Origin of the sequence: Bradyrhizobium yuanmingense, assembly GCF_029167105.1 — a bacterium.
GTDB classification, from domain to species: Bacteria; Pseudomonadota; Alphaproteobacteria; order Rhizobiales; family Xanthobacteraceae; genus Bradyrhizobium; species Bradyrhizobium yuanmingense_A.
The window spans coordinates 505420-563090 of sequence record NZ_JARFML010000001.1; the positions used below are offsets into that span (position 1 = coordinate 505420).

At 66.4% G+C, this 57671-nt stretch carries 45 protein-coding genes, 1 other RNA gene and 1 pseudogene (2 of these 47 only partly in view); 37 read left to right on the plus strand and 10 right to left on the minus strand.

Annotated elements, in window-relative coordinates; genetic code table 11:
- Both P0R31_RS02485 and P0R31_RS02490 read left to right on the plus strand, forming a co-directional pair.
- Positions 1–463: the 3' end of an extensin family protein gene (locus P0R31_RS02485; protein WP_275512699.1), read on the plus strand. It extends 731 nt beyond the left edge of the window; the window shows 463 of its 1194 coding nt (coding positions 732–1194); its start codon lies beyond the left edge, outside the window; its stop codon occupies positions 461–463.
- 98 nt (positions 464–561) lie between these two features.
- The gene (locus tag P0R31_RS02490; protein WP_275512700.1) at positions 562–1143 is read left to right on the plus strand and encodes a histidine phosphatase family protein; all 582 of its coding nucleotides are present in this window, start codon (positions 562–564) and stop codon (positions 1141–1143) included.
- Between the two features lie 18 nt (positions 1144–1161).
- On the opposite strand, the gene P0R31_RS02495 is transcribed toward P0R31_RS02490, so the two are convergent.
- The gene (locus P0R31_RS02495) at positions 1162–1503 is read right to left on the minus strand and encodes a DUF6665 family protein (protein ID WP_275512701.1); all 342 of its coding nucleotides are present in this window, start codon (positions 1501–1503) and stop codon (positions 1162–1164) included.
- Positions 1504–1544: 41 nt separating this feature from the next.
- On the minus strand, positions 1545–2180 hold the full coding sequence (locus P0R31_RS02500) for a TetR/AcrR family transcriptional regulator (RefSeq protein ID WP_275512702.1): 636 nt from the start codon (positions 2178–2180) through the stop codon (positions 1545–1547).
- Between the two features lie 191 nt (positions 2181–2371).
- On the opposite strand from P0R31_RS02500, the gene P0R31_RS02505 reads away from it, so the two are divergent.
- The 5 genes from P0R31_RS02505 to P0R31_RS02525 all read left to right on the plus strand — a co-directional run bounded on the left by P0R31_RS02505 (position 2372) and on the right by P0R31_RS02525 (position 8906).
- Positions 2372–3685: an HlyD family secretion protein gene (locus P0R31_RS02505; RefSeq protein WP_275512703.1), complete on the plus strand. Its 1314-nt coding sequence runs from the start codon at positions 2372–2374 to the stop codon at positions 3683–3685.
- A 29-nt stretch (positions 3686–3714) separates the two neighbouring features.
- Complete coding sequence (locus P0R31_RS02510) at positions 3715–5301, plus strand: DHA2 family efflux MFS transporter permease subunit (RefSeq protein WP_275512704.1); 1587 nt, start codon at positions 3715–3717, stop codon at positions 5299–5301.
- A 97-nt stretch (positions 5302–5398) separates the two neighbouring features.
- Positions 5399–5578, plus strand: a complete 180-nt coding sequence (locus tag P0R31_RS02515; RefSeq protein WP_275512705.1) for a hypothetical protein — start codon at positions 5399–5401, stop codon at positions 5576–5578.
- Between the two features lie 73 nt (positions 5579–5651).
- Positions 5652–7451 (plus strand): ABC transporter ATP-binding protein, encoded by a 1800-nt coding sequence (locus P0R31_RS02520; protein ID WP_275512706.1) that lies wholly within the window; start codon positions 5652–5654, stop codon positions 7449–7451.
- Positions 7452–7499: 48 nt separating this feature from the next.
- The gene (locus P0R31_RS02525) at positions 7500–8906 is read left to right on the plus strand and encodes an MATE family efflux transporter (protein ID WP_275512707.1); all 1407 of its coding nucleotides are present in this window, start codon (positions 7500–7502) and stop codon (positions 8904–8906) included.
- 65 nt (positions 8907–8971) lie between these two features.
- Here P0R31_RS02525 and P0R31_RS02530 read toward each other — a convergent pair whose 3' ends face one another.
- Complete coding sequence (locus tag P0R31_RS02530) at positions 8972–9715, minus strand: sulfite exporter TauE/SafE family protein (RefSeq protein ID WP_275512708.1); 744 nt, start codon at positions 9713–9715, stop codon at positions 8972–8974.
- Between the two features lie 136 nt (positions 9716–9851).
- Positions 9852–11222 carry a PLP-dependent aminotransferase family protein gene (locus P0R31_RS02535; protein WP_275512709.1) on the minus strand — a complete coding sequence of 457 codons (1371 nt, stop codon included), beginning with the start codon at positions 11220–11222 and terminating at the stop codon, positions 9852–9854.
- Between the two features lie 79 nt (positions 11223–11301).
- Between P0R31_RS02535 and P0R31_RS02540 the strand changes: the two genes are divergently transcribed.
- The gene (locus P0R31_RS02540; RefSeq protein ID WP_275512710.1) at positions 11302–11739 is read left to right on the plus strand and encodes a DUF983 domain-containing protein; all 438 of its coding nucleotides are present in this window, start codon (positions 11302–11304) and stop codon (positions 11737–11739) included.
- A 68-nt stretch (positions 11740–11807) separates the two neighbouring features.
- Positions 11808–12521 carry an alpha/beta fold hydrolase gene (locus tag P0R31_RS02545; RefSeq protein ID WP_275512711.1) on the plus strand — a complete coding sequence of 238 codons (714 nt, stop codon included), beginning with the start codon at positions 11808–11810 and terminating at the stop codon, positions 12519–12521.
- A gap of 246 nt (positions 12522–12767) precedes the next feature.
- Here the strand turns inward: P0R31_RS02545 and rnpB are convergent.
- An RNA gene (gene rnpB, locus P0R31_RS02550) (RNase P RNA component class A) lies at positions 12768–13197 on the minus strand.
- A gap of 147 nt (positions 13198–13344) precedes the next feature.
- Here rnpB and P0R31_RS02555 point away from each other — a divergent pair.
- Both P0R31_RS02555 and P0R31_RS02560 read left to right on the plus strand, forming a co-directional pair.
- Positions 13345–13698, plus strand: coding sequence for a YciI family protein (locus P0R31_RS02555; RefSeq protein WP_275512712.1), 354 nt, complete (start codon positions 13345–13347; stop codon positions 13696–13698).
- A gap of 135 nt (positions 13699–13833) precedes the next feature.
- A complete protein-coding gene (locus P0R31_RS02560) occupies positions 13834–15066 on the plus strand; it encodes an RNA polymerase sigma factor (RefSeq protein WP_275512713.1) in 1233 nt (410 codons plus the stop codon).
- A gap of 84 nt (positions 15067–15150) precedes the next feature.
- Here the strand turns inward: P0R31_RS02560 and P0R31_RS02565 are convergent, their stop codons facing one another.
- The gene (locus P0R31_RS02565; protein WP_430516788.1) at positions 15151–15921 is read right to left on the minus strand and encodes an N-acetylmuramoyl-L-alanine amidase; all 771 of its coding nucleotides are present in this window, start codon (positions 15919–15921) and stop codon (positions 15151–15153) included.
- A 517-nt stretch (positions 15922–16438) separates the two neighbouring features.
- On the opposite strand from P0R31_RS02565, the gene rsmH reads away from it, so the two are divergent.
- The 20 genes from rsmH (at position 16439) to P0R31_RS02665 (ending at position 44241) form a co-directional block, all read left to right on the plus strand.
- Positions 16439–17428, plus strand: coding sequence for a 16S rRNA (cytosine(1402)-N(4))-methyltransferase RsmH (rsmH, locus tag P0R31_RS02570; protein WP_275512715.1), 990 nt, complete (start codon positions 16439–16441; stop codon positions 17426–17428).
- A 3-nt stretch (positions 17429–17431) separates the two neighbouring features.
- Complete coding sequence (ftsL, locus tag P0R31_RS02575; protein ID WP_128263717.1) at positions 17432–17824, plus strand: cell division protein FtsL; 393 nt, start codon at positions 17432–17434, stop codon at positions 17822–17824.
- On the plus strand, positions 17821–19587 hold the full coding sequence (locus tag P0R31_RS02580; RefSeq protein ID WP_275512716.1) for a peptidoglycan D,D-transpeptidase FtsI family protein: 1767 nt from the start codon (positions 17821–17823) through the stop codon (positions 19585–19587). Before ftsL ends, P0R31_RS02580 begins: the two co-directional genes overlap by 4 nt.
- A gap of 86 nt (positions 19588–19673) precedes the next feature.
- Positions 19674–21146, plus strand: coding sequence for a UDP-N-acetylmuramoyl-L-alanyl-D-glutamate--2,6-diaminopimelate ligase (locus P0R31_RS02585; RefSeq protein WP_275512717.1), 1473 nt, complete (start codon positions 19674–19676; stop codon positions 21144–21146).
- Positions 21143–22525 (plus strand): UDP-N-acetylmuramoyl-tripeptide--D-alanyl-D-alanine ligase, encoded by a 1383-nt coding sequence (locus P0R31_RS02590; protein WP_275512718.1) that lies wholly within the window; start codon positions 21143–21145, stop codon positions 22523–22525. Before P0R31_RS02585 ends, P0R31_RS02590 begins: the two co-directional genes overlap by 4 nt.
- 136 nt (positions 22526–22661) lie before the next feature.
- Positions 22662–23765 (plus strand): phospho-N-acetylmuramoyl-pentapeptide-transferase, encoded by a 1104-nt coding sequence (gene mraY / locus P0R31_RS02595; protein ID WP_036003524.1) that lies wholly within the window; start codon positions 22662–22664, stop codon positions 23763–23765.
- Positions 23766–23882: 117 nt separating this feature from the next.
- The gene (gene murD / locus P0R31_RS02600) at positions 23883–25280 is read left to right on the plus strand and encodes a UDP-N-acetylmuramoyl-L-alanine--D-glutamate ligase (protein ID WP_275512719.1); all 1398 of its coding nucleotides are present in this window, start codon (positions 23883–23885) and stop codon (positions 25278–25280) included.
- 167 nt (positions 25281–25447) lie between these two features.
- Positions 25448–26599 carry a putative lipid II flippase FtsW gene (ftsW, locus tag P0R31_RS02605; protein WP_275512720.1) on the plus strand — a complete coding sequence of 384 codons (1152 nt, stop codon included), beginning with the start codon at positions 25448–25450 and terminating at the stop codon, positions 26597–26599.
- Between the two features lie 151 nt (positions 26600–26750).
- The gene (gene murG, locus P0R31_RS02610) at positions 26751–27851 is read left to right on the plus strand and encodes an undecaprenyldiphospho-muramoylpentapeptide beta-N-acetylglucosaminyltransferase (protein WP_430516784.1); all 1101 of its coding nucleotides are present in this window, start codon (positions 26751–26753) and stop codon (positions 27849–27851) included.
- A gap of 149 nt (positions 27852–28000) precedes the next feature.
- Positions 28001–29404 (plus strand): UDP-N-acetylmuramate--L-alanine ligase, encoded by a 1404-nt coding sequence (gene murC, locus P0R31_RS02615; protein ID WP_275512721.1) that lies wholly within the window; start codon positions 28001–28003, stop codon positions 29402–29404.
- Between the two features lie 4 nt (positions 29405–29408).
- On the plus strand, positions 29409–30329 hold the full coding sequence (gene murB, locus P0R31_RS02620; protein WP_275512722.1) for a UDP-N-acetylmuramate dehydrogenase: 921 nt from the start codon (positions 29409–29411) through the stop codon (positions 30327–30329).
- Positions 30330–30460: 131 nt separating this feature from the next.
- Positions 30461–31447 (plus strand): D-alanine--D-alanine ligase family protein, encoded by a 987-nt coding sequence (locus P0R31_RS02625; RefSeq protein WP_275512761.1) that lies wholly within the window; start codon positions 30461–30463, stop codon positions 31445–31447.
- Positions 31448–31797: 350 nt separating this feature from the next.
- Entirely contained in the window at positions 31798–32826 is a 1029-nt protein-coding gene (locus tag P0R31_RS02630; protein WP_275512723.1) for a cell division protein FtsQ/DivIB, read from the plus strand.
- A complete protein-coding gene (gene ftsA / locus P0R31_RS02635) occupies positions 32823–34145 on the plus strand; it encodes a cell division protein FtsA (RefSeq protein WP_036003557.1) in 1323 nt (440 codons plus the stop codon). The genes P0R31_RS02630 and ftsA overlap by 4 nt, the downstream gene beginning before the upstream one ends.
- Before the next feature lie 87 nt (positions 34146–34232).
- Complete coding sequence (gene ftsZ, locus P0R31_RS02640) at positions 34233–36020, plus strand: cell division protein FtsZ (protein WP_275512724.1); 1788 nt, start codon at positions 34233–34235, stop codon at positions 36018–36020.
- Between the two features lie 364 nt (positions 36021–36384).
- A complete protein-coding gene (lpxC, locus tag P0R31_RS02645) occupies positions 36385–37347 on the plus strand; it encodes a UDP-3-O-acyl-N-acetylglucosamine deacetylase (RefSeq protein WP_275512725.1) in 963 nt (320 codons plus the stop codon).
- 243 nt (positions 37348–37590) lie between these two features.
- On the plus strand, positions 37591–38481 hold the full coding sequence (locus tag P0R31_RS02650) for an outer membrane protein assembly factor BamD (RefSeq protein ID WP_036028334.1): 891 nt from the start codon (positions 37591–37593) through the stop codon (positions 38479–38481).
- Between the two features lie 13 nt (positions 38482–38494).
- A complete protein-coding gene (gene recN, locus P0R31_RS02655; RefSeq protein WP_275512726.1) occupies positions 38495–40168 on the plus strand; it encodes a DNA repair protein RecN in 1674 nt (557 codons plus the stop codon).
- A gap of 163 nt (positions 40169–40331) precedes the next feature.
- A complete protein-coding gene (ligA, locus tag P0R31_RS02660) occupies positions 40332–42485 on the plus strand; it encodes an NAD-dependent DNA ligase LigA (RefSeq protein WP_275512727.1) in 2154 nt (717 codons plus the stop codon).
- A gap of 307 nt (positions 42486–42792) precedes the next feature.
- A complete protein-coding gene (locus P0R31_RS02665; RefSeq protein ID WP_275512728.1) occupies positions 42793–44241 on the plus strand; it encodes a cell wall hydrolase in 1449 nt (482 codons plus the stop codon).
- A 44-nt stretch (positions 44242–44285) separates the two neighbouring features.
- Here P0R31_RS02665 and nadC read toward each other — a convergent pair whose 3' ends face one another.
- Genes nadC through nadA form a run of 3 tightly spaced genes read right to left on the minus strand, consistent with a single transcriptional unit; the run spans position 44286 to position 47897 of the window.
- Positions 44286–45164 (minus strand): carboxylating nicotinate-nucleotide diphosphorylase, encoded by an 879-nt coding sequence (nadC, locus tag P0R31_RS02670; RefSeq protein WP_275512729.1) that lies wholly within the window; start codon positions 45162–45164, stop codon positions 44286–44288.
- Positions 45165–45174: 10 nt separating this feature from the next.
- Positions 45175–46779, minus strand: a complete 1605-nt coding sequence (locus P0R31_RS02675; protein ID WP_275512730.1) for an L-aspartate oxidase — start codon at positions 46777–46779, stop codon at positions 45175–45177.
- A gap of 11 nt (positions 46780–46790) precedes the next feature.
- Complete coding sequence (gene nadA / locus P0R31_RS02680) at positions 46791–47897, minus strand: quinolinate synthase NadA (RefSeq protein ID WP_275512731.1); 1107 nt, start codon at positions 47895–47897, stop codon at positions 46791–46793.
- 348 nt (positions 47898–48245) lie between these two features.
- On the opposite strand from nadA, the gene P0R31_RS02685 reads away from it, so the two are divergent.
- The 6 genes and pseudogenes from P0R31_RS02685 (at position 48246) to P0R31_RS02710 (ending at position 55526) form a co-directional block, all read left to right on the plus strand.
- The gene (locus P0R31_RS02685; RefSeq protein WP_275512732.1) at positions 48246–49499 is read left to right on the plus strand and encodes an MFS transporter; all 1254 of its coding nucleotides are present in this window, start codon (positions 48246–48248) and stop codon (positions 49497–49499) included.
- A gap of 42 nt (positions 49500–49541) precedes the next feature.
- A complete protein-coding gene (locus tag P0R31_RS02690; RefSeq protein ID WP_275512733.1) occupies positions 49542–50528 on the plus strand; it encodes an MDR family oxidoreductase in 987 nt (328 codons plus the stop codon).
- A 114-nt stretch (positions 50529–50642) separates the two neighbouring features.
- On the plus strand, positions 50643–51230 hold the full coding sequence (locus tag P0R31_RS02695; RefSeq protein ID WP_275512734.1) for a hypothetical protein: 588 nt from the start codon (positions 50643–50645) through the stop codon (positions 51228–51230).
- A 162-nt stretch (positions 51231–51392) separates the two neighbouring features.
- The gene (locus P0R31_RS02700) at positions 51393–51638 is read left to right on the plus strand and encodes a DUF6894 family protein (protein WP_157286918.1); all 246 of its coding nucleotides are present in this window, start codon (positions 51393–51395) and stop codon (positions 51636–51638) included.
- Positions 51639–51838: 200 nt separating this feature from the next.
- Positions 51839–53574: pseudogene (locus tag P0R31_RS02705) on the plus strand (methyl-accepting chemotaxis protein).
- 263 nt (positions 53575–53837) lie between these two features.
- Complete coding sequence (locus tag P0R31_RS02710; RefSeq protein ID WP_275512735.1) at positions 53838–55526, plus strand: methyl-accepting chemotaxis protein; 1689 nt, start codon at positions 53838–53840, stop codon at positions 55524–55526.
- Positions 55527–55530: 4 nt separating this feature from the next.
- Here the strand turns inward: P0R31_RS02710 and P0R31_RS02715 are convergent, their stop codons facing one another.
- On the minus strand, positions 55531–57671 hold the 3' portion of the coding sequence (locus tag P0R31_RS02715) for a DUF2339 domain-containing protein (RefSeq protein WP_275512736.1). It continues 565 nt past the right edge of the window; 2141 of the gene's 2706 nt are visible here — the last part of the coding sequence; its start codon lies beyond the right edge, outside the window; the stop codon is at positions 55531–55533.

Sequence of the window (57671 nt, forward strand, 5' to 3'; positions counted from 1 at the left end):
GTTCGGCGTGCGCGTCGCCGAGATCAAGCAGATCTCCGCCTATTCCTGCCGGGGCATGAACGGCAATCCGCACTCCCGCATCTCCGAGCACGCCTTCGGCAATGCGCTCGACATTTCGGCCTTCGTGCTCGCCGACGGCCGCCGCGTCACGATCAAGGACGGCTGGCGTGGCATGCCGGAAGAGCAGGGCTTCCTGCGCGACGTGCAGGCGGGTGCGTGCGCGCATTTCACCACCGTGCTGGCGCCGGGCTCCAACGTCTTTCACTACGATCACATCCACGTCGATCTGATGCGCCGCGCCAGCCGCCGCCTGATCTGCCAGCCCGCCGCAGTGTCGGGCGAAGAGGTCGCCTCCCGCGCGCAATCGCGCAGGCCCTATGCGAGCGCGCGTGAGCCGGCGGTGACCGGTTCGCTCGGTGCTCGCAAGAGCAAGCGGGAAGACGACGACTATATCGACGAATAGCCGGATTTGCCGGTGGCCCGGATGGAGCGAAGCGCAATCTGGGAATAGCGTCCCCGCATTCCGCTTCGCTCGATGCGGGCTACAATCGCGTCAACCGAATGTCTGTCGTCCGCTATCTCACCCACCCGCAAGTACAAATCGATCCCGACGTGCCGGTGCCGCAATGGGGTCTGAGCCCGGTCGGCCGCGCGCGCACCGAGGCTTTGGCGAATGCAGGCTGGCTCGCAAGCACGACGCAGATCGTCTCCAGCGGCGAGCGGAAGGCGATCGAGACCGCCGAGATCATTGCCGCTCGTCTCGGACTCATGATCGAGATCCGCGAGGCCATGCACGAGAACGACCGTTCGGCGACCGGCTTCCTGAAGTCGGCCGAGTTCGAAGCCGTCGCCGACCAGTTCTTCGCCGCGCCTCAGCTTAGCGTGCGCGGCTGGGAGCGCGCCGCGGATGCACAGGCGCGGATCGTGCGCGAGGCTGAGGCGGTGCTGGCGCGAAATCGTCCCGGCGACGTCCTGTTCGTCGGCCACGGCGCAGTCGGCACGCTGCTGTTTTGCCACATTGCGGGCCACCCCATCGCCCGCATTCACGATCAGCCCGCCGGCGGCGGCAACTGCTTTGCGTTCGCGCGGGAGGGGCGGCGCGTCCTGCACGGGTGGCGCGCAATGGAAGAAATCGGAACTTGAGCTCAGCAGAGCCGGAGTTCACCCGGCGGCCGGCCTCCGCGGCGCAGGTGCTAGCCCCATGCACCGCTGCACCTCACCCGGGACGTTGTAGGTGCGCATAATGTGGCGGCTGTCGCGCAAGCCGGACGCCTCGCGTTGCACCACGAACATCCAAAGCGCCTGGCCAGCTTCCAGCACCAGCTTCCGCCTGGCCGGTTGCATCGCTTCCGGCACATCGGCCGCTGCGTGAGCGGCGTCGAACTCGCGCAAGCGCGACAGGCTCTGTTCGAGGGCGCGGCCCATCCGTCCAAGCGCGGAAGCCTGTTCCTGGACGATCTCGTAGTGGAGGATGTCGACCGGCGGGCGAAGATCACGAGACATGGCCGCAATATAGCCGCCCGGCCCACAGGCGCAACGCGCTGCTACTTCGCCTTATACGCCGCCAGGAACATCCGCGTAGCGCTCTCGACCACCTCGGTCATGCGCTGTTCCGTGGGCGCGGGTGCGGCCTGGAAGACGAAGGGCAGGAACAGCGAGGCCTTGCACAGCTCCATGAACTGCGAGGCGGCAAGATCGCAATCGTCGGTCTCGAGATCGCCCGCGGCGACACGGGCCTTGAGATAGTCGGAGAGGCGGTTGATGCTCTTGTCCAGCACGCGCGCATAGTAACGGCGGCCGACATCCGGCATGCGCTCGGCGATCGCCATCACGGTGCGGATCGCGGATCCGCCACCGGGGCGGCAGACCAGGTGAAGATAGGCGAGGCCGAACTCCTTCAGCGTGGTCTCGGCCTCGCGCTCGGGATCGAAGCTGAACACGACCTGGCCATGCTGGAGCGCCTCCTGTTCGACGATGGCTTCGAAGAGCGCGCTTTTGTCGGCGAAGTAGACGTAGAGCGTGCCCTTGGAGACCTGCGCGGCGCGGGCGATCTCGCCCATGCTGGCGCCGTCGAAGCCAAGATCCATGAACACCTTGCGGGCGCCGTCCAGAATCTGGCGGCGCTTGGAATTGTCCTCGTCCGGGACGATGTGCAATTGTTCGCCGGCAGCTACAACCATTGGTTTAGGGTCTCGGAAGCTTTTTGGTTCGGATCAGGGCCATGAAACGCCAACGAAGGATTCGCGGCAGTAAGCTCTGTGGAGATGATCTTTAGATTGACCGAACCGTTCGGTCAATATATTCAGGGTCCAGCGAGGAGACCGCCTGCCACAGCGGCTGCCCGCGGTTGCGTCTTTTTGGGGAGGACTTGATGGCCGCATCGAGAGACCAGACGGCTCGCGTCCTTCGACAGGAAGCGGTGGAGGGCCGGGCGGGCGGCGATGCTGGCTCCGAGGCATCCGCACTCCCTGCCGAGCAGCTGCGCCCTCATGTCGCCGAGGAGGCGAAGCGTCCGCCCCGCGAGGCGCCGGAGGGCCCGGTGAGCGACAAGCCGCCGGCACCCGCGGCGGAAGCGCCCGCCGCCGCTGCGCCCAAATCCGGCAAGCGCAAATTCGTGCTGACCGGCGTTGGCCTCGCGCTCGCGCTCGCCGTTGCGGGCTATGCCGGCTATTACACGCTGGTTGGCCGTTTCTACATCTCGACTGACGATGCCTATGTTCGCGCCAACAACACCATGCTCGGCGCGCGCGTTGCTGGCCACATCTCCGCGATCCTCGCCGGCGACAACACGCCCGTTAAGGCCGGCGACATCATCTTCCGCATCGACGATGGCGATTACAGGATCGCGGTCGAAGCCGCCGCGACCAAGATCGCGACCCAGCAGGCCACCATCGATCGCATCGGCCGCCAGGTCGCCGCACTCGACAGTCAGGTCGCCCAGGCCAATGCGCAGCTCGTCTCCGCGGAAGCGGGCCTCAAGCGCGCCGACCTCGATTACGAGCGCCAGCAGGCGCTGAGCAGCAAGGGCTTTGCCTCGCGCGCCACCTTCGAAAGCTCGGAGGCCGGACGCGACCAGGGCGCCGCCGCGGTCAAGGCTGCAAAGGCCGCCTACGAGGTTGCCGTCAGCAATGTCGACGTCGCCAGGGCGCAGCAGGCCGAAGCGCAGGCCCAGCTTGCCGAGCTCAAGACCACGCTGGCCAAGGCCGAGCGCGACCTCGGCTTCACCGCGGTGCGCGCGCCGGTCAACGGCACGTTCTCGAACCGCCTGGTCAACACCGGCGACTTCGTCGCGGTCGGCCAGCGCCTCGGCAACATCGTGCCGCTGGACGACGTCTATATCGACGCGAATTTCAAGGAGACGCAGCTCAAGCGCATCCGCCCGGGACAGCCGGTGACGATCAAGGTCGATGCCTACGGCATGCGCAAGTTTTCCGGCGTGGTCGACAGCATCGCGGCGGGCGCGGGCTCGGTGTTCACGCTGCTGCCGCCCGACAACGCCACCGGCAATTTCACCAAGATCGTGCAGCGCGTGCCGGTCCGCATCCGCGTGCCCAAATCGGTGGCGAAGCAGAACCTGCTCCGCGCCGGCATGTCGGTCTACGCCACCGTCGACACCAACAAGGGCGCCGCCGACGCCGACAGCGAGGTCGACCTCGACCATCCCGCCGCGGTCCATCCGCAGTAGCCGGAAGCCGAGCGCTGCGAGGTCAGGCCATGGCCACCGCCACCACCGCTTCACCTGCCTTGATGGCGGATCCCGCTTCGGAGCGCATTGCGCCGAAGCGGCTGTTCGCGTTCATCATCATGGTGTTCGGGATGTTCATGTCGATCCTGGACATCCAGATCGTCTCGGCCTCCTTGAGCGAAATCCAGGCCGGGCTGTCGGCGAGCTCGAGCGAGGTGTCCTGGGTTCAGACCGCCTATCTGATCGCCGAGGTGATCGCGATCCCGCTGTCGGGCTTCCTGTCGCGCGCCTTCGGCACGCGGCTGCTGTTCGCGATCTCGGCGGCGGGCTTCACCGCCGCAAGCCTGCTCTGCGGCTTCGCCACGACGATCGAGGAGATGATCCTCTGGCGTGCGCTGCAGGGCTTTCTCGGCGCCGGCATGATCCCGACCGTGTTCGCTTCGGCCTACACGGTTTTCCCGCGCACGAAATTCCACATCGTCGGACCCATCATCGGGCTTGTTGCGACCTTGGCTCCGACGATCGGGCCGACGGTCGGCGGCTACATCACCGACCTGATGTCGTGGAACTGGCTGTTCTTCATCAACGTCGTGCCCGGCATCGGCATTACATTGGGCGTGCTGGCGCTGGTCGATTTCGACGAGCCGCATTTCGAGCTGCTTGAGCGCTTCGACTGGTGGGGCCTATTGTTCATGGCCAGCTTCCTCGGCACGCTGGAATACGTGTTGGAGGAAGGTCCGCAATATCAATGGATGCAGGACACGTCCGTCGCGATCTGCGCCTGGATCTGCGCCATCTCGGCCATCGCCTTCTTCTGGCGGGTGTTCACGGCGGCCGAGCCGATCGTCAATCTGCGCACCTTCTCCGACCGCAATTTCGCCGTCGGATGCACGCTGCAATTCTGCATCGGCATCGGCCTCTACGGCCTGACCTACATCTATCCGCGCTACCTCGCCGAAGTGCGCGGCTACAGCGCGCTGATGATCGGCGAGACCATGTTCGTGTCCGGCATCACCATGTTCCTGGTCGCGCCGCTGGTCGGCCGGCTCATGGCGAAGGTCGACATGCGCTACATGATCGCATTCGGCCTCATCGTGTTCGCGATCGGCACCTACCAGATGACCTTTATCACGCGCGACTACGATTTCTACGAGCTGCTGGTGCCGCAGATCCTGCGCGGCATCGGCATGATGTTCGCGATGGTCCCGACCAACAACGTCGCGCTCGGCACGCTTGCGCCCGAAAAGGTGAAGAACGCGAGCGGCCTGTTCAACCTGATGCGCAATCTCGGCGGCGCGGTCGGCCTCGCCGTCATCAACACCGTGCTCAACGACCGCACCGACCTGCACATCGTCCGCCTGCAGGAGCGGGTGACCTGGGGCAACGCGACCGCGACCGAAACCCTGACCATGCTCCAGCAGAAATTCCAGGGGCTCGGCGATTCCGCGCTGATGGCGATGAAGCAGCTCAGCCAGATCGTGCATCGCCAGGCCGTGGTGATGAGCTTCGGCGACGCCTTCCTGATGCTGACGCTGTTCTATCTCGGTCTCAGCCTGCTGGTCGCGCTGCTGAACAAGCCGGCTTCGCCGTTCGGCGCCGGCGGCGATGCGCACTAATTTGCAACACTCGTGCGTGAACTCGCGCGAGGCCCGTTGCAATCGGCTGGCGACACATCTATAAAGCGCACCTCATTCATCCGAACCGGGGAGAGATTTGCATGATTTCGTCGCATTCGCAGATCGTACGCCCGCGCTCGATGATGACCTCGATCTCGTTCTGGCTCGGTATGTACGCGGCCTGTTAGAGGCCTCTTCCGCCAGCTTCGATTGGGCCAAGGTTTTGGCCAAGCGTCCCGATCGCTTCGTTTCCCAAGTCAAAATCAGTCTTACGTGACGCCGTCTCGGCCCTCGCGGCCGGCCTGCGTCCACCGATGGAGCCGGCCCGCGCGAAGCGGCCGGATGATGCCATGACCGCTCTATGCAAGAAGCCCGCGGCGATTCGCGTCGTGCTTCCCTTCGTGTTCAAGCACTGGCTGAAGCAGCCAGGGCGCGGCCTCGTCGTGGCCGGCGGCCTATTGGGCGCAACTGCCGCCGATTTGTTCATGCCGGTCTTCTCCGGACACCTGATCGACGCGCTGACCCGAGGTCCATCCGACCCCGATGCGCGGCACGCGGCGCTGGTCGCGTTCGGCGCGATCGTGGCGCTGGGTGCGGCTTCGATGGTGCTGCGGCTCGCGGGATTGCAGGCGATCGTGCCGTTCACGCTGCAGATCATGTCCGAGGTCGCGCAGGAGGCGTTCACACGCGTGCAGCGCTTCTCGACCGACTGGCACGCGAACTCCTTCGCCGGCTCCACGGTCCGCAAGATCACCCGCGGCATGTGGGCGCTCGACCTGCTCAACGACACGCTGCTGTTGGCGCTGCTGCCCTCGTTCGTCGTTCTGATCGGCTCGATGATCCTGCTCGGCCTGCACTGGACCTCGCTCGGCGCGGTGATCGCGATCGGCGCGCTGGCCTATGTCACGATGACGGTGCTGTTCTCGACCCGCTACATCGCGCCGGCCGCGCGCGTCTCCAATGCCTGGGACACCAAGGTCGGCGGCACGCTGGCGGATGCGCTGACCTGCAACGCCGTGGTGAAATCGTTCGGCGCGGAGCTGCGCGAGGACGCTCGGCTCGCCCGCGTCGTCAACCGCTGGCGCGTGCGCGTGCGGCGGACCTGGTTTCGCTACAACTACACCGCCATGGCGCAGCTCTCGCTGCTGCTGGCCTTGCGCGCGTCCGTGATCGGCGGATCGGTGCTGCTGTGGATGTCAGGTCACGCCTCGCCTGGCGAAGTCACCTACGTGCTGACGAGCTACTACGTGATCCACGCCTATTTGCGCGACGTCGGCATGCACATCAACAACCTGCAGCGCTCGGTCAACGACATGGAGGAACTGGTGGCGATCCACGACGAGCCGATCGGCATCGCCGATGCACCCGACGCGCGGCCGATCGCGATCGAAGGCGGCGAGATCGTGTTCGACGACGTCACGTTCCAGTACGGCGGCCATCGCACGCCGCTCTATGACGGGCTTTCGCTGACGATCCGCGCCGGCGAGCGGGTCGGCCTCGTCGGCCGCTCCGGCTCCGGCAAGACCACTTTCGTCAAGCTGGTGCAGCGGCTCTACGACGTCACCGGCGGCCGGGTGCTGATCGACGGGCAGGACATCGCGCTCGCCACGCAGCAATCGCTGCGCAGCCAGATCGCGATCGTGCAGCAGGAGCCGATCCTGTTTCACCGCACGCTCGCCGAGAACATCGCCTATGGCCGGCCCGGCGCCAGCCTCGAGGCGATCGAGCAGGCGGCGCGGCTCGCCAATGCGCACGACTTCATCCTGCGCCTGCCGAAGGGCTACGGCACCCTGGTCGGCGAGCGCGGCGTGAAACTGTCGGGCGGCGAGCGGCAGCGCGTGGCGCTGGCGCGTGCCTTCCTGGCGGATGCGCCGGTGCTGATCCTGGACGAGGCGACCTCGAGCCTCGATTCGGAATCGGAGGCGCTGATCCAGGAGGCGATGGAGCGGCTGATGCAGGGCCGCACCTCGATCGTGATCGCGCACCGGCTGTCGACGGTGAAGAGCCTCGATCGCATCCTGGTGTTCGATCGCGGCGAGATCGTCGAGCAGGGCACACACGCCGCGCTCGCACGCAAGCCGGACGGCATCTATCGCAGCCTGTTCGAGCGCCAGGTGGTGGAGCTCGGACGGATCGCAGCAGCGGAATGACGCGCGTGGCCGGCGGATGCCGGCCACGTCGCGTGAGGATGGAATGACATGAAGGACCTGACACACGGCTCGATCGTGAGACACATCCTGGCGATGGCGCCGCCGATCATGGTCGGCATGATCTCGATCATGATCTGCCAGCTGGTCGATCTGTATTTCGTATCCGGCCTCGGCGATGCCGCGGTTGCCGGCGTCGCCGCGGCCGGCAATGCCGGCTTTCTCGTCAACGCCTTGATGCAGGTGCTCGGCGTCGGCACGGTGGCGCTGATCGCGCATGCCGTGGGACGCAAGGACCGGGCGGATGCCAACCTGATCTTCAACCAGGCGGTCGTGCTGTCGGTGCTGGCGGGCGTCTCGACCCTCGTGATCGGTGCGGCGCTGTCGCGCCCCTACATGCGCTCGATCGCGGCCGACCAGGCCACGGTCGAGGCAGGGACCACCTATCTGTTGTGGTTCATGCCGGCGCTCGCGCTGGAATTCGCCATGCAGGTGCTGGCTTCGGCGCTGCGTGCGACCGGCATCGTGCGCCCCGCAATGGTCGTGCGCGCGCTCGCGGTCGCGATCAACATCGCGCTGGCACCGGTGTTGATCTCGGGCTGCGGCACGGGCCATGCGCTCGGCGTCGCCGGCGCGGGGCTGGCGAGCTCGATTGCGGTCGCCGTCGGCGTGCTGATGCTGCTGGCCCACTTCCTCAAGCGAGAGCGTTATGTCGCCTTTCATCCCGCGCAGTGGCGGCCGCGGCTTTCGCAGTGGAAGCGGATCCTCGGTGTCGGTCTGCCCGCAGGCGGCGAGTTCGTGATGGTCTTCATCATCATGGGGGTCGGCTTTTACGTGCTGGGCGTGTTCGGCCCGGCCGCGCAGGCAGGATTTGGCATCGGAACGCGCCTCCTCGGCCTGATCCAGATGCCAGCGCTTGCCATCGCCCTTGCTGCAGGACCTATCGCCGGCCAGAATTTCGGTGCGGGCAACGGCGCGCGCGTGCGGGAGACCTTCGTCAAGGCGGCGCTGATCGCGACCGCCGTGATGATTGTTTTCCTGGTACTCGTGCAACTCATGCCGGGTCTGTTGCTTGCGGGCTTCTCGCAGGACCGGGAGACGGTGGCGGTTGCGTCGCTTTTTCTGCGCATCGTCTCGCTCAATATGGTGGTGCAGGGGCTCATCTTCACCTGCTCGAGCATGTTTCAGGGGCTTGGCAACACCAAGCCGGTGTTGTGGACCTCGGCCGTGCGGGTGATTACCTACTCGCTGCCGTCGATCTGGCTCTCGACCTGGCCGGGCTTCCGGATGGAGCATGTCTGGTATTTGTCGCTTGCGACGGTCGCACTCCAGGCCGTCCTGAGCGTGTGGCTGTTGCGAGGCGAGTTCAAAAAGCGCCTGACATTGCTACCTCAGGGGAGGGCCCCGGAGCAGGAGCGCCCCGAACCCGCTGCACCTCTCGTCCGCGAGCCTGCATAGAGACAGCTTGGTTATCCCCCCGGCGCCGGCCGGGGGCATGACGCGCGCCGCGAAGAGGCGCGGAGCTAACGCGCGCCGATGCTGTTCCAGACGAGCGTCAGGCCCGACAGGAACAACAGGCCGAGCACGACATCGCCGAAATGCTTGTCGTTCAGCGCGTGATAGACGCGCGCGCCCGCCCAGGCGCCGACCAGCGTGCCCGGAAACGCGACGGCCGCGAGCCAGACCACCTTGAAAGCGACGAGGCCGGAGGCTGTCTGCAGCACCAGTGCGGTGGCGAGTACGGTGAAATTGAAGAGCTGGAAGATGCCGCGCCGCTCGTGCTTGTTCCAGCCGCGGATGTTGGCCCAAAGGATCGGCAGCGGTCCCGAGAGTCCGGCAAGGCCACCAAGTATGCCGCCGGCAAAGCCGACCGCGCCGTCGGCGATCCGGCCGCCGACTTTGATCGCGAGCGGCTTCTTGTTGAGGTACAGCGCACTCGAGAAGATCAGAATCAATACGCCGACGCTCAGCTTGAACACTTTTGGATCGGCCGAGGCGACCAGCGTGGTCCCGAGCGGCACGCCAAGCAGTCCACCGATCAGGAACGGCCAGACCAGAGAGAGATCGAAATTCTTCCACATCGAGGGCAGCGTCGAGGTCTGGGCGATGACCGAGCAGATCAGCACCAGGGGCACCGCGAGCGAGGGCGGCAGCACGTACAGCCAGATGCCGAGCGCCATCAGCGCCGTGCCGAAACCGGCCAGTCCCGAGACGAAGCCGCCGGCGAGCGCGCCGAGCGGCAGCAGGACGTAGGTGAGCGTTTCCAACGGATTGTCCTTGTCGCAGGGCGCGACCCTGAACGGTTGATCGCACGGCTCGCATAACATGCCTGCCGGCATCGAGGTCAATCCATGCCGCATGCAAGCGTGATCTGCGGCGTTCCAGCGCCGCCGTCGTCAAAGACTAGACGATCTGCCTCGTATCGGCAGGCTTCTGCAGCGCGCCGACCAGGATACGCAGCGCTTCCGTCAATTCCGATCTGTTCCGGGCCGCGCCGAGCGAGACGCGTGCCGCATGCGGCGGTGCCCCGTCGACCGTGAAGGCATCGCCGGCGACGACCGCAAGCCCATTGCGCAGGAGAGCTGCGGCGAGATCGGGACGCTCCTCCGGCAGCCGCAGCCACAGATGATGGGCGGCCGGTCTCGCCAGGAACTGAAAACCCTTCAGTGCGCGTTGCGCGAGCTGCTGGCGGCCGACCGCTTCGTTGCGGATGGCGCCGATGATGCGGTCGGCAACGCCGTTTTCGATCCAATGCGTCACCAGCGCGACCATCAGGGGCGCCGGCATCTGTACGGTGGCCTGCAGGGAGGTGCGCATGTCCCGCTGCGCGCCGTTGTCGGGCGTCACCAGATAGGCAACACGCAGCGCCGGCGCGATGCATTTCGACAACGTGGTCGCAAGATATGTCCGTTCCGGAATGAGGTTCGCGATCGGCGAGGCCGAGCGGTCGAGCAGCCCGTAGGCATCGTCCTCGATCAGGATGGTGCCGGCATCGCGAATGATCTTCGCAATAGTGCCGCGCCGCTCGGCGGAAAGCGTCGCCGTGGTCGGATTGTGCAGCGTCGGGATGAGATAGACGGCTTTCGGCGTATGCACGCGGCACGCCTTTGCCAGCGCGTCCGGCAGGATGCCGTCCTCATCCATGGCGACACCGACGAGCTTGACGCCGAGCAGTGCCGCGGCGGCCTTGATGCCGGGGAAGGTGAGGGCTTCGGTCAGAACGGTTTCGCCGGGCCGTGCAAGATGGGCGAGCAGATTGAAGAGGATCGTCTGAGCGCCGGGAAAGATGACCAGCCTGTCGGCCTGCGCATGCGGAACGCGGGCGCGCATCCAGCGCGCCGCGACCTCGCGCTCATGCGCGCTGCCGCCGGGCGGCTGGTAGTTGAGATACGCCGTCAGGCCCGATTGCGCGCGCAAGGCTTCGAGCCCCGCGATGATGCGCTCGTCGAGCTGCGCCTCCAGCGGGTGCGGCGGCACGTTCATCGACAGGTCGATCGCGACCGGGTGCGGCAGGTCGACCGCGCGCCGCGCGCTGGTCTCCGACACGAACGAGCCCTGTCCGACCCTGGCTTCCATGATGCCCCGGCGCCGCGCCTCGGTGTAGGCGCGCGTCACCGTCGTGAGGTCGATGCCGAGGGCCTTTGCCAGGGCGCGCTGCGTCGGCAGCTGCTGACCGCGCACCAGCCTGCCGGCGGCAATGTCGGCCTCCATCGCCTCGACGATGCGCTGGTAGCGCGGGCCCGAAAGCTCCGAGATTGTAGGGATCCATTCCATGCAATTTGGGCCCATAACCTTTGAATGTATGGATGCAATATAATATTGTATGGATCAGCGAAAAGGAAGAGGTGTGGTCATGTCTGTCTCTCTGGCGACGGTCTCTCTGGCCAAGGCGATGTGGCGCGGGTTCAGCGGCAAATGTCCGAATTGCGGGGAAGGGCACATGTTCGGCCGTTTCCTGAAAGTGGCGCAGGCTTGCGACCATTGCGGCGAGGAGTTGTTTCACCAGCGCGCCGACGACTTTCCTGCCTACCTCGTGATGGTGGTGGTCGGCCATCTCGTGGTGCCGGCAATCCTCGCGGTCGAGGCCGCCTACGCGCCGCCGGAATGGCTGCAACTCGCGGTGTGGCTGCCGGTGACGCTGTTCGCCTCACTCGCGCTGCTGCAACCGACCAAGGGCGCCATTGTCGGCCTGCAATGGCAGCTCGGCATGCACGGTTTCGAGGCGGGCAAGCTGCGGCGCGAGGCCGGCGAGCTTGCGCCGGTGCTGGTGAAGGACACGCGCGCCGCCTGAGGCGGCGTTTACATCGCGCGGCATGCCGCTACACTCCATCGTATCAAGCAAGAATGATGGAAACGCCGATGGCCCCGCGCGCGAAGACCTTCCTGCTCTGTCATGGCGCATGGTCCGGCGGATGGGCGTGGAAGAAGATGCACCCGCTGATGGCGCAGGCCGGCCACCGCCTGGTGGCGCCGACCTACACCGGGCTCGGCGAGCGCGCGCATCTGGCCAATCCGTCGGTCGATCTCGACACGCACATCCAGGACATCCTCAACGTCATCGCCTTCGAGGACCTCAGCGACATCGTGCTGCTCGGGCACAGCTATGGCGGCATGGTCGCGACCGGCGTCGCCGACCGCGCGCGCGAGCGCGTAACGCAACTGATCTATCTCGATGCTTTCGTGCCGCGTGACGGCCAGTCGCTGTTCGACCTCAACGAGGGCGGGCGCGAGCCGATGAGCAAGGCAGTCAGCTCGGGCGACGGCTATCGCATCCCGCCGAACCCGCCGCCGCCGGACACGCCCCAAGCCGATCTCGACTGGCTCAATGCACGCCGGGTCCCGATGCCAATCAAGTGCTTCGAGACGCGCCTGAGGCTCGAACATGGCGAGCCGGCGATGCCGCGCAGCTACATCTACTGCACGCGCCTTCCGCCCGGCGACGTGTTCGGCCAGTTTGCCCAGCGCACGAAGAGCGAGGAGGGCTGGCGCTATGTCGAGCTCGACGCCAGCCACGCGCCGAATGTGACGGCGCCGGAGGCGTTGATGGGTGTGTTGAACGAGATCGTGGCGTAACTCTCGCTGTCATTCCGGGGCGTGCGCAGCACGAACCCGGAATCCTTTTCTCTGCAGTCTCTGCCGCCCGATGGATTCCGGGTTCTCGCTTTCGCGAGCCCCGGAATGACACAGGTCGAATGGCTGCGCGCTCGGCCAAAATGGTGAGGGGTCCGATGCGTTGGCACCGAACCCCTCGTCGCTTCCTTGGCAAGACGCGTTTTCTTCACGCGAACCGGAAACCCACTTCGCTCGAAAACGCTTTAGAACATCAGCCGGCCTGTAAGCCGGGTTCTGTAGGGCACCGTCCGCTTGCGCGAACGATACGTGACGGCCATTCCTCTGGGACCATGTTTGCACACGGCCTCGAGCAACCTACCCGGACGGCGGGCCTGACATCGCCCCGCGGCGTTATCGCTTTCGCGAACAGCCCGCTTAAGCCGTCCCTATTCGGTTTTGCTCCCGGTGGGGTTTGCCCTGCCGGCTCCGTTGCCGGCGCCGCGGTGCGCTCTTACCGCACCTTTTCACCCTTGCCGCGCCGAAGCCCAAAGGGCGAAGGCGGGCGGTTCGTTCTCTGTGGCACTTTCCCTGGGGTCACCCCCGCCGGACGTTATCCGGCACCGCATGTCAAGGGAGCCCGGACTTTCCTCCCCGGCGGCCTTTCGGCACTTGCCGGAGCGGCCGTCCGGCCGACTGACTGATAAGGCATGGGCATTTGTGACGGTTTCGTCAAGCCGATATCGCGCGGCACGCTGCCTGCAAATAATTTATCCTGAAGATGTCGTTTGGCGCGCAACCCGTTCGACTGGATGCCGGCAACACAGCCGAACACAGGAGTGAAGCGATGCAATATCTGCTGATGATCTACCAGAACGAGGTCGAGTACGCGAAGATCGATGAGGCGACCAGCCAGAAGATCCTGGCCGAATACCAGACCTTCACGCAGGACATCATCCAGAGCGGCAATTTCAAGGCCGGCGACCGCCTGCAGCCGACCACCACGGCGACGACCGTGCGCGTGCGGGAGGGCAAAACGCTGACGACCGATGGTCCGTTCGCGGAAACGCGCGAGCAGCTCGGCGGCTATTACCTGGTCGAGGCCAAGGATCTCAACGCCGCCATCGAGATCGCGGCGCGGATTCCGAGCGCACGCATCGGCTCTATCGAGGTGCGGCCGATCTGGGTCTATGAGAAGTGACGGCTCTCACCTTCGTCATTCCGGGATGCGCCGCAAGGCGCAAGCCCGGAATCCATATCCCGAATCGTGGTTATGGATTCCGGGCTCGCGGCTTTGCCGCGCCCCGGAATGACGAGAGGGGAGTGATCGCGTGACATGACCCCTGGTGAGATCGACAAAATCTTCCGCGACGAGGCGGGGCGGGCGCTGGCCACGCTGATCCGTCTCGTCGGTGGTTTCGATCCCGCCGAGGACGCGCTCCAGGATGCGTTCGCGGTCGCGCTGGAACGCTGGGCGTGTGAGGTCCCCGACAATCCGCGCGCTTGGCTCGTTAACGTTGCCAAGCATAAGGCGATCGATCGCATCCGTCGTCAGGCTGTGTTCCGCGGCAAGCAGCAGGCGCTGGTGCATGAGCTCGAGCTCAACGCGTTGGGACCCGATGAGCCGACCGCAACGCTTGACGACGACATGCTGCGGCTGATCTTCACCTGCTGCCATCCCGCGTTCGCGCCCGAGGTGCAGGTCGCACTGACGCTGCGCACCGTGTGCGGACTGTCGACGGCGCAGGTGGCACGCGCCTTCCTCGTCGGCGAGGAGGCGATGGCGCAGCGGCTCGTTCGCGCCAAGCAGAAGATCAGGCTTGCCGGCATCCCCTATGAGGTGCCGGAACGCGAGATGCTGGCGCCGCGGCTCGATGGTGTGCTCGCCGTGATCTATCTCGTTTTCACCGAAGGCTATGTCGCGACCGAGGGCGCGGACTTGATGCGGCCTGATCTGGCGAGCGAAGCCATCCGGCTTGGCCGCCTGCTGAACCGGCTGATGCCCGACCGCGCCGGCATCAAGGGCCTGCTCGCCCTGATGCTGCTGCACGACGCGCGCCGCGCCGGGCGACAGACGCCGGCCGGCGACATCGTCCTGCTCGAAGAGCAGGACCGCTCGCTGTGGGACCGCGCGCAGATCGACGAGGGGCTGCGGCTGGTGGAGCACGCGCTGCGCGTGCCGGGCCGGCCACAACCCTATGCGGTGCAGGCCGCGATCGCAGCGCTGCATGCGCGTGCGCCGAGCTTCGAGGAGACCGATTGGCCGCAGATTGCCGGGCTGTACGAGGTGCTGCTGCGCATCAATCCGTCGCCGGTGATCGAGCTCAATCACGCCGCGGCGCTGTCGATGGTCGATGGGCCGGCACGAGCGCTCGATCTCGTCGATGCGATCGCCGCGCGCGGCGGGCTTCGCGGCTATGAGCTGTTGCCCGCCGTGCGCGCGGATCTGTTGCGGCGGCTCGGCAGGACGGAGGAGGCGCGCGAGGCCTATCGTGCGGCGACGGTGGCGACGCAGCTCGAGCCGTTGCGAAGGCTCTATGCGCGACGGTTGAGGGAGATGGAGAACTAGCACCGTCGTTCCGGGGCGCACGAAGTGCGAACCCGGAATCTCGAGATCCCGGGTTCGATGCTTCGCATCGCCCCGGAATGACGGCTACTTCGTCGCGTCCGCCGGCAGGCTCGCCAGCAGCGCCTGTAAGGTCGACAGCGTCGAGTGATCGGCGATGCCGTCCAGCCGCGCCGGGCGGAAATGGCGCTGGAAGGCGGTGACGACTTCCATCGTGGCAGCGTCGTACTTGCCGTTCAGGGGCACGCCATAGCCGTACCTTGCGAGCGCCTGCTGCATGCTCAGCACCGCGTCGCTGATGGTGCCGAGCAGCAGGCTGTCGCCGCGGACGATCGGCGCGGGCGTCACCCAGTGGCCGACGCCGGAATTGGCCAGCGAATGCCACGGAAACTTCTCGCCGGGATCCTTCTTGCGGGCGGGCGCGACGTCGGAATGGCCGAGCACCCGGTGCGCCGGCACCTTGCGGCGGAGCATGATGCCGCGGCACAGCGCGATCACGGCGGCGATCTGGCGCAGCGGAAACTCAGGATAGCCCCAGTCATGGCCGCGATTGATGATCTCGATGCCGATCGAACAGGAGTTGATGTCGTCTTCGCCGGCCCAGGAGGAGACGCCCGCGTGCCAGGCTCGCTTCGATTCAGGGACGCATTGCACGATGCGGCCGTCCTCGAGCACGACATAATGCGCCGACACTTCGGTGCCGGCGGTGCAGAGGCGCGCCAGCGCGCCTTCGACATCGGGCATGCCGGTGTAGTGCAGCACGATCATGTCCGGCTGCCGTCCCTTGGTGCGCTCGCCATGGTTCGGGGAGGGGATGATGTCGGAAACGATCGAGGAATCGGGCTCGAAGGTGCGCAGGCCCGCCACGGTCTTGGGAACCGGGAGAACGCGTTGACGCTTCGAATCAGATCCAGGCGTGGACGAACCCGAGGGCATGAGCAGCTCAAATGGACGGAGAGTGGGGCAAGCCCTTCTCTTTACTATTCCTTTACCCTCCATCGCGCGCAATCGCGCGGCGCGGTTAACGGATTCATTTTGGCAATGTGTGTGGATGACGCATCACCCATCGTCGCCTTTTCCACTTGTCACGAACCGAGCAACGCTTTCTTAACGCTAAGGGCCGTTACTGAGGGATGAAGAGCCGACCCGCGTCCGGAGGCGGCCAAAGCGTATTTTGGCTCGAAATCCCATGGCTGCCCGACAAATTCCACTGGGAACACTGGGTTTGTGGCCCGGGACGGCCAGGCTCGGTAACCATGCTGGACAGGGGCTTTGTCGTGGAACCGCCGCGACGCGCAATGATTCGAGGCGTTATGGGCTTGTTCGGCCCCGATCCCGCTTGGGTATCTCGCCCGGCCGTCGGCAGGCGTCGCGCATGAGTTCGGTTCCGCATATCCCGGTTCTTGGCCGCGAGGCCATCGCGCATCTCGCCCCGCGCGAAGGCGGCGTCTATGTCGATGCCACCTTTGGCGCCGGCGGCTACAGCCGCGCGATCCTGGAGGTGCCGGGAACCCGATTGATTGCCATCGATCGGGACCGCACCGCGATTGCCGGCGGTGCCGAACTGGTCGAACGCGCCGCGGGCCGGCTGACGCTGGTCGAGGACCGCTTCTCCAACCTTGCCGAGGTCTGCGCCGCGCATGGCGTCGATGGCGTCGACGGTGTCGTGATGGATGTCGGGGTGTCCTCGATGCAGCTCGACCAGGCCGGCCGCGGCTTCTCCTTCCGCCTCGACGGTCCGCTCGACATGCGGATGGGGCAGACAGGTCCGACCGCGGCCGACGTCGTCGCGCGCGCCTCGGAAGGCGATCTCGCCGACATCATCTATCTGTTCGGCGAAGAGCGGCATTCGCGCCGCATCGCCCGCGCCATCGTCGCGGACCGGCAGGAAACCCCGTTCACGACCACGCGCGCGCTCGCCGATCTCGTCGGCAGGGTGGTGCGATCGAAGCCCGGCGACATTCACCCGGCGACACGGACGTTCCAGGCGCTGCGCATCTTCGTCAACGAGGAGCTCGAGGAGCTCCAGACCGCGCTCGCTGCGGCCGAGCGTGTGCTCAAGCCCGGCGGCCGCCTCGTCGTCGTCTCGTTCCATTCGCTGGAAGACCGCATCGTCAAGAATTTCCTCTCCGAGCGTTCGAAGACCGGCGGCGGATCGCGGCATCTGCCGGAAGTCGCGCAAATTGCGCCGAGCTTCCAGCTGCTGACGCGGCGGCCGGTCGTCGCCGGCGAGGACGAAGTTGCGCACAATCCGCGCGCGCGCTCGGCAAAGCTGCGCGCGGCCGAGCGCAGCTCGGCGCCGGCGCATGAGACTGATGAGGCATCGTCCTGGCCGAAGCTCGCCGACGTGATGAGGGGCGGCTAGCACATGCGCATCATCCACCTCCTCGTCATCGGTGCGCTGATCTTCGCAGCCGCCCATGTCTACCGGATCAAGATGGACTCCACCGCGCGCACCGAGAAGGTGCTGCGGCTGCGTGCGGAGATCCGCGAGCAGCGCGATGCGATCGCGGCGCTGCGGGCCGAATGGGCCAAGCTCGATGCGCCCCACCGCCTGCAAGGCCTGTCCGACCGGCATCTGCACCTCAAGCCGGTCAACGGCACGCAATATGATTTGCTGAAGAACCTGCCGGAGCGTCCGCCCCGGATGTTCAGGCCGGGCGAGCCCGATCCGATCGGGGCCATGCTCAAGACCATCGAAGCCGCGAGCGATCCTGATACGGTGACGGGCTCCGTGCCTCAGCCCGAGGACAAGCAATGAGCCCGGCAACGCCTGCAAAACCCATCGAAAAGCTGGCCGAAAAGTCGACCGAGCCTTGGCGGCGGCGGCTGATCCGAAGCCTGCTCTACGGGCGCAACGTCGATCGCGCCGCGAAGGCGCGCGCGCGTGTCGGCCTCGCCATGCTCGCCTTCGCTTCGGTCTATGCCCTGATCGGCGGGCGGCTCGTGATGTTCGCGATCGGCGCCGACGCCCACAGCGCGCGCCGCGCCGCGGCGCAGGAGGTGGTTGCGACCGCGCGGCCCGACATCGTCGATCGCAACGGCGCCATCCTTGCCACCGACGTCAAGGCGGCGAGCCTGTACGGCGAGCCGCGCCGCATCATCGACAAGGACGAGGCGATCGAGCTCCTGACCGCGACCATTCCCGACCTCGACGAGGCCGAGGTGCGCGAGCGTCTGAGGACGCGCAAGGGCTTCGTCTGGCTCAAGCGCGAGGTCACGGCGGCGCAGCAGCAGGCCGTCCACAAGCTCGGCATTCCCGGCATCGGCTTCCTGCGCGAGAACAAGCGTGTCTATCCGACCGGCAACGAGGTCGCGCACCTCATCGGTCTCGTCAACATCGACAACCAGGGTATCGCCGGCCTCGAGAAGTGGCTCGACAATCAGGGGCTCGCCGACCTCCACCGCGCCGGCTTTGCCACCGACCGGTTGCAGAAGCCGATCGAGCTCGCGGTCGATCTGCGGGTCGAGCATGCGCTGCGCGACGAGCTGTTGAAGGCCAAGGACAAGTTCCGCGCCAAGGCCGCCTCAGGCCTCGTTTCCAACGTCAAGACCGGCGAGATCGTAGCGATGGTGTCGCTGCCGGATTTCGATCCCAACAATCCGAAGGAAGCGCACGACCCCGACCGCATCAACCGGCTGACCACCGGCGTCTACGAGATGGGCTCGACGTTCAAGGCGTTCACGCTGGCGATGGGGCTCGATTCCGGCAAGATCAATCTGAACTCGATGTGGGACGCGCGCGGCAACCTGCACTACGGCAAGTTCACCATCCACGACAGCCATCCGCTCGGGCGCTTCATCAACACCAAGGAAGTGTTCACCTACTCCTCCAATATCGGCGCGGCGCGGATCGCGCTCGGCCAGGGTGTCGAGGCGCACAAGGCGTTCCTCGCCAAGATGGGCCAGATGACGCGGCTGCGTACCGAATTGCCGGAGAGCGCGGCGCCGCTGCTGCCGCGGCGCTGGAGCGAATTGAACACGGTGACCGCTGCGTTCGGCCAGGGGCTGTCGGTGGCGCCGCTCCAGGCGGTGATGGGCATCAACGCGCTGGTGAACGGCGGCCATCTGATCCCGCCGACATTCCTGAAGCGCAGCGAATCCGAAGCCATGGCGATGGCCAAGCGCGTCATCAAGCCGGAAACCAGCGACAAGATGCGGTTCCTGATGCGGCTCAATGCCGAAGTCGGTTCGGCGAGAAAGGCGGACGTCAAGGGCTATTACGTCGGCGGCAAGACCGGCACGTCCGAGAAGGTCGTCAACGGTCGCTACGCCAAGAAGCGCGTGCTCAACTCCTTTACCGCCATCCTGCCCTGCGACGATCCCAAATATCACGTCCTGATCATGCTGGACGAGCCGCAGGCACTGCCCGAAACGCATGGTTTCATCACCTCGGGCTGGAACACGGCGCCGACCGCCGGCAAGGTGATCGAGCGCATCGCGCCGCTTCTGGGGGTCGAGCCACGGTTTGACCTGCCGCCTGCGGAGCGCCTTATTCTTGCAGCATCCAGGACAACCCAGTAATCAACCGGGTGGGCCATCGCCGCCGCTGAGTCGGGATTTTCCCCCGGCGATTCAGCTTTCCGGCAGGGCATGTCGACTGGAAGACCATGAAGCTGCGCGACCTCTTGGGTCAGGACGTCAAGGGCAATGATGCCGCGATCGAGCCCGCCGCTGCGGCGCTCGAGGTGAGCGGCGTTGCGCTCGACAGCCGCGCGGTCCAGCCGGGCAATCTCTTCTTCGCGCTCGCAGGCAGCAAGACCGACGGCGCCCGCTTCGTCGATGCCGCGATTGCGGCAGGCGCGGTGGCCGTCGTCGGCGACCATGCACCGGACGCCTGCAAGGTGCCGTTCATCGCTGTCGCCAATCCACGCCGCGCGTTGGCACTTGCCGCGGCCAGATTTTTCCCGGCGCAGCCTGCGACGATCGCCGCAGTGACTGGAACCAGCGGCAAGACCTCGGTCGCCGCGTTCACGCGCCAGATCTGGGAGCGGCTCGGGTACGCCTCCGCCAGCATCGGCACCATCGGTCTCGTGTCGCAAAAGCGCACCGTCTATGGCTCGCTGACCACGCCGGATCCGATCGCGCTGCACCGGCAGCTGGACGAGATCGCGCGCGAGGGCGTCACGCATCTCGCCTTCGAGGCGTCTTCGCACGGGCTCGACCAATATCGCCTCGACGGCGTGCGCATCTCGGCCGGCGGCTTCACCAATCTCTCGCGCGACCACATGGATTACCATCCGACCGTTGCACATTATCTCGCGGCCAAGCTCCGCCTGTTCCGCGAGCTGGTGCCGCCTGATGGCGCGGCGGTGATCTCGGCCGATCATGATTGCTCGGCGGAGGCGATCGATGCGGCGATATCGCGCGGCCTGCGCGTCATGGCGGTCGGCCGCAACGGCGATGGTGCCGGCGAGGGCATCCGCCTCACGGAGGCCGTGGTCGAAGGCTTCTCGCAAAAGCTCACGGTCGAACATCGCGGCAGGGCTTACGCGATCCGGCTGCCGCTGGTCGGCGAATTCCAGATCGAGAACGCGCTGGTGTCGGCCGGCCTTGCCATCGGCACCGGCAGCGATGCTGAAAACGTGTTTGCAAGCCTCGAACATCTCGAAGGCGCCAAGGGCCGGCTCGAGCGCGTCGGCGAGCGCAACGGCGCGCCGATCTTCGTCGATTATGCGCACAAGCCCGATGCGCTCGCGAAGGCGCTGCAGGCGCTGCGGCCTTATGCGAAGCGCAGGCTGGTCGTCGTGTTCGGCGCCGGCGGCGACCGCGATGCCGGCAAGCGTCCGATCATGGGCGAGATCGCGGCGGAGAACGCCGACGCCGTCATCGTCACCGACGACAATCCGCGCAGCGAGAAGCCGGAAGCGATCCGCGCCGCGATCCTCGCCGCCGCCAAGGGCGCGCGTGAGATCGGCGACCGCGCCGAGGCGATCCGCGCCGCGATCGAGGACTTGCAGGAGGGCGATGCGCTGCTCATCGCCGGCAAGGGCCACGAGACCGGGCAGATCGTCGGCGGCGAGGTGCTGCCTTTCAGTGATCACGAGGCGGTCGCCGCCGCACTAGCGTCGAGGGTTGCATGAGCGGGCCAATATGGACGGTTGCCGAGGTCGCGCGCGCGCTGGGCGTCGCCGGATCGTTCCCGGATACGGCAATCGATTTCGTCACGCAGGACAGCCGGCTGGTGAAGCCGGGCAGCCTGTTCGTCGCCCTCAGCGGCACGCCGAGCGGCGGCTTCGTCTCGGCTTTCGCCAGCGCGCGCGACGGCTGGGAGTTCGCCGACAAGGCGGAAGCCGCAGGCGCAGTGGCGATGATCGTGCCGCACCAGATCGCGGGCATCCGCATCCCCCAGATCGTGGTCAAGGACACGCTGATCGACGGCCTCTGGGGCCTCGCGCGCGCCGCACGCGCGCGCTTCAACGGCCCGGTGATCGGGCTCACCGGCAGCGCCGGCAAGACCAGCACCAAGGAATTCATCGCCGCCTATCCGAACGCCTATGCCAGCCCCTCGAGCTTCAACAATTTCTGGGGCGTGCCGCTGACGCTGTGCAATGCCAGGCGGGACGCCAGCCTCTGGGTCGTCGAGATGGGCATGAACCAGAAGGGCGAGATCGCCCGTCTCAGCGAGCTGACGCAGCCGACCGTCGCGCTCGTCGTCAACGTCCAGCCGGTGCATCTTGAAAAGCTCGGCTCGCTCGAAGCCATCCGGCGCGAGAAGGTATCGGTCGCGCTCGGACTGCCCGAGAACGGCGTGCTGGTGCTGCCCGCCGGAATCAAGGCTTCCGAGTGGAAGGGCAAGGTCGTGCGCTTCGGCGGCGAGCATGCCGAGGTGCACGAGGTCGCGCACGCGCCGCACGGCGAGAGCTGGCAGGTCGTGGCCGCGATCGGCAAGAAGGAGATCGCCTTCAGCCTCACCCCTGGCGCGCCGCACCGGGTGCACAATGCGCTGGCCGCGCTCGCCGCCGTTCACGCCGCGCATCTCGACGTCGCGACGCTCGCGATCAAGCTCGACCGCGTCGGCATCATGACCGGCCGCGGCGTCGAGCAGGCGGTCGGCGACGTCACCGTGATCGACGACAGCTTCAACGGCAATCCGGCCAGCGTGGCCGCGGCGCTGCAAAGCCTGCAGGCGCGCAACATGAGCGGCGGCCGCCGCATCGCGATTCTCGGCGACATGCTCGAGCTCGGCGCGGACGCAACGAGCTATCACACCGGCCTTGCCAGCCACCTCGACGGCATCGACGGCGTCTATTGCGTCGGGCCGCTGATGCGCCACCTGTTCGACGCATTGCCCTCGGGCAAGGGTCTCGGCTGGCACGACGATCCCGCCACGCTGAAGCCGGACGAGGTCGCAAAGCTGCTGAAGGCAGGCGACGTCGTGGTTGTCAAGGGCAGCAAGAAGATGTTCTGGGTCAACAAGTTTGTGCCGGGGCTGGTGGCCGCCTTGCAGGCAAAGGCGTAAACTGCTTGGAAGGCGCCGTTCCCGAATCCCACCCTCTGCGGCGGGAGCCGTCCGTTTCCCGAGACGCGCGGCCGTGACGAACCAGCGAACGCGCATGAGGCACCTGGACGTGCAATGGCGCCATAGGACCGTCTGAATGTTTTACTGGCTGATCGAGCTTTCCAACACATTTCCGGGCTTCGGTGCCTTTCGCACCTTCCTGAACGTCTTCCGCTACATCACCTTCCGCACCGGCGGCGCCATCGTCACCGGCGCGCTGTTCGTGTTCCTGTTCGGCCCCTGGATCATCGATCACTTGCGCATTCGTCAGGGCAAGGGCCAGCCGATCCGCACCGACGGTCCGCAATCGCATCTTTCCAAGAAGGGCACGCCCACGATGGGCGGGCTGATGATCCTGTCCGGGCTCACGGTCGGCACCGTGCTGTGGGCCAATCCGCTCAACCCCTATGTCTGGATCGTGCTGGCGGTGACGCTCGGCTTCGGCTTCGTCGGCTTCTATGACGATTACCTCAAGGTGACCAAGCAGACCACGACCGGGTTCGGCGGCAAGCTGCGCCTGCTGATCGAAGCCGTGATCGCGCTGGTCGCTTGCTATGCGCTGGTGCGGCTCAACCGCGACCCCGCCTCGACCGCGCTGACGATTCCCTTCCTGAAGGATACCGTGCTGCATTTCGGCTGGTTCTTCGTTGTCTTCGGCGCCTTCGTCATCGTCGGCGCCGGCAATGCGGTGAACCTCACCGACGGCCTCGACGGTCTCGCCATCGTGCCGGTGATGATCGCCACCGCGAGCTTCGCGATGATCGCCTATCTCACCGGCAATCTGGTGTTCGCCGACTACCTCCAGATCAAATATGTCGCCGGCACCGGCGAGCTCGCGGTGCTCTGCGGCGCGCTGCTCGGCGCCGGGCTCGGCTTCCTCTGGTTCAACGCGCCGCCGGCCTCGATCTTCATGGGCGACACCGGCTCGCTCGCGCTCGGCGGCATGCTCGGCGCGATCGCGGTCGCGGTGAAGCACGAGATCGTGCTCGCCGTGATCGGCGGATTGTTCGTGCTCGAGGCGGTTTCGGTCATCGTTCAGGTCGTGTCCTTTAAGCTCACCGGCAAGCGCGTGTTCGCGATGGCGCCGATCCACCATCACTTCGAGCAGAAGGGCTGGACCGAGCCGCAGATCGTGATCCGATTCTGGATCATCTCGGTGATGCTGGCGCTCGCCGGCCTCTCGACGCTGAAGCTGCGGTGATGGTGGTCGCGGCGATTCAAGTTTGCCGTCATTCCGGGGCGACGCGCCAGCGTCGAACCGGAATCTCGAGATTCCGGGTTCTCGCTTCGCGAGCCCCGGAATGACGGAGAAGAAATCATGATCCCGATTACGTCCTTCGCCGGCAAGACGGTCGCGGTGTTCGGCCTCGGCGGCTCCGGGCTCGCCTCCTGCCATGCGTTGAAGGCCGGCGGCGCCGAGGTGATCGCCGCCGACGACAATGCCGAGAACGTCGCCAAGGCCGCGCAGGCCGGCTTCATCACCGCTGATTTACGCTCTGTGTCGTGGGCCAATTTTGCCGCGCTCGTGCTCGCGCCCGGCGTACCGCTCACCCATCCGGTGCCGCACTGGAGCGTGCTGAAAGCGCGCGAGGCAGGGGTCGAGGTGATCGGCGACATCGAGCTGTTCTGCCGCGAGCGGCGCCGCCATGCGCCGGATGCCCCGTTCGTCGCCATCACCGGCACCAACGGCAAGTCGACCACCACGGCGCTGATTGCCCATCTGACCAAGGTCGCCGGCTACGACACCCAAATGGGCGGCAATATCGGCACCGCGATCCTGTCGCTGGAGCCGCCGCGCATGGGCCGCGTCCACGTCATCGAGATGTCGTCCTACCAGATCGACCTGACGCCCTCGCTCGATCCCTCCGTCGGCATCCTGCTCAATGTCAGCGAGGATCACATCGACCGTCACGGCACGATCGAGCACTACGCCGCGGTGAAGGAGCGCCTCGTTGCCGGCGTGCAAGGCGGCGGCACCTCGATCGTCGGCGTCGATGACGGCTATTGCCGCGATATCGCCGACCGGCTCGACCGCGCCGGCAAGAACGTGGTGCGCATCTCGGTCAAGAACCCGCTCGCGTCGGGCATTTACGTCGAGCACGGCACCATCGTGCGCGCCGCGGGCGGCGCCCGCAGCGAGGTCGCCGCCCTCGGCGGCATCGGCTCGCTGCGCGGCCAGCACAACGCGCAGAACGCGGCCTGCGCGGCTGCTGCCGCGCTCGCCATGGGCATCAGCCAGGACGTGCTGCAGAACGGCCTGCGCAGCTTTCCGGGCCTTGCCCATCGCATGGAGCAGGTCGGGCGCCGGGGCAACGTGCTGTTCGTCAACGACTCCAAGGGCACCAACGCGGATGCCACCGCGCACGCGCTGTCGTCGTTTTCGGAGATCTTCTGGATCGCTGGCGGCAAGCCGAAGGCGGGCGGCATTACGAGCCTCACCGGCTTCTTTCCCCGGATCCGCAAGGCCTATCTGATCGGCGAGGCCGCGCAGGAGTTTTCGGGCACGCTCGGAACGGTCCAGCACGAGATCAGCCAGACCCTCGACGTTGCGGTCGAGCACGCCGCGCGCGATGCGGAAGCGTCGGGCCTCACTGATGCCGTCGTGCTGCTGTCGCCGGCCTGCGCCTCGTTCGACCAGTACCGTAATTTCGAGATCCGCGGCACCAAGTTCCGCGAACTGGTGCAGGCGCTGCCGGGTGTGCAGCCGGTGGTGTGAGCTGCGTAGGACGGGTGGAGCGAAGCGAAACCCATCGTTCTCGCGGTCTATTGATGGGTTTCGCTTCGCTCTACCCATCCTACAACTCCAAACATCCGCACTTCCTTAACCCTGCGGTAACCAACCTCGGCGACCAATGAACGACCTCTGTCCGAAAGCGGCCGCCCATGCTCTCCCGTGAAGAACGCACCCCCTTTTCCGAGTGGTGGTGGACCGTCGACAAGCCGCTGATGGGCGCCATCCTGGGGCTGATGCTGACCGGCGTGATCCTGTCGCTGGCGGCGAGCCCCCCGGTTGCGACCCGCATCGGGCTCGATGCCTTCCATTTCTTCAGCCGCCACGTGCTGTTCCTGGTGCCGTCCTGCATCGTGCTGCTCGGGGTGTCCTTCCTGTCGCCGCGCGCGATCCGCCGCTCGGCGCTGATCATCTTCGCGGCGAGCATCGTCCTGATCGTGCTAACGCTCGCCATCGGCCCCGAGGTGAAGGGGTCGCGACGCTGGATCACGCTGCTGGGCGTCAACATCCAGGCCTCCGAGATCGCAAAGCCGTCCTTCGTCGTGATCGCGGCCTGGCTGTTCGCGGAATCGACCAGGCGCCCGGAGATGCCGGCGACCTCGATGGCGGTGGTGCTGCTCCTGATGCTGGTCGCGCTGTTGGTGATGGAGCCGGATTTCGGCCAGACCATGCTGGTCCTGATGGTGTGGGGCTCGCTGTTCTTCATCGCGGGCATGCGGATGATCTGGGTGTTCGGCCTCGCGGGTCTCGGCGCGGCCGGCCTGTTCAGCGCCTATCTGTTCGTTCCGCACGTCGCGGGGCGCATCAAGCGCTTCATGAACCCGGCCTCCGGCGACACCTTCCAGGTCGATACCGCCATGGAGGCTTTCTACAACGGCGGCTGGTTCGGGCTCGGACCGGGCGAGGGTATTGCCAAGCGCAGCCTGCCGGACAGCCACACCGACTTCGTCTTCGCGGTCGCGGGCGAAGAGTTCGGCATCATCCTGTGCCTTGCGATGCTGGCGCTGTTCGCCTTCGTCGTCATGCGCACGCTGTCGCGCGCCTATGCCAACGAGGACATGTTCTCGCGCTTTGCGGCCTCTGGGCTCGCGATCCTGTTCGGTGTGCAGGCGGCGATCAACATGTCGGTGAACCTGCAGCTCATCCCCGCCAAGGGCATGACGCTGCCCTTCATCTCCTATGGCGGCTCCTCGATGGTCTCGCTCGCCTATGGTGTCGGCATGATGCTGGCGCTGACGCGGCTGCGCCCGCGCACCGAGGTCGAGGCGAGCGGCCACGCCGAGGCGATGCGCAGTTACGCCTGAGCCGTCATTGCGAGGAACGAAGCGACGAAGCAATCCAGGCTGTCGCCGCGGAGGTCGTCTGGATTGCTTTGCGGACCCTGTCATCGGGCCGCGCTTTGCGCGGACCCGGTGGCTCGCAATGACGAGAAAGACCCTGTAAAACTCCCTCATTATGGACACGTCCCACCTGATTCTTCTCGCCGCGGGCGGCACCGGCGGCCATCTGTTCCCGGCCGAGGCGCTCGGCGTCGAATTGATCCGGCGCGGCTATCGCGTCCGCCTCGTCACCGACGAGCGCGCGCTGCGCTATAGCGGGCTTTTCAGCAAGGACATGATCGACGTCGTCAGAAGCGAGACCGCGCGCGGGCGCAATCCGTTCCAGCTCGCCTATGCCGGCCTCACGCTCGCTGCCGGCACGTTGTCGGCCTACGCGCTGATCAAGCGGTTGAAGCCCGTCGCCGTCGTCGGCTTCGGCGGCTATCCGACGCTGCCGCCGCTGGTCGCGGCGAAATTCGCCGGCGTGCCCGGCATCATCCACGACGCCAACGCCGTGCTCGGCCGCGCCAACCGGTTCCTGTCGAGCCGCGTGCGCGCCATCGCGACGTCCTTGCCCGGCGTGCTCGATCGCGATCCGGCGCTGGCAGGCAAGACGACGACCGTCGGCACGCCGATGCGCCCCGCGATCCTCGCGGCCGCTGCGGTGAAATATGCCGCGCCCGAGCCGAACGGTCCGCTGCGTCTGCTCGTCGTCGGCGGCAGCCAGGGCGCGCGCATCATGGCCGATATCGTGCCCGGCGCGATCGAGCGGCTCGAGCCTGCGCTGTGGAGCCGTCTCGTTCTTACCCAGCAGGTGCGCGAAGAGGACATGAGCCGCGTCCGCGCCGTCTACGACAAGCTCAAGCTCAAGGCCGAGCTCGCGCCGTTCTTCACGGATCTGCCAGCGCGGCTCGCCTCCAATCATCTCGTGGTATCGCGCTCCGGCGCGGGTACCGTGGCCGAGCTCGCCGCGATCGGCCGGCCCTCCATCCTGGTGCCGCTGCCCGGCTCGATCGACCAGGACCAGTTCGCCAATGCCGGCGTGCTGGCCAAGGTCGACGGCGCCATCCGCATCCCGCAAACCGAGTTCAGCTCCGACCGGCTGGCGTCCGAAATTTCTGGCTTCGCCGCCGAGCCGGCACGGCTTGCCGCCATGGCGGCAGCGGCGAAGGGGGCGGGGCGGCTCGATGCGGCCGAGCGGCTGGCGGATCTCGTGGTCAAGGTCGCGGGAATCTGACGCTTGTTCCGGCCCGAATGGCCAAAAAAGTCACTTGTCATGCCCCGCGAAAGCGGGGCATCCAGTATCCGACGCAGTTGATTTGAATCTCTGGCGTCGCGGAGTACTGGATCGTCCGCCTTCGCGGACGATGACCCCAAGGAAACCACATGAGACTGCCGCGCGAGATCGGACCCATCCACTTCGTCGGGATCGGCGGCATCGGCATGAGCGGCATCGCCGAGGTGCTGGTCAATCTCGGGTACGCCGTGCAGGGCTCCGATGCCGCCGACAATTACAATCTCGACCGTCTGCGCAAGAAGGGTGCGAAAGTCTCGGTCGGCCACAAGGCCGAGAATGTCGACGGCGCCGAGGTCGTGGTCGTGTCTTCCGCGATCAAGCGCGACAATCCGGAACTGATGGCCGCGCGCGAGAAACGCATTCCCGTGGTGCGCCGCGCCGAGATGCTGGCCGAGCTGATGCGGCTGAAGAGCTGCGTCGCCATCGCCGGCACGCACGGCAAGACCACCACGACGACGATGGTCGCAACGCTGCTCGACGCCGGCGGGCTCGACCCGACCGTCATCAATGGCGGCATCATCAATGCCTACGGCTCCAACGCGCGGCTCGGGGCAGGCGACTGGATGGTGGTGGAAGCCGACGAGAGCGACGGTACCTTCCTGAAGCTGCCGACCGATGTCGCCATCGTCACCAATGTCGACCCCGAGCATCTCGATCACTTCAAGACCTTCGAGGCGGTGCAGGACGCTTTCCGGCATTTCGTCGAGAACTTGCCGTTCTACGGATTTGCCGTGATGTGCATCGATCATCCCGTGGTGCAGAGCCTCGTCGGCAAGATCGAGGACCGCCGCATCATCACCTATGGCGAGAATCCGCAGGCCGATGCGCGGCTGGTCGATCTCACCGCGGGCGGCGGCGGCTCGAAATTCAAGGTCGTGATCCGCGACCGCAAGAGCGATGCCGTGCACGAGATCGCCGACCTCGCTTTGCCGATGCCGGGCCGCCACAACGCCTCGAACGCGACGGCGGCGATCGCGGTTGCGCACGAGCTCGGCGTGTCGGACGAAGCGATCCGCAAGGCGCTGGCCGGCTTCGGCGGCGTCAAGCGCCGCTTCACCAAGACCGGCGAGTGGAACGGCGTCACCGTGATCGATGACTACGGCCATCACCCCGTGGAGATCGCAGCCGTGCTGAAGGCCGCGCGCGATTCCTACACCGGCAAGGTGATCGCGGTGGTGCAGCCGCATCGCTACACCCGCCTGCAATCGCTGTTCGAGGAGTTCTGCACCTGCTTCAACGATGCCGATGCGGTCGTCGTCGCCGACGTCTATGCCGCCGGCGAAGCGCCGATCGAAGGCATGGACCGCGATCATTTCGTCGCCGGCCTGCGCGCCCACGGCCATCGCGAGGTGATCCCGCTGCCGGCGGCCACCGAGCTTGCCGGCATCGTCAAGGAGCTGGCGAAACCAGGCGATCTCGTCGTGTGCCTGGGGGCAGGCAACATCACGCAATGGGCGTATGCGCTGCCGGACCAGTTGAAGGCGCTGGGGTAGCGCGGTGGCATTTCCCGACATCACCCCTTCACTCAAAGCCGCGATGCCCGAGCTTCGCGGGCGGCTGCTGGCGAACCAGTCGCTGGCCGAGCTCACCTGGTTTCGCGTCGGCGGTCCAGCGCAGGTACTGTTCACGCCGGCGGACGAGGACGATCTCGCTTACTTTCTCGCGCATCTCGCCTCCGATATTCCCGTCTACGTCATCGGGGTCGGCTCCAATCTGATCGTGCGCGACGGCGGCATTGCCGGCGTCGTCATTCGTCTCGCGCCGCGCGCCTTCGGCGAGGCGACTGCGAGCGGCGACATCGTCACCGCCGGCACGGCGGCGCTCGACAAGCGCGTGGCGGAAGTTGCGGCCTCCGCCAATATCAGCGGGCTCGAATTCTATTTCGGCATTCCCGGTACGATCGGCGGCGCGCTGCGCATGAATGCCGGCGCCAATGGCGGCGAGACCAAGGACGTGCTGATCGAGGCGAGGGGCGTCGGGCGCGACGGCACCAAGCACGTCTTCTCCAAGGCCGAGATGAAGTTCGTCTACCGCAGCAGCGGCGTCGATGCCTCCATCATCTTCACCTCCGCGCGCTTTCGCGGCGAGATCAGGGACGCGGAGGCGATCCGCGCGCGCATGGCGGAGGTGCAGAGCCATCGCGAGACCGCGCAGCCGATCCGCGAGAAAACCGGCGGCTCGACCTTCAAGAATCCGCCCGGCCATTCCGCCTGGAAGCTGATTGACGCCGCCGGCTGCCGCGGCCTGCGCGTCGGCGGCGCACAGGTTTCGGAGATGCACTGCAACTTCCTGATCAACACGGGCGATGCCACCGCGCACGACATCGAGACGCTGGGCGAGACGGTACGTGCACGCGTGAAAGCGAATTCCGGAATCGAGCTACACTGGGAAATCAAGCGGATCGGGGTTTCCGCGTGAGTGTCTTTCCGGGGCTCGCGAAGCGAGAGCCCGGAATCCATCGGGCGGCGGCGCTGGTGGATGAATGGATTCCGGGCTCGCGACTTTGTCGCGCCCCGGAATGACAAATGGAGAGATTGCGGGCTATGACCATGCGCATCACCATCCTCTTCGGCGGCTCCAACCGCGAGCGTCTCGTCTCGGTTGCCACAGCCCAGGCGCTGCATCAGGCGCTGCCCGAGGCTGACCTCTGGTGGTGGGACGTCGAGGACAAGGTCCACGTCGTGCAGTCGAAGCAGCTGCTCGAGCATGCCCGCCCGTTCGAGGACGAGTTCAAGCCGGGCACGCGCGGCGTCCCGCTCGCGCAGGCGCTCGACCGGGCCAAGGCTGAGGATCGCGTGCTGGTGCTCGGCCTGCACGGCGGGCGTGCCGAGAACGGCGAATTGCAGGTGATGTGCGAGGCGCGCGGCGTGCCCTTCACCGGCTCGGGCTCGGCGTCCTCGCATCTGGCCTTCGACAAGATCGCAGCCAAGCGCTTCGCCGCGCTCGGCGGCGTGACGCCGCCGGAAAATCTTGCGCTCGATGATATCGACGAGGCTTTCGCCGAGTACGGAAGACTGATCGCAAAGCCCGCGCGCGACGGGTCGAGCTACGGGCTGATCTTCGTCAACGCCAAGCAGGACCTCGTCGCCGTCCGCAATGCGGCCAAGCACGAAGAGTATGTCATCGAGCCCTACATCGCCGGCGTGGAGGCGACCTGCGGCGTGCTGGAGCGCACCGACGGCTCGATCATCGCACTGCCGCCGATCGAGATCATTCCGGGCGAGGGCAATTTCGACTACGCGGCGAAATATCTTTTGAAGTCGACCCAGGAGATCTGCCCCGGCCGCTTCGCACCCGAGATCACCGCCGCGCTCCAGGCGCAGGCGATGCTGGCCCATCGCGCAATGTCCTGCACCGGCTATTCCCGCTCTGACTTCATCGTCTCGGACAAGGGCCTCGTCTATCTCGAAACCAACACGCTGCCCGGGCTGACCAAGTCCTCCCTCTACCCCAAGGCGCTGAAAGCCGAAGGCATCGAATTCGTCGACTTCCTGCGCGGCCTGGTCGAGCTCGCCTGCCAGCGCGTGCGGAAATAGTCAGGACTGGTTAACGGCCGGACCGGCGAAACGGGCCGGTTTGGTGGCCAAAACCGGTAAAATGCCGGACATCGCGGCGCAAATGCCAGACATCGCGAGGCAAAATGCGCAGGTCGTTAACGAATTTTACCTTTTGTTTACCAGGACGTCCGAAGGTTAACGCTGGCGGCGCATATGGCGCTTTGGCTGCCGGCGCGTGAGCTGTCGCGGGTGATGTCACCCCCAGCGAACGCTTTGAAGGGGAGAGGTTTTCTTCTGCTGAAGACCAGCACCCGGCCCGGCAGGTCCGAGACGTCATGTTCGCCAGGATCCGCGCGATGTCGCGGGGAAACTGTTGACGAGCTCGTGCAATGGATGGTGCAGGACGCCTCACCCGATCGCTTTTGAGATCGCTGAGGCCCCAAGCTGACCTGAAGGCGGCCGCTATCGGAGCGGTCGTGCTTCTGCGCGAGTGGGTGCAGGACAAGCGCGAAGAGGCGCGCGCCGCCGCCAGGGACAAGGCCAAAGCCAAAGCCAAGGTCAACGCCGCCGTCGAGCGCGAGCCGCCGCCGCGCCTAGTCGCGCTGGTCGAGCGCTATCTGCCGCGCCGGGTCGGCCTCAGCATGACCGTGCTGCTGTTGATCGGCAGCTGCGGCTTCGGCATCGTCAAGGGCGGCCACCTCCAGGATTTCGTCACCGCGGTCAGCGATGCCCGCAATGCGCTGGCCAATTCCGCCGGCTTCCGCATCACCTCCGTCGTCATCAACGGCCGCAAACAGCTGACCCAGGACGAGATCCTCGCGATCGGCGGCGTCAGCGGCCGCTCCTCGCTGCTGTTCCTCGATGCCGAGGCGGTGCGCGACAAGCTCAAAGCCAATCCCTGGATCGCGGATGCGACCGTGCTGAAGCTCTATCCGGGCCAGCTCATGATCGAGCTCACCGAGCGCAAGGCGTTCGCGCTGTGGCAGGAGGCCGGCCGGCTCTCCGTCATCGCCGACGACGGCGCCGTGCTCGAGCCCTATGTCTCGCGCCGCTTTCTGTCGCTGCCGCTCGTGGTCGGCAAGGGCGCCGAGACCCAGGCGCGCGATTTCCTGGCGCTGCTGGCGCGCTACCCGCAGGTCCATTCGGTGACCAAGGCCGCGATCTATGTCGGCGAGCGGCGCTGGAACCTGCGGCTCAAGGACGGTCTCGATATTCGCCTGCCCGAGCAGGACGTCGGCAAGGCGCTTGCGATGCTGTCGAAGCTCGACAAGGAGGACAGGCTGTTCTCGCGCGATATCGTCGCCGTCGACATGCGCCTGCCGGACCGGCTGGTGGTGCAGCTCTCCGAGGACGCCGCCAAGGCGCGCGAGGAGCTGTTCAAGGACAAGAAGAAAAAGAAGGCCGGGGATTCCGCATGACCGGTCTCGATCGCACCCAGACGCCGAAGACACGCCCGATGCCGCACAAGCGCGGCGGCATCGTCGCCTGTCTCGACATCGGCACCAGCAAGATCGCCTGCATGATCGCGCGGCTGAAGCCGTCGCCGCCGAGCGATGCGCTGCGCGGCCGCACCCATGCGGTGGAATTGATCGGCTACAGCCAGATCCAGGCGCGCGGCATGAAGGCCGGCGCGGTGATCGATCTCGGCGAATGCGAGCAGGCGGTGCGCCAGGCCGTCGGGCTCGCGGAGAAGATGGCCAAGGTGCGGGTCGAGTCCGTGCTGTTGTCGGTCTCGGGCGGCCGGCTCGCCGGCCAGCTGGTCGAGGCTGCCGCCGACATTCGTGGCGGCGCCGTGACGCCGGCCGATGTCAGCCGCGTCACCTCCACCGGCATGCGCCACGCCACCGGCGAAGGCCGCACCGTGCTGCATGCGCTCCCGGTCGGCTACACCCTGGATGGCGTCAAGGGCATCCGCGATCCCCGCGGCATGGTCGCGCATCAGTTCGGCGTCGACATGAACGTCGTCACCTGCGACGCCACCGTGGCGCGGAACCTGATGCTGGCGGTGGAGCGCTGCCACATCAATGTCGAAGCCATGGCGGCGAGCCCCTATGTGGCCGGATTGTCGGTGCTGACCGACGACGAGGCCGATCTCGGCGCCGCCGTCGTCGAGATGGGCGCCGGCACCACCACGATCGCCGTCTATTCGGGCGGCCGCTTCGTGCATGCGGCCGGTTTTGCGGTCGGCGGGCAACACATCACGATGGATCTTGCGCGCGGACTCTCGGCGACCATTGCCGATGCCGAGCGAATCAAGACCTTATACGGCACCGTCATCACCGGCGGATCGGACTCGCGTGAGCTGATGTCTGTGCCGACAGCCGGTGACGAGCAGGATCTGCCGCAGATCGTCTCCCGCGCCACCATCGCGAACATCGTCAAGCACCGTGCCGAGGAAGTCTTCGAAATGGTTCGGGACAAGCTGAAGGATTCGCCCTTCGCCGCAGAGCCCAACGGCCGCGTCGTGCTCTCGGGCGGCGCCTCGCAGCTGACCGGCCTCGTCGATCTTGGCACACGCATTCTCGGCCGGCCCGTGCGGGTCGGCCGTCCGCTCGGCTTCGGCCGGCTGCCCAACGAGGCGAAGAACGCCGCGTTCGCGGTGCCGGCCGGACTTCTGGTCTACCCGCAATATGTTCACCTCGAACATGTCGAACCGCGGCATACGCGGCAGCAGATCAAGACAGGGACCGGCGGATATTTCGGAAAGGTCGGACGATGGCTACGCGAGGGCTTCTGATGACCGCTTTCCGCAATCTTCGATTTTCACCAACTCCCGCGGCCACCGGCCGGGGCGAACCCACGCGCGCGTGATCGAGAGGCAACCATGACCATCAGCATCAATGTTCCTGATATTCACGAACTGAAGCCCCGGATCACCGTGTTCGGCGTCGGCGGCGCCGGCGGCAACGCCGTCAACAACATGATCACGGCGGGCCTGCAGGGCGTCGACTTCGTGGTCGCCAACACCGACGCGCAGGCGCTGACGATGTCGAAGGCGCAGCGCATCGTGCAGATGGGCACCGCCGTCACGCAGGGCCTCGGCGCCGGCTCGCAGCCGAACGTCGGCGCCGCGGCGGCGGAAGAGGTGATCGACGAGCTGCGCGACCATCTCTCGGGCGCCAACATGGTGTTCGTCACCGCCGGCATGGGCGGCGGCACCGGCACGGGTGCAGCTCCCGTCATCGCCAAGACCGCGCGCGACATGGGCATCCTCACCGTCGGTGTGGTGACCAAGCCGTTCCACTTCGAGGGCCAGCGCCGCATGCGCACGGCCGAGGCCGGCATCTCCGAGCTGCACAAGGTCGTGGATACGCTCCTGATCATCCCGAACCAGAACCTGTTCCGGGTCGCCAACGAGAAGACCACCTTCGCCGACGCCTTCGCGATGGCCGACCAGGTGCTCTATTCGGGCGTTGCCTGCATCACCGACCTGATGGTCAAGGAAGGCCTGATCAACCTCGACTTCGCCGACGTTCGCGCCGTCATGCGCGAGATGGGCAAGGCGATGATGGGCACCGGCGAAGCCTCCGGCGACAAGCGCGCGTTGACCGCCGCGGAAGCCGCGATCGCCAACCCGCTGATCGACGACTCGTCGATGAAGGGCGCCAAGGGCCTCCTCATCTCCATCACCGGCGGCAAGGACCTCACTTTGTTCGAGGTCGACGAGGCCGCGACCCGCATCCGCGAGGAAGTCGACCAGGACGCCAATATCATCGTCGGCGCCACCTTCGACGAAGCGCTCGACGGTCTGATCCGCGTCTCGGTGGTCGCCACCGGCATCGAGCAGGCCGCGATCGCCCGAAACAGCCAGGCCACCTCTGCGCCCGTCGCCAACCCGGCACCGCAGATGCAGCAGGCTGCCGCCCCGGCCGCCGCCGCCGAGAGCCGTCTGGCCGACCTGACCGCCCGGCTGCGTGCCGACAACCAGCGCCTGGCCGAGCGTGCCCAGAAGCTGGAAGCCCAGACCCCGGCCGCCGCGCCGGCTCCGATTGCCGCCGCGCCCCGTCCGAACGTCGAGCGTGCTGCGCTCGCCGCGATCGCCGCTGCCGTTTCCGAGGTGCCGCAGCCGCCGGCGCCGCAGACCTATGGCGACGTCACCGTGCGCCCGATCGCGCAAAAGCCGACCCTGTTCCCGGAGGCCGATATGGCCCCGGTCGCGGTGCAGGAGCCGATGACGCCGGACACCTTCATCCCGCCGCAGGCCGAGCGTCCGGCCCGCGCGCCGCGCATGCCGCGAATCGAGGAGCTGCCGATGCCGGCGCAGGCCGAGATTCGGCAGGCCCGCGGCGAGGCTGAGGAGGAGACCCCGCAGAAGACCCGCCTGTCGCTGCTGCAGCGCCTCGCCAATGTCGGCCTCGGCCGTCGCGACGAGGAAAGCGAGCCGCCGGTCGCGGCCCGCACTTCCGGTCCCGCTATGCCGCCGCTGCCCGAGCGCCGGCCGCAGAAGACCGTGGCGCAGCAGATCGCGTCCAACGAGCCGGTATCTGAGTATGCCCGCCGTCCAGCGCCGCAGGGTCTGGACGTCCATGGCCGCCCCGCGCCTGTTGCGCCGGCGCCACAGGGTGACGACCATCTTGATATCCCGGCCTTCCTGAGGCGGCAGGCGACCTGAGGATTGTTACAATAAGGCAGACGAAAAAAGGTCCCGGCGAGGAGATCGCCGGGACCTTTCCTTTTGTCCCGGGCATGTCCGGATTGCGCAGCCAAACGACTGATTTTAAATCATTAATTACGTATTCGGTGGTTCAGTAAAACTGCCGATAACGGTCCCGAAACCCGGCGCAATTTGGTTAAGCCTTGGCGCGAATACGGCAGGTTTGGGGTAACAATCGGTAAAAAAGCGTGAGTTGGCGCTGTTTGAGGCTGCAACTATGGTTTGCCGTGACTTGGGGATACGGAGATTCGGTAGCGTCGGCTCTGGCCGGCCAAGCGGGTCTCGTATAAGTCGCAGTGGGTCTTAGTGGGGCGGGTTCCTGATGAAATTTAGCCGGCAAACAACGCTTCGTGCGCAAGCCTCTGTGGCAGGCGTGGGCGTTCATTCCGGTCTTCCCGTCACTCTCACGCTTGGGCCTGCGCCTGTCGACGCGGGTTTTATTTTTGTCCGGACCGGACTTGAGGGAAGTGACCGCGAAGTTCAGGCCACCGCCGAGCAGGTGATTGCGACTGACTTTGCCACCGTCCTCGGCGACCGCAGCGGTCCGCTGGTGTCCACTGCCGAGCATGTGCTTGCTGCACTGCGGGGAATGGGTGTCGACAACGCCACCATCGAGATCGACGGTCCCGAAGTCCCGATCATGGACGGCAGCGCCGCCGCCTTCATTGCGGCAATCGACCAGGCCGGCATCGTCACCCAGCCGGCGCAGCGCCGTTTCATCCAGGTTCTGAAGCCGATCTCGGTCAAGATCGGCGACTCCTTCGGCGAGATCAGGCCCCACACCAACGGGTTCCGCGTCGAGGTCGAGATCGATTTCACCAATCCCGTCATCGGCCAGCAGGCTTACGCCTTCGACCTCAATCCGGAAGGTTTCCGCCGTGAAGTCGGCCGCGCCCGGACCTTCGGCCTGATGTGCGACGTCGCGCGGCTCTGGAGCGCCGGCTATGCCCTCGGCGCCTCCTTCGACAACACCGTTGTGTTCGACGACGAGCGGCTGCTCAACACCGAGGGCCTGCGCTACGCCGATGAATGCGCCCGGCACAAGGTTCTGGACGTCATCGGCGACCTCTCGCTGGCCGGCCTGCCGCTGCTTGGCGCCTACCGCTCGGTGCGTGGCGGCCATAAGCTCAACCACGCCGTCTTGACGGCGCTGCTCGCCGACCGGACCGCCTGGCGGGTGGTCGAGGGCGAGGCTGCCCGCCGCACCACGCGTGCCGTGGGCGAGGTCGGTCGTGGCATCGTCGGCGGCCGGGTCGCTGCGGCCTTCGGACCGGATGTGTCCTGACGCGGCCTGCCGCCTTCGGAACGTGGTTGGGCGGCCCCCGGGAAACTCCTGGTAACCATGATCGGCTAGCATTGCGGCAGGTTCGCCTTAATCCGGGCGAAATGCCTCCCTATCCGGTTCGTTAACAATCGTTTTCGGATACATCGGCGTGGTCGCGTGGCAGGCACCACGGTTACATTTCGCGCCCATGAGGGGTTCGTGGGCTGGCGGACTCCGCATCACAGGGCGTCAGGGCTTAAACTCATGTCGGCACAGCGTATGACGCGCGGATATTTCTCGGTCTCGTCGCGAGCCCGCGGGCTGATTCAGGCCGTCACCTTCATCGTTCTTGCGCTGCCGCTCGCCGGATGCGGCACGGGCGCGCTCTGGGACAAGTTCACCGCCAAGGACGACACCTTCGTCGAGGAGCCCGCCGACAAAATCTACAATGAGGGCCTGTACCTCATGAACGAGAAGAAGGACATGAAGGCGGCGAACAAGAAGTTCGAAGAGGTCGACCGTCAGCATCCTTATTCCGACTGGGCCCGCAAATCGCTGCTGATGTCGGCCTATGCGTCCTATCAGGGCGGCGATTATGACGGCTGCATCGGTGCCGCCACCCGCTACGTCACGCTGCATCCCGGCAGCCCGGATGCGGCCTATGCGCAATATCTGATCGCCGCCTCCCATTACGACCAGATCCCGGACATCAGCCGCGACCAGACCCGCACCGAAAAGGCGATCGCCGCGCTGGAAGAGGTGGTGCGCAAGTATCCGAACTCGGAATATGCGACCTCGGCCAAGGCCAAGATCGAGGGCGCGCGCGACCAGCTCGCCGGCAAGGAAATGAATGTCGGCCGCTACTACGCCCAGAAGCGCGACTACACGGCCGCCATCAATCGTTACAAGACCGTCGTCACGCAGTACCAGACCACCCGCCATGTCGAAGAGGCGCTGTTCCGGCTCACCGAGGCCTATATGGCGATCGGCATCGTTGGCGAAGCGCAAACCGCGGCGGCCGTGCTTGGGCACAATTTTCCTGACAGCCGCTGGTACAAGGACGCCTATAATCTTGTAAAATCCGGCGGTCTCGAGCCGAGCGAGAATCAGGGGTCCTGGATCAGCCGGACCTTCAAGAAGATGGGTCTCGGCTAGGAAATTTGGTTCCATGCTGGCGCGTCTGTCGATCCGTGACATCGTCCTGATCGAACGGCTCGATATCGAATTCGCCTCCGGCCTCGCGGTTTTGACCGGCGAGACCGGTGCGGGCAAATCCATCCTGCTCGATGCCTTTGCGCTGGCGCTCGGCGGCCGCGGCGACGCCGGCCTCGTGCGCCACGGCGCGGAGCAGGGGCAGGTCACGGCCGTGTTCGATGTCCCGAAGAATCACCCTGCGACGAAGATTCTGGCCGAGAACGGCCTCGACGACACCGGCGAGATGATTCTCCGGCGCGTGCAGCTCGCCGACGGGCGCACCCGCGCCTTCATCAACGACCAATCGATCAGCGTGCAGACGCTGAAGGCGGTCGGCGCCGCCCTGGTCGAGATCCACGGCCAGCACGACGAGCGCGCACTGGTCGATGCCGCCACCCACCGCCGCCTGCTCGACGCTTTTGCCGGCCTCGAGAAGGACGTCGCGGCCGTCGAAGCGCTCTGGGACGCGCGCCGCACCGCCAACACCGCGCTGGAGGAGCATCGCGCCGCCATGGAGCGCGCGGCGCGCGAGGCCGATTATCTGCGTCACGCCTCCGACGAGCTGAAGCAGCTCGCGCCCAAGGATGGCGAGGAAACCGCACTGGCCTCCCGCCGCACCACGATGATGCAGGGCGAGAAGATCGCCTCCGACCTGCGCGAGGCGCAGGAAGCGGTCGGCGGCAATCATTCGCCGGTCGCAGCGCTCTCGGCGGCGGTGCGCCGGCTGGAGCGGCGCGGCGTCAACTCGCCGGCGCTGGTCGAGCCGGCGGTCAAGGCGATCGACGCCGCCATCAACGCGCTGGAGGAGGCCGATCAGCACCTCCAGGCGGCGCTGGCCGCAACCGATTTCGATCCGGCCGAACTCGAGCGCATCGAGGAGCGGCTTTTTGCTTTGCGTGCGGCGTCTCGCAAATATTCGACGCCGGTCGACGGCCTCGCCGCGCTGGCCGCCAAATATGCCGCCGACGTCGTCCTGATCGATGCCGGCGCCTCGCGCCTGAAGAAGCTGGAGCAGGCCGCAATCGAGGCGGACAGAAGCTATGCGGCGGCTGGCAAGAAGCTGTCGTTGGCGCGGCAGAAATCGGCCGAGAAGCTCAACAAGGCGGTCAATGCCGAGCTCGCCCCGCTCAAGCTCGAACGCGCGAGGTTCATGACCCAGGTCGAGACCGACGAGGCCGCGCCCGGCCCGCAAGGTTTCGATCGCGTCGAGTTCTGGGTGCAGACCAATCCGGGCACCAAACCGGGACCCTTGATGAAGGTCGCCTCCGGCGGCGAGCTGTCGCGCTTCCTGCTCGCGCTCAAGGTCGTCCTGTCCGACCGCGGCTCGGCGCCGACGCTCGTCTTCGACGAGATCGACACCGGCGTCGGCGGTGCGGTGGCGGACGCCATCGGCGGGCGCCTGGCGCGGCTTGCCGGCAAGGTCCAGGTCATGGCCGTGACCCACGCCCCGCAGGTGGCCGCCCGCGCCGACCAGCACCTGCTCATCTCCAAGGACGCCCTCGACAAGGGCAAGCGCGTCGCCACCCGCGTCAATGCGCTCGCCGCCGATCACCGCCGCGAGGAGATCGCCCGCATGCTCGCCGGCGCCGAGATCACGGCCGAAGCGAGGGCGGCGGCGGAACGGTTGCTGAAGGCGGCGACGGCTTAGGCTTCCGTGTCCCGGACGCGCGGAGCGCGAGCCGGGACCTAGAATGCCGCCACATGGGCCCCGGCTCTGCAGCGCACCGCTGAAGGAGCGCTGCACTGCGTCCGGGGCACTAGATTTTCCACAAGCCTTTACCCTCCCGCCCGCTCCGTCGTATCCAAGCGCCATGGTCAGAGCAGCAAAATCCAAAGCAACACCGCTACGCGACGTCGCCGAGCTCACCAAGGCGCAGGCCAAGGTCGAGCATAAGCGGCTCGCGCTCGAGATCGAGAGGCACAACGAGCGCTACTATCAGGAGGATGCGCCCACCGTCACCGACGCCGAATACGACGCGCTGCGCCAGCGCCTCAACGCGATCGAGGCGCGTTTTCCCGAGTTCGTCACCGCGGACTCGCCCTCGCAGAAGGTCGGCGCCGCGCCGTCAGGGCGTTTCAAGAAAGTCCCGCATGCCGTGGCCATGCTGTCGCTCGACAACGCCTTTGCGGAGGAGGACGTGCGCGACTTCGTCGGCCGCATCGTGCGCTTTCTGAAGCTCGACGACGACAAGATCGACTTCTCCGCCGAGCCGAAGATCGACGGCCTCTCGATGTCGCTGCGCTACGAGGGCGGCGAGCTCGTCACCGCCGCGACGCGCGGCGACGGCGCTGTCGGCGAGGACGTCACCGCCAACATCCGCACGCTCGAAGACGTGCCGCAGAAGCTGAAGGGCCGCAACATCCCCGACATCTGCGAGGTGCGCGGCGAAGTCTACATGACCAAGAAGGCGTTCCTGGCGCTCAACGAACGGCAGAAGGCGGCAGGCGATACCATCTTCGCCAATCCGCGCAATTCGGCCGCCGGCTCGCTCCGCCAGAAGGACCCGACCATCACCGCGTCCCGTCCCCTCGGCTTCTTCGCCTATGCCTGGGGGCAGATGAGCGCGATGCCGGAAGACACGCAGAGCGGCATGATCGGCTGGTTCGAGCGCTGCGGCTTCAAGACCAATCCGCTCACTAAGCTCTGTCACTCGGTCGAGGAACTGCTCGCCTTTCATCATGCGATCGAGGAGCAACGCGCGCGGCTCGACTACGACATCGACGGCGTCGTCTACAAGATCGACCGCATCGACTGGCAGGAGCGGCTCGGCTTCGTGTCGCGCACGCCGCGCTGGGGCATCGCGCACAAATTCCCGGCCGAACGCGCCATGACCGTGCTGCGCGACATCGAGATCCAGGTCGGCCGCACCGGCTCGTTCACGCCGGTCGGCAAGCTCGAGCCGGTGGGCGTCGGGGGCGTCATCGTGCAGAACGTCACGCTGCACAACGAGGACTACATCAAGGGCATCGGCAACAAGGGCGAGGTGCTGCGCGAGGGGCGCGACATCAGAATCGGCGACACCGTCGTGATCCAGCGCGCCGGCGACGTCATCCCGCAGGTGGTCGACGTCGTCCTCGACAAGCGGCCGAAGACCGCCAGGGAATTCCACTTCCCGAAGAAGTGCCCGTGTCCGCTGCACACCGACGTCGTGCGCGAGGAGACGGCGACGGGCGAGGAGGGCTCGCGCGCCCGCTGCACCGGCGAGTTCGCCTGTCCCTATCAGAAGATCGAGCATCTGAAGCTGTTCGTGTCGCGGCGGGCCTTCGACATCGACGGCCTGGGCGAGAAGCAGCTCCAGTATTTTTTCGACGAGGGCTGGGTGAAGGAGCCCGCCGACATCTTCACGCTGGAAAAGCGCAACGCCAAGCTCAAGCTCGAGGAGATCGAAGGCTACGGCGCGACCTCGGTGCGCAACCTGTTCGGCGCCATCGAGAGCCGGCGCAGAATCGCGTTGGAGCGCTTCATCTTCGCGCTCGGCATGCGCCATGTCGGCGAGACCACGGCGCTGGCGCTGGCGCGCGGCTACGGCTCGTGGGATGCGTTCCACGATGCCTGCCTGAAAGTTGCCAAGGGCGACGAGGAGGCGATCGCGGACATGGACGCGCTCGACCAGATCGGCGACACCGTGATCAAGAGCATCGCCGATTATTTCGGCGAGAGCCACAATCGCGGCATCGTCGAACGGCTGACCAGGGAGGTCGAGATCGTCGACGCCGAGAAGCCGAAGAGCAATTCGGCGGTGGCCGGCAAGACCGTGGTGTTCACGGGCTCGCTGGAAAAGATGACGCGGGATGAAGCCAAGGCGACGGCCGAGCGACTCGGGGCCAAGGTGTCGGGCTCGGTTTCGAAAAAGACCGATCTCGTCGTCGCGGGCCCCGGCGCCGGCTCGAAGCTCGCCGACGCCAACAAGCACGGCGTCCAGGTGCTGACCGAAGACGAGTGGTTGAAGCTGATCGCGGAGTGAGGGGCGCACTGGCGCCTCCGTCCGTCGCCATCGCACGGCGTTCTCCCAGCAAGCGTCCCGTGATGGTACGCGGACGCAAGAGTTCCTTCACCATTCGCGTTGACCCGATGTTTACCGCTTCACGTGAGGCCGCATTTACCAATGCGCCACATCGCCCCGTGAAAACACCTGCATTCGCTTGAGTGTGCCGCCTGCGCAACGCCGATTAACGCCCCGGCAACCTAAATTAGATACTCACGATAAAGATCGAATTGCACGGATGTACTGAGTTCGATCAAACGAGCGTAAGCGTAGCGTGAGCGTATCGATGTCTGTGTTGCGTAACCATCCGAAGGGCGCGCGGTTCGCGTCCTTCGGCATCGGTCTCTGCATCTTCGCATTGATGCCGAGAGAGACCGGCTATCAGGACATTGCCTCGCTGCTGGCGCGCCAACCCGGCGTCGCCGAGCGGTGGCAGAAGCAGGTGTTCTCCGCTGCGTCCTCGATCCAGCTCGCCACCTACAGTTTTTCCCGCCCCATCGGCACCTCGGTTCCGCAGAGCGCGATGGTTCGGCTCGCGAGCCTCGACGGCGGCGACGTCACCGGCGCAATCCGCCGCAATCCGGCGCTTCAGGCACCGCCGCGCTACCACGCATCCGACTTTCCCAAGGTCGATCGCGCCCTGAAGGGCGATCGCCTCGCAATCGTCGCGCCGACGCAGTCGCCTGAGACGGCCGCGCCGGCTGCAGCACCGGCCAAGGAAGATCCCGCGACCTCGAACAGCTCGGTGTTCGGCGCCAAGACCGCCGCATTGCCGCCGGCGATGTCGCCGGAATCCGCGGCCCCGCTCGATCCCGAGCTGCAGGAGGCCATGCGCGCGCCGCCGCTGCCGCAATATTCCAATCCGCCGCAGGCGAGCGAGGCTGCGCGCGCGTTCGCGGTGCAGCCGCTGGAAGCGCTGAAGCGCGCCACGGCGCCCGCTGCTCCCGCACGCGATCCTTTCAGCGTCAAGACATCGAGCCTGTTCTTCGGCAGCTCCTCGCTGGGCGGCAATATCGAGACCATCGAGAGCTGGCAGCCCGGCGCCGAGCCGCTGATCGTGATCCCCGACCCCGACATGAAGGTGACGGCCTCGCTGACCCCGCCGACGGCGGAGATCGCCAAGGACATCGAGAGCGGCGAGAGCGTCGCGCCGAAGGGCGAGGTCAACGCCGACAACCAGCGCGGCAAGTCGCCGGCGGAGCGGCTCGCGCTCGACGACAAGTCGCGCGCCAAGTCCGAGAAGTGTCTTGCCGAAGCCGTCTATTTCGAGGCCCGCGGCGAAGCCGTGCGCGGCCAGATTGCGGTGGCGCAAGTGGTGATGAACCGCGTCTTTTCCGGCAAATATCCCGACACCGTATGCGGCGCGGTCTACCAGAACAAGCACCGGCATCTGGCCTGCCAGTTCACCTTCGCCTGCGACAACAATGCCGACGTGATCCGCGAGCCCGAAATGTGGGAGCGCGCCAAGAAGATCTCCAAGGCGATGCTCGACGGCCAGATCTGGCTGCCCGAGGTCGGCAAGTCCACGCATTACCATGCCTATTGGGTGCGGCCGTCCTGGGTCGCCGAGATGAAGAAGCTGTACAAGACCGGCGTGCACACCTTCTATCGGCCGCGCAATTGGGGCGACGGCAGCGAGGTGCCGAGCTGGGGCACGCCCGCGCAGACCGCCGCGCTCTCCGCCGAGCTCGCGCAGGAAGCCAAGAGCTCCGCGGAGATGGGCGAGCGGCGGTAGTTTTCTTATCTCTCCCCGCAAGCGGGGAGAGATAGAAGAATTCATCACGCCTCGATATCCAGTGCACAGTCGAAATTCGGCGCCGAATGCGTCAAGGCGCCGGCCGACGCATAGTCGACCCCGGTGGCCGCGATGGCGGCGATCGAGTCCAGCGTGACGCCGCCGGACGCCTCCAGCGCGAGGCGGCCCGCGTTGAGCCTCACCGCCTCGCGCAACGTCGCAAGGTCCATATTATCGAGCAGCACCGCATCGGCCATTCCGCTGTCGAGCACCTCGCGCAGCTGCGCCATCGTGTCGACCTCGATCTCGATCTTGACAAGATGGCCGGCATGGGCGCGGGCGCGCTCCAGCACCGGGCGGATGCCGCCGGCGACCGCGATGTGGTTGTCCTTGATCAGGATCGCATCGTCGAGCCCGAAGCGATGGTTGAAGCCGCCGCCGCAGCGCACCGCATATTTCTCCAGCGCGCGCAGTCCCGGCGTGGTTTTTCGCGTGCAGCAGATGCGCATCCTGGTGCCTTCGGTGCGCGCGACATAGTCCGCCGTGAGCGTGGCGATGCCCGACAGCCGGCCGACGAAGTTCAAGGCAGTGCGCTCCGCCGTGAGGATGGCCCGCGCAGGCCCCGAGATCGTCAGCACGTGCTGGCCGCGCGCAACCCGCGCGGCATCGCGGACATGTGCGCGCACCTCGATGTCGGGCGACAGCTTCTGCAAGGTCGCGAGCGCCAGCGGCAATCCGGCGACCACGCCGGCCTGGCGCGCGACGAGGATGGCTTGCGCGCGCGTCGCCTCCGGGATCGTCGCCAGCGAGGTGATGTCGCCGGCGCGGCCGAGATCCTCGTCGAGCGCGCGCGCAACGGCCGCCTCGATCGCGAGCGGCGAGAGGAAGGCATCGGGATAGAGCAGTGAAGTCGGGGTGATCATGGGGCCTCCTTCAGGCGATCATGGATTGCGCAAGGCGGGGCCGCGGGCGCTCGTCCAGGCTGTCCGCGACCTCGCGCGCCGCGGCGAGCGTGGTCATCGTTCTCTGCGCCAGCGCCGGGTTCTCGGCCGGGTGATCGGAACGGAAGTGCCCACCGCGGCTCTCGCGCCGGGTCCAGGCCGCAACGGCGACGAGCAACGCCGAGATCGCCATGTCGCCGAGGACGCCGTGTCCGGCCTCGCGTTCGAGCCTGGCGAAATGGCGCACGGCTTGTGCAAGCCCGCCACCGTCACGGATCACGCCGACATGTGCGCTCATCGTCGCGCGCAACCGCTTCACCTCTGCGGCGTCCGGCGTGCCAGCGCGCGGCGTCACCAAAGCGCTGGGAAGGTGGACTGGCGGGGGCACGGTGCGGCCGGCGATGTCGTCGGCAATGCGGGCGGCATAGACGACGGCTTCGAGCAGGGAATTCGAGGCGAGCCGGTTGGCGCCATGCGCGCCGGTGGAGGAGACTTCGCCGGCGGCCCAGAGACCGTCGATCGAGCTGCGGCCGCGCGCGTCCACCGCGATGCCGCCCATGTGGTAGTGCGCGGCCGGCGCGATCGGAATCGGCTGCGCCGCGGGATCGATGCCGGCGGCGATGCAGCTCGCATGCACGGCCGGAAACCGCGTCGCGAAGCGCGCGCCCAGCGCCTGACGCGCGTCGAGGAAGGCGCCGCGTCCGGCCGCGATCTCGGCGAACACGCCGCGGGCCACGATGTCGCGGGGCGCGAGCTCGGCGAGCGGGTGGCGGGCGCTCATGAAGCGCTCGCCGTTGCCATTGATCAGCGTTGCCCCTTCGCCGCGCAGCGCTTCGGTGGCGAGCGGTGCCGGGTCGCGGCCCACCATGATGGCGGTCGGGTGGAACTGCACGAATTCAGGATCGGCAATCACGGCGCCGGCGCGGGCGGCGATCGCAAGGCCCGAGCCGCTCGCTTCCGACGGGTTGGTGGTGACGGCGTAGAGATGGCCGAGCCCACCGGTCGCAAGCACGACCGCGCGCGAGGCGAGCACGAGCGCCCGTACCGCGGGATTGCCGGCCTCGCGCAATTGAAGCCCGGTGACCGCGCCGTCCTCGGTCAGCAGTGCTTCGGCGATGAAGCCTTCCATCAGGCGGATCGAGGGCGTGCGGCGCACGGCCTCGCTCAAGGCCGCGATGATCGCGGCGCCGGCGCCATCGCCGCGCACATGCACGATGCGGCGCGCGGAATGCGCAGCTTCGCGTCCGACCGCAAGCCTGCCGTCGAGATCGCGATCGAACGGAACGCCATAGGCGAGAAGATCGTGGATGCGCGGCGCCGCCTCGCGCGCGATCCCGAGCGCGACGGCTGCATCGACGAGGCCGCCGCCGACCGCGACGGTGTCGGCGGCGTGTGCCTCCGGCGTATCGCCTTCAGCCACTGCCGCAGCGATGCCGCCTTGCGCCCATGCGGAGGACGCGCCGCGCCCGAGCGGTGCCGCCGAGATCAAGGTCACCGGCCGCGGCGCGAGCTTCAGCGCGCAGAACAGTCCGGCAAGCCCGCCGCCGACGATGACGACGTCGTCGGTGCTGGCGAGGTCGTGGATGTCGTATTGCATGTTGCTCGCCCTCAATTGCTCAGATTGATCATGCGCTGGACCGAGCGCCGCGCGCGTTCCGCGAGCGCGGGGTCGATCGTCACCTCGTCGCGAAGCGTCAGCAGGCTTTCCAGGATGTTGGCGAGCGTGATGCGCTTCATGTGCGGGCAGAGATTGCAGGGGCGAAGCATCTCCACGTCGGGCAGCTCGGCCCGGACATTGTCGGCCATCGAGCACTCCGTGATCATGACGAGCCGCCGCGGCCGCTTCGCGCGTACCCAGTTGATCATGTGCGCGGTCGAGCCGGTGAAGTCGGCTTCCGCCAGCACGTCCGGCGGGCATTCCGGATGCGCGATGATCTGCACGGACGGATCGGCTTCGCGAAAGCTCCGCAGCTCCTCGCCCGTGAAGCGCTCATGCACCTCGCAGGCGCCTTTCCAGGCGATGATCTTCACGTCGGTCTTCGACGCCACGTAAGTGGCGAGGTATCGGTCGGGCAGGAAGATCACGGTCGGGGCGTTCAGGCTCTCGACCACCTGCACCGCGTTCGAGGACGTGCAGCAGATGTCGACCTCGGCCTTCACCTCCGCCGAGGTGTTGACATAGGCGACAACAGGCACGCCGGGGAACTTCTCCCGCAGCAGCCGCACGTCCGCACCGGTGATGCTGGCGGCGAGCGAGCAGCCCGCGCGCGAGTCCGGGATCAAGACGGTCTTGTCCGGATTGAGCAGCTTCGAGGTCTCCGCCATGAAGTGCACGCCGCATTGGACGATGATGCCGGCCTTAACCTTGGTGGCTTCGACCGCGAGCTGGAGCGAGTCGCCGCCGATATCGGCGACGCAATGGAATATCTCCGGAGCCTGGTAGTTGTGGGCGAGGATGACGGCGCCCCGCGCGCGCTTGAGCTCGTTGATCGCGTGAATCGTCGGCGCCATCAGCGGCCATTCGATCGATGGGATCACGTGCCTGACGCGGTCATAGAGCGGCGCAGTGGCGCGTTCGACCGCCGGCGTCCATTCCAGGGAGGGCATCGGCCATGTCGGTCCCGGAGGCACCGGCGCGGCGCGCGGGGAGGCGGTGGGTTGGCCTTGCGGCCGGTTGGCAAGTTCGTCGGGACCGTAAATTGCAGTGATCGGCATTGAAGCCTCCCAAGTGTGGCCATCACGCGTGGCATTATGCTCAGTTTGAGAATATGTGGGGCCCGAGAAATCCGGCCTAGGAGGCCGGGCAAACGTCGCTGCTACCAACATATGCTCAATCTGAGTAGATCAAACGTAGCACGCATCGCTGCTTGCCGCTAGGGCCTGCCCGCACACATTCCCGTCACTGCGCCTGCCAGGCGAGGCCAGATTGAAACGCAATGCTCCCGCGTCAGCTCTTCGTGGAATGCAATCGTTTTTGCCTTGGGATTTTCATGCACATGCATTAAACGGGCTGTCCCCGCGGCTGCTGATTTGCGGCTCCGCCAAGGACAGACGAGGACAACCATGTCGACACAGATCGGCGAACTCGCACCGGCCTCGCGTTCGTCCAACTGGCGTACCCCGGCCGTCATCATCCTGTGCGGTTGTGCCATCGGCATGCTCGGTTTCGGTCCGCGCTCGGCGCTCGGCTTCTTCGTGCAGCCGATGAGCAACGAATTCAGCTGGGGCCGCGACGTGTTCGGCCTCGCCATCGCCGTGCAGAATCTGTTGTGGGGACTCGGTCAGCCGTTCGCCGGTGCAGTTGCGGATCGCTTCGGCCTGTTCCGGGTGATGTGCGTCGGCGCACTACTCTATGCCGGCGGCCTGTTCTTGATGCGCTATTCCTCGACGCCGCTGTCGCTCGACCTCGGCGCCGGCGTCATGATCGGCTTCGGCCTCGCCGGCTGTTCGTTCAATCTGGTTCTGTCGGCGTTCAGCAAGCTCCTGCCCGCCGAGAAGCGTGGCCTTGCGCTCGGTGCCGGCACGGCGGCGGGCTCGTTCGGGCAGTTCCTGTTCGCACCAATCGGCGTCGCCTTGATCGACAATTTCGGCTGGCAGCAGGCACTCTCCGTGTTCGGTTTCCTGATGCTGCTGATCATCCCGCTGTCGCTGGCGCTCTCGACGCCGCCGGTGACAAGCGCGAACAGCGCAACGCCCGCGGATGACCAGACCATCACCAAGGCGCTTGCCGAAGCTTTCGGTCATCGCTCCTACGTGCTCCTGGTGCTCGGCTTCTTCACCTGCGGCTTCCAGCTTGCCTTCATCACCGTGCATCTGCCGGCGTTCCTGGTCGATGGCGGCATCTCGGCGCAAACCGGCGGCTGGGTGATCGCGGCGATCGGCCTGTTCAACATCATCGGCTCGCTCAGCGTCGGCTATCTCCAGAATTATCTGCCCAAGCGCTACATCCTCTCGACCATCTATTTCACGCGCGCGTTGGCAACGCTCGCCTTCATCTCGTTCCCGATCACGCCGTTCTCGGCAATCGCGTTCGGCGCGATCTCCGGCCTGACCTGGCTGTCGACGGTGCCGCCGACCTCGGCGCTGGTGGCGCTGATGTTCGGAACGCGCTGGCTGGCGACGCTCTACGGCTTTGCTTTCGTCAGCCACCAGGTCGGCGGCTTCCTCGGCGTCTGGCTCGGCGGCATCGTGTTCGAGAAGTTCGGGTCCTACACGCCGATCTGGTGGCTCTCGATCCTGTTCGGCGTGCTCTCGGCGCTGATCAATCTTCCGATCGTCGAGAAACCGGTCCAGCGGGTGGTTGCGCAGCCGGCCTGATCGGCTAAACATCCCCGACAAGCAAAGTCAGGGAGTTCAGTCGTGGCCACATTCAAGGCTGTCCGGATCGACAAGGCGGACAAGGGCACCACCGCGCAGCTCGCGCAGTTCGACGAAGCCGAGCTGATGGAGGGCGACGTCACCGTTCGCGTGGAATGGTCGACGCTGAACTACAAGGACGGCCTTGCGCTCACCGGCAAGGCGCCGGTGGTGCGCCGCTTCCCGATGATCGCCGGTATCGATTTCGCCGGCACGGTTGAAGCCTCCTCGCATCCGCAGTGGAAGGCGGGCGACAAGGTCGTCTGCACCGGCTGGGGCATGGGCGAGACCCATCTCGGCGCCTATGCCGAGAAGGCGCGGGTGAAGGGCGACTGGCTGGTCGCTCTTCCGCAAGGGCTATCGGCGCGCGATGCCATGGCGATCGGCACCGCCGGCTTCACGGCGATGCTCTCGGTGCTGGCGCTGGAGAAGCATGGCATCTCGCCGAAGAGCGGCCCGGTCGTGGTGACGGGCGCTGCCGGCGGCGTCGGCTCGGTCGCGATCGCCGTGCTCTCGAAGCTCGGCTACCACGTCATCGCTTCGACCGGGCGGGCCTCCGAGGCCGACTACCTGAAGCAGCTGGGGGCTGCCGAGATCATCGACCGCAACGAATTGTCGGCGCCGGCAAAGCCCCTCGCCAAGGAGCGCTGGGCCGGCGGCGTCGACAGCGTCGGCTCGACCACCCTCGCCAACCTGCTCTCGATGACGAAATATGGCGGCGCGATCGCGGCCTGCGGCCTGGCCGCCGGCATGGACCTGCCGTCCTCGGTGGCACCGTTTATTTTGCGCGGAGTGTGCCTTCTCGGCATCGATTCCGTGATGTGCCCGATCGAGCCCCGGAAAGCCGCCTGGCAGCGCTTGGCCTCCGATCTGGATCGGACAAAATTGACTGAAATTACTGAGGAAATTTCGCTCGACGAGGTCCAGGGGTGGGGCGCGAAAATCCTGGCCGGGCAGGTTCGCGGCCGCGTCGTGGTAAAAATTGTCTGACGGCGTTCAGACTTTACCAACCAAGCTGCTTCAATCTCGCCATGGTTCGTATGGTAAGCAGCGGGTAAAGAGATAAAGGCATCGCCCGCTGCGGGGGTTGGTTCGGAGTTGAGCATGCTTGCGCGTATTGTGTTGGGGGCTGTCACGGCGGCAGCGACGTTTGCGCCGGCCATCGCTGGAAGCATGAACGCCGACGAGGCGCGCCGCTTCGTGGCCGGCAAGGTGTTCGCCTTCACCTGTTTCGACGGCACCCGCGGTGCAGGCCGCATCCTCGACGATCTCGGTGCGGCCGGTGCGGTGCAGTTCTCGGGCGCAGGCCCGGTCCGTCATCTCCGCCTGCCCGGCAATACGCTCCAGATCCGCGGCCAGAACGTCTGCGCCTCGATCAAAGGCATCCCGTTCGAGCCCTGCTTCAATCTCGAAAAGACCGACGATCGCAGCTTCCGCGGCTCGGTGTCGGGCATGGGCTTCGCCTATTGCGACTTCCGTCACCAGGGCGGCAATCAGATGCTGATGGCGCGCGCTGCGGCGCGGCCGCGCTCGCTGCACAAGCCGGAGCACACCGGCACGGTTGCCGCATCGAACACCGAGGTTGCCGCGCGCGTCGAGACGCCGCGTGTCGAGGGCAGCCGGCTCGAGCCGGTGAAGTCCGAGCCGGCGAAGAACGAAGCCCCGCTGGAGCTGCGCCGCTCCACGCAGTGAGCTCGCCTGCGCGGGACACCCCGCGCCATTGATCGTCCAAGACATCATCGAACACCATGCCGCCCGCGCCGTAGTCATACGGACGGCGGCTTTCATGCCTTGGTAGCTGTTCCGGCCCCAGTTTGCGCGCGGCCGGGGGCGGTCCCACGCAAGGGTTCAACGATGTCGCTCTATTTCTTCCGCATCAGCACCGGCCGTTATTCCGGCGCCGCCGACCTGCCGTACGAGTTCGAGGATCGCGCAGCCGCCTGGACCGAGATGACCGAGGTGTGCGCCAATCTGCTCAGCGGTATCGCGCGCAGCCTGAAGCCGAATGCCGAGTGGTGCATGGAGCTGCTCGACGAGGACAAGCAGCCGGTCTTTCGAATCAGCCTCGTCGGCGAGGCCATCGGATGTAAAGCGTCCTAGCACCGACTTGAAGCTGAAATTTACAACTATGACGGGATCATTTCCTTTCGCGCTCAATCATTTAGCGTGCAAAGTCAGTATTTCTGCGAGGGAGTTCGTTAACCAAATCGGAATGTGAGAAGCTCATTTTTTGGGCAATGGCGCAGTCAGGGGAAGCCGACCATGACTCGGCTGCGCGTTCCTTCGGGGGAAGCATGCCCATGTTGAGCCTTGTTCAGAATCTGAGGATCGGGACCAAGCTGGCGATTGCGTCGGCGCTCGGTGTGCTCCTGGTTGGGGCCATGATTGCAAGCCAGATGCTCGGCAATGCGGGCATTCGCGAGAGCAGCCAGAGCGCGCTTGCGCAGCAGCAGATCGCGCGCGACGCAGTCAAGGCCGAGGCCGCGGTTCGCGGCATGCAGCTCGCGGTACGAGACCTTCGCCTTGCCAATAGCCCGGCTGACATTCAGAAGGCCGTCCAGAACCTGGGCGACCAGCAAAAATCGACGAATGCGCTGGTCGATGAAATGCTGAAGCTTTCTCACGAGGCGGAGAACCGCGCTCGGATGGAGAAACTGAGATCGCTGGCTGCGAATTACGAAAAGGCCGCGCAGCAGATCGCCGGCGTGCGCGGCGAAGCCCTGGCCGCCGGCGGTGCAGACGGAGCGGCCCGCGCTGCGAAGCTCAATGAAGACGTCGTTCGCATCGCACGCGAGGTGACCCTGCCGATTGCCGGCGAGCTCGACGTGCTGATCGGCCAGATCGCCGACTACGCAAGGCACAAATCCGAGCAGAAGAATGCCGCGGCCGCGGCCCAAATGAGATCGAGCGAGCAGCTTGCGATCCTGGTCGGCGCACTCGCCATGCTCGTCCTCGTCGGCTCCTGGCTGATGTCGTTCCTGACCATCGCGCGGCCGATCCGTGCGCTCACGGTCGCCATGGACAAGCTCGCCGGCGGCGATTTCTCCGTGGTTCTGCCCGGTCTCGGCCGCAAGGACGAGTCGGCGGCGTCGCGGCGGCCGTTGAAAAGTTCAAGGTCGTGTCGGAGCAGAAGGCACGCGAGGACGCCGAAGCCAAGATCAGGCAGGACCAGATTGCGGCCGCGCAGCGCAAGGCCGAGATGCACAAGCTGGCTGACAGCTTCGAAGCCGCGATCGGTGAGATCGTCGATACCGTGTCCTCGGCCGCGACCGAGCTGGAAGCTTCCGCCTCGACGCTGACCGCGACCGCGGCGCGCGGCCAGGAGCTCACCACCATGGTTGCTGCCGCTTCCGAGGAAGCGTCCACCAACGTGCAGTCGGTCGCGTCGGCGACCGAAGAGCTGTCGTCGTCGATCACCGAGATCAGCCGGCAGGTGCAGGAATCCGCCCGCGTCGCCGGTGATGCGGTGAACCAAGCCCGCACCACGACGGATCGCGTCGGGGAGCTCTCCGCTGCAGCGGCGCGGATCGGCGACGTGGTCGAGCTGATCAACACCATCGCCGGCCAGACCAACCTCCTGGCGCTCAATGCAACCATCGAGGCCGCGCGCGCCGGCGAGGCAGGCCGCGGCTTTGCCGTCGTCGCTTCGGAGGTCAAGGCGCTTGCCGAGCAGACGGCGAAGGCGACCGGCGAGATCGGCCAACAGATCGCCAGCATCCAGACCGCCACCGAGCATTCGGTCGGCGCGATCAAGGACATCAGCCACACCATCGAGAAGCTGTCGGAGATCTCCTCGACCATCGCAGCCGCGGTGGAAGAGCAGGGGGCCGCAACGCAGGAGATCTCCCGCAACGTGCAGCAGGCGGCGACGGGCACCCATCAGGTGTCGTCCAACATCACCGACGTGCAGCGCGGCGCGAGCGAGACCGGTTCGGCATCCTCGCAGGTGTTGGGGGCCGCGCAATCGTTGTCCGGCGACAGCAACCGGCTGAAGCTCGAAGTCGGAAAGTTCCTTGATACCGTCCGCGCGGCCTGACACGTGCCTTTTCGCGAGCGTCCGCATCGTAACGGGAGATGCCGGCGCGGCTGCAACAGAGAGTTGCAGAGAAACCACGATCGCTGCGCACGAGCCGTATTTTTACGTAGCCTCCTGTTAACGCCTGTTTGCGATTATGGGCGCAATCCTTCGGGAAAAGAACCAGCCAGCATTGTTGAACTGACCTTCGCCCCGGTCGTCCGTCGTGACGTCTGCGGCGCAGGTGATGTGCGCGTTGCCGGGTAATCATCGGGATTGTCGTGATGTCGAAGTTGTCGATCGTCTTCAAGCTGCTGACCGTGCTGTCGATCCTGGTGCTCTCGCTCGCCGGTGTCGGCGTGATGGCGATCGGCACGATGCAGAACATCAATGCCCATACGGTCGAGATCGCGCAGGGCTGGTTGCCGAGCGTGCGTGCGCTCGGCTCGATGCGGGCGGACATCAACGAACTGCGCGTGGCGCTGCGTCTGCACCTGATGCAGGATACTGCCGAAGGCAAGGAGGCCGCCGAGAAGCGGCTGGCAGGCTTGCGCGAACGCATCGAGAAGACCCGCAAGATCTACGAGCCGCTGATCACGCGCGCAGAGGAGCGCTCGCTCTACGAGCAATGGACCAAGGCCTGGGCCGAGTATCTGAACGGCGTGCAGGACGTCATGGCGCTGTCGCGCAAGAGCGTCGGCCGCTTCCCGACCGATGCCAACGAGATGTTGCAGACCAAGGTCGCGAAGATGGCTCAGGCCGCCGATCCACTGCTCCAGAAGGGCATCGAAATGAACAATCAGGGCGCCGAGCTGGAAACAAAGCAGGCCGCCGACAGCTACGCTACGATCTTCCGTGTACTGGTCGCGATCATTGTGGCCTCCGTCGTGGTCGCGATCGGCGCCGCCTACTATCTCGTGCGCGACGTCTCGCGCGGCATCGCCTCGATCATCCGCCCGATGCAGTCGCTCGGCAAGGGCGACCTTTCGGCCGAGGTGCCGCATCGCGGCGAAAAGACCGAGATCGGCTCGATGGCGGATGCGCTCCAGATCTTCAAGGAGGCGCTGATCGCCAAGAGGGCCGCCGACGAAACGGCGGCGCGCGAGGCCGAGGCCAAGATCGAGCGCGGCCGCCGCGTCGATGCCATCACCCGCAATTTCGAGGTCATGATCGGCGAGGTCGTCGAGACCGTGTCGTCGGCTTCGACCGAGCTCGAGGCCTCCGCGGCAACGCTGAGCGGGACCGCACAGCGTGGCCAGGAGCTCGCAACCGTCGTCGCGGCTGCGTCGGAAGAAGCTTCCACCAACGTCCAGGCGGTGGCCTCCGCTTCCGAGGAGCTGTCGTCCTCCATCACTGAGATCAGCCGCCGCGTGCAGGATTCGGCGCGGATGGCGGCGGAAGCGGTCGAGCAAGCGGCGCGGACCAACGAGCGCGTCAATGCGCTGTCGCAGGCCGCCGCCCGCATCGGCGACGTCGTCGAGCTCATCAACACCATCGCGGGCCAGACCAACCTGCTCGCGCTGAACGCGACCATCGAGGCGGCGCGCGCAGGCGAAGCCGGCCGCGGCTTTGCCGTCGTCGCCTCCGAGGTCAAGGCACTGGCCGAGCAGACCGCGAAAGCGACCGGCGAAATCGGGGCGCAGGTCTCGGGCATCCAGGCGGCGACGCAAGAATCCGTCAGCGCCATCCAGGAGATCGGCGGCACCATCGAGCGGCTGTCGGAGGTGTCCGCGGCGATCGCCGCCGCCGTCGAGGAGCAGGGCGCGGCCACGCAGGAGATCTCGCGCAACGTTCAGCAGGCCTCGCTCGGCACGCAGGAAGTGTCGTCCAACATCACCAACGTGCAGCGCGGTGCGATCGAGACCGGCTCGGCCTCGAGTGAAGTGCTGTCGGCGGCGAAGTCGCTGGCGACCGACAGCACCCGCCTGAAGGTCGAGGTCGCGCAGTTCCTGGAATCGGTCCGCGCGGCCTGACGCTTCAGCTGCCCGTCTGCGGCGCGGCCGGCGGCGGTGCGATCTGCCGCCGGAACAGGATACGCTGGTAGAGCCAGCCGATCGCGACCAGCACGACGCCGAGGCACATGAACGAGAGGGCCCGATAGACGCCGGTCAGCGTCCACACGTCGACGGCGAAGGCCTTGAAGATCGTCAGCGCGATGACGGCGGCGGACGCCAGCCGCGCACGCTCCGAATTGACCAGGATGCCGACGCCGAGCAGCGCCACGCCAAAAGCGAGCCAGCCGATCGAATAGGTATATTGCTCGGCGCTCGTGGTGCCACCGTAGAGCAGGACCGGGCCGTGATAGAAGCGGCGGATCTCCAGCGTCACATAGGTGAGCGCGAACACCAGGGCACCACCTGCAATCGTGTTTGCATATGCGACACTGCGGTGTCCTGCCACCGCGTAGGAGAGCAGCAGCATCAGCACGGCCGGCAGCGCATAGCCGAGCAGCAGCAGGTTGAACACGAGGCCGCCGACATCGACGCTGGAGAGCAGCAGCGGGTTCTCCAGGATCAGGAGACCAAACACGCTGATGAGGCCCGCGATCGCCGTCAGCACGACCGCGCCGACATCGTGCACGATGCTGTGGCTGCGCAGCCGCAGGCGCTCCAGGCCGATTGCCATTGCAAGCATGACACAGACTTGCAGCGCGAACTCGAGCAGCGAGGGCGGCGAGGTCATGCGGCCGCCGGTCGCAAAGTGCCGGATCTCCATGAAGGCGAGCAGCGCGGTGAACAGGATCGCAGCGGTCTCGACCACGCGCAGCGGCGCGTCGTCGGCGCGGCGGCGCAGGAAGATGCTCGCGCCCCAGAATGAGGCGGCCGGCAGGCCATAGCCCCACAACAGCCAGTTGAAGATCGGCGTCGTGCCGACGGCATCGCCGACGATGCGCGGATCATAGGCGATGCGCGCGGTGACGATCGCAGCGAAGACGGCAGCCAGCCGGCGCAGCACCGGAATCGGCCGCTGCAACGAGATCCAGGCTGTGCCGAGCGACATCAGTGCGAGCGCGATGGTGAGCCAGCCCTTCTCCAGGGCGAAGGTCAGCGCCAGCGCCAGCGCGCCGAGCGTACCGGTCGCGAACAGCGCGACCGAGGTTGCAACGCCGGGCCGCTCTTCGCGGCGCATCAGCGCTTCGGTCGCGGCGCCAAACGCCGCAGCGAGCAGCACGGCGAGGATCGCAAACGGGATCGAGCGGTCGAGATGGGCAATGCGCGCATAGAGCGCAACCAGGATGGCGATGGGCGTTGCGACGCCCGCCGCCGACCACACCACGGGAATGATCGCCGAGTTCGAGCGGCCTTGCGCGAAAAAGCCCGTGACGCCGAAGCCGGCGGCGAAGATCGCGGCCGTCACCAGATGCAGCGTCACCGCGCTGTCGGTCGCGACCGGGCCGACGCCCGGCATCGGGCCGCCCGGCAGCACCAGCATGTCGGGGTTGGCGCGCACCGCCCATTCGGCAAACACGATGAAAACGGTCGCCGCGGCCGCGCCCAGCGCGCCGGTCGCCGCCGGTGCGCGCCAGGCGACGAACAGCGTGCCGCCAACCAGGAGTGTGAACGCCATCAGCGCGAGATCCGCATGCGCGCTCGACAGCACGACCAGCATCGCGCCGAACAAATAGGCGCCGAGCGCGCCCGATGAGACCGGCTCGATTTCGCCGTCCTCCATGCTGGGCCCGAACATGAAGCCGCAGACGACGAGCAGTGCGGCGAGCACGAAGCCGGCGATGGCATGGAAGGCGTGCGGCGCGACCTGCACCTGTCCGGTATCGAGACCCGGGAAGATCCAGAGCACCGCGAAGGCAATGGTCGTGACCGCAAGCCAGCGCCATAGCCTGATGCGGGCGAGCCCGAAACTCGCGGCCGTCACGACCGCAAGATAAATGTAGAGCGCCCAATAATCCGGCTTGCCGGAGGAGACGAGGATCGGCGTCACGAAGGCGCCGACGACGCCGAGCCCGGCGAGCGCAGGCCCGTGCAGGAGCGCTGCCGCCAGCGTGCCCATCGCAATGATGCCGAGCAGCACGAAGGCCGTCGCAGGCACGAGGAAGTCGTAGAGCGCGTACGCCGCGTAGATGGTCGCGAACGCCACCGCCGTGCCGGCCGCGGTGAGGA

What these genes read in the sequence shown, in the direction of transcription:
- P0R31_RS02490 (WP_275512700.1), top strand. Translation starts at nt 562, where the DNA reads ATGTCTGTCGTCCGCTATCTCACCCACCCGCAAGTACAAATCGATCCC.
- P0R31_RS02495 (WP_275512701.1), bottom strand. Translation starts at nt 1,503, where the DNA reads ATGTCTCGTGATCTTCGCCCGCCGGTCGACATCCTCCACTACGAGATC.
- P0R31_RS02500 (WP_275512702.1), bottom strand. Translation starts at nt 2,180, where the DNA reads ATGGTTGTAGCTGCCGGCGAACAATTGCACATCGTCCCGGACGAGGAC.
- P0R31_RS02505 (WP_275512703.1), top strand. Translation starts at nt 2,372, where the DNA reads ATGGCCGCATCGAGAGACCAGACGGCTCGCGTCCTTCGACAGGAAGCG.
- P0R31_RS02510 (WP_275512704.1), top strand. Translation starts at nt 3,715, where the DNA reads ATGGCCACCGCCACCACCGCTTCACCTGCCTTGATGGCGGATCCCGCT.
- P0R31_RS02520 (WP_275512706.1), top strand. Translation starts at nt 5,652, where the DNA reads ATGACCGCTCTATGCAAGAAGCCCGCGGCGATTCGCGTCGTGCTTCCC.
- P0R31_RS02525 (WP_275512707.1), top strand. Translation starts at nt 7,500, where the DNA reads ATGAAGGACCTGACACACGGCTCGATCGTGAGACACATCCTGGCGATG.
- P0R31_RS02535 (WP_275512709.1), bottom strand. Translation starts at nt 11,222, where the DNA reads ATGGAATGGATCCCTACAATCTCGGAGCTTTCGGGCCCGCGCTACCAG.
- P0R31_RS02540 (WP_275512710.1), top strand. Translation starts at nt 11,302, where the DNA reads ATGTCTGTCTCTCTGGCGACGGTCTCTCTGGCCAAGGCGATGTGGCGC.
- P0R31_RS02545 (WP_275512711.1), top strand. Translation starts at nt 11,808, where the DNA reads ATGGCCCCGCGCGCGAAGACCTTCCTGCTCTGTCATGGCGCATGGTCC.
- P0R31_RS02555 (WP_275512712.1), top strand. Translation starts at nt 13,345, where the DNA reads ATGCAATATCTGCTGATGATCTACCAGAACGAGGTCGAGTACGCGAAG.
- P0R31_RS02560 (WP_275512713.1), top strand. Translation starts at nt 13,834, where the DNA reads ATGACCCCTGGTGAGATCGACAAAATCTTCCGCGACGAGGCGGGGCGG.
- rsmH (WP_275512715.1), top strand. Translation starts at nt 16,439, where the DNA reads ATGAGTTCGGTTCCGCATATCCCGGTTCTTGGCCGCGAGGCCATCGCG.
- ftsL (WP_128263717.1), top strand. Translation starts at nt 17,432, where the DNA reads ATGCGCATCATCCACCTCCTCGTCATCGGTGCGCTGATCTTCGCAGCC.
- P0R31_RS02580 (WP_275512716.1), top strand. Translation starts at nt 17,821, where the DNA reads ATGAGCCCGGCAACGCCTGCAAAACCCATCGAAAAGCTGGCCGAAAAG.
- P0R31_RS02585 (WP_275512717.1), top strand. Translation starts at nt 19,674, where the DNA reads ATGAAGCTGCGCGACCTCTTGGGTCAGGACGTCAAGGGCAATGATGCC.
- P0R31_RS02590 (WP_275512718.1), top strand. Translation starts at nt 21,143, where the DNA reads ATGAGCGGGCCAATATGGACGGTTGCCGAGGTCGCGCGCGCGCTGGGC.
- mraY (WP_036003524.1), top strand. Translation starts at nt 22,662, where the DNA reads ATGTTTTACTGGCTGATCGAGCTTTCCAACACATTTCCGGGCTTCGGT.
- murD (WP_275512719.1), top strand. Translation starts at nt 23,883, where the DNA reads ATGATCCCGATTACGTCCTTCGCCGGCAAGACGGTCGCGGTGTTCGGC.
- ftsW (WP_275512720.1), top strand. Translation starts at nt 25,448, where the DNA reads ATGCTCTCCCGTGAAGAACGCACCCCCTTTTCCGAGTGGTGGTGGACC.
- murG (WP_430516784.1), top strand. Translation starts at nt 26,751, where the DNA reads ATGGACACGTCCCACCTGATTCTTCTCGCCGCGGGCGGCACCGGCGGC.
- murC (WP_275512721.1), top strand. Translation starts at nt 28,001, where the DNA reads ATGAGACTGCCGCGCGAGATCGGACCCATCCACTTCGTCGGGATCGGC.
- P0R31_RS02625 (WP_275512761.1), top strand. Translation starts at nt 30,461, where the DNA reads ATGCGCATCACCATCCTCTTCGGCGGCTCCAACCGCGAGCGTCTCGTC.
- P0R31_RS02630 (WP_275512723.1), top strand. Translation starts at nt 31,798, where the DNA reads ATGGATGGTGCAGGACGCCTCACCCGATCGCTTTTGAGATCGCTGAGG.
- ftsA (WP_036003557.1), top strand. Translation starts at nt 32,823, where the DNA reads ATGACCGGTCTCGATCGCACCCAGACGCCGAAGACACGCCCGATGCCG.
- ftsZ (WP_275512724.1), top strand. Translation starts at nt 34,233, where the DNA reads ATGACCATCAGCATCAATGTTCCTGATATTCACGAACTGAAGCCCCGG.
- lpxC (WP_275512725.1), top strand. Translation starts at nt 36,385, where the DNA reads ATGAAATTTAGCCGGCAAACAACGCTTCGTGCGCAAGCCTCTGTGGCA.
- P0R31_RS02650 (WP_036028334.1), top strand. Translation starts at nt 37,591, where the DNA reads ATGTCGGCACAGCGTATGACGCGCGGATATTTCTCGGTCTCGTCGCGA.
- recN (WP_275512726.1), top strand. Translation starts at nt 38,495, where the DNA reads ATGCTGGCGCGTCTGTCGATCCGTGACATCGTCCTGATCGAACGGCTC.
- ligA (WP_275512727.1), top strand. Translation starts at nt 40,332, where the DNA reads ATGGTCAGAGCAGCAAAATCCAAAGCAACACCGCTACGCGACGTCGCC.
- P0R31_RS02665 (WP_275512728.1), top strand. Translation starts at nt 42,793, where the DNA reads ATGTCTGTGTTGCGTAACCATCCGAAGGGCGCGCGGTTCGCGTCCTTC.
- nadC (WP_275512729.1), bottom strand. Translation starts at nt 45,164, where the DNA reads ATGATCACCCCGACTTCACTGCTCTATCCCGATGCCTTCCTCTCGCCG.
- P0R31_RS02675 (WP_275512730.1), bottom strand. Translation starts at nt 46,779, where the DNA reads ATGCAATACGACATCCACGACCTCGCCAGCACCGACGACGTCGTCATC.
- nadA (WP_275512731.1), bottom strand. Translation starts at nt 47,897, where the DNA reads ATGCCGATCACTGCAATTTACGGTCCCGACGAACTTGCCAACCGGCCG.
- P0R31_RS02685 (WP_275512732.1), top strand. Translation starts at nt 48,246, where the DNA reads ATGTCGACACAGATCGGCGAACTCGCACCGGCCTCGCGTTCGTCCAAC.
- P0R31_RS02695 (WP_275512734.1), top strand. Translation starts at nt 50,643, where the DNA reads ATGCTTGCGCGTATTGTGTTGGGGGCTGTCACGGCGGCAGCGACGTTT.
- P0R31_RS02700 (WP_157286918.1), top strand. Translation starts at nt 51,393, where the DNA reads ATGTCGCTCTATTTCTTCCGCATCAGCACCGGCCGTTATTCCGGCGCC.
- P0R31_RS02710 (WP_275512735.1), top strand. Translation starts at nt 53,838, where the DNA reads ATGTCGAAGTTGTCGATCGTCTTCAAGCTGCTGACCGTGCTGTCGATC.